Genomic DNA, 57,399 nt, shown 5'->3' with positions numbered 1-57,399 from the left:
ACTCAAAAGGCATATGCTCGGTAAAGAATGCATATTTACCAGCTTTTTTGATTTCTACAGTGAATGTAGTGATGTCTTTCTTATCATTGAATGAAAGAAAATATGCTTTTTCTTGCGCAACAAGTTTGTCATTATTGCGTTTGGTCTCTGAATCCTTAGATCCTAATAATTCTTTAGCAAGCTCTTCTGATGCCTCAATATCACCTGAATTGAGGATAACCATTTTCATTGCAGGATCAGCATAGTCTCCATCGACTTTGGCAAAAGACCATTTGTATGTTCCTGCTGAGAGATCAAAAACACCAGCCCATTCAAAAGCTCCCTCTCCATGTGAATCGCCATGATCATCCTGGTCGTCATGCTTAGCCGCTGAATGATCACCATGATCATCGTGGTCGTCATGATTGTCTATATCTATTGCACTTACGCCGACAACAACAGTTAAGGGATTATCTAACCATTTTTTGATTGCAGGGATCATCTCTGAACCAAGAGTAAATACCTGTTTGGCACTTTGTAGGGTTTGGGCCTGTCTTGGAGTGATCTTGACATCATGAACATCTTGTTTTCTGTCAATTAAGCAGGTGACAGGCGAAGAGGGTGGTGCGATTGCGGAAACAATATCGCAAACTAATGGCTCTACAGCAACAATTGATTTTGAATTTGCCTGTGCACTTTGATGAGCACCAATTGTTAAAACAAAACCAGCAGAAAGAGAACCACTGAGAAGTAATCTTGCACCCAATCTTTTTGTTGAGTCAGCTTTCAAAAGACCTCTAAACATTCAGAATTCAAAAATCAAACACCAATAATATAATGGAAATGATTATCGTTTTACTTTATGTTAGGAAATGCTTTGAAAGATGTAGTAAATCTGGGATTAATCTAAGTAAATTAGTAGCTAGTTAATCCTCAATCGCAAATTTTTACTAGCGAATCACATAAAAAAGCTCCTGTCCAATGGGCAGAAGCTTTTTTTGTGATTTAAGTTTCTATGTGCTTAGAAGCTAAATGCAGTTTCAACAACAACACCATTGTCATCGTCACCAGTACTCGTATCTTCTAAAGAAAAGAATCCAGGAGTGATTGATACATTGTCGTTCAATGCATAAGTGTAGGAAACTTCAAATCCTGTCGAATCTTCAGAGTCATTACCATCAACATCAGTTGAGTTATACGCAGCACTTAATGTTCCAGGGCCAACTTCAAAGTCAACACCAATAAACAGGTCTGTTTGGTCAGCACCAGTCTCAGGATCTGTTGTGTCATAAGCAACGCTGAATGTCGCATCAATTGATTCTGGGCTGTAGTAGATACCACCTCCAAATGTGTCGTATCCTGTCGTTCCGCCTTCACCGTCATTAGAAGCGATTACAAGACCACCACCAAAACCTTCGCCGTCATAACCAAGAGTTACAGTCGTTACATCATCACCATTGTCAGAACCAATTCCAATTGCTGAATCAGTACCACCTACGGATATCAAGCTTGCAGAGGCGACAACACCGTTGTCGTTTGAATATGCAACAGCAACTCCAGGACCAGTTTCTTCACCAGCCTCAGAGAAAGGCATTGCTCCCAGTCTGAAACTTCCCGAGTATGCTGAAGTTGTAGCAGCAAGAACATCATCCTGGGCAAGCACAGGACCAGCAGTTACCTCTAGATCTCCTACAGGAAAAGCATAAAAAAGAGAAGATATTTTTAGAGTTGCACCGTCTTCTACAGCACTATCCATGCTTGCGAGTGGACCACTGGCATTACCTGCTTCAATGCCTGCCGAAAGTAGATCTTCACCAGTAAAACTAGAGCTGATTTCTAGCTCATATCCATATTGCATATAAAGCTCTTCTTCCGTATCGGATGTTCCACCATTCGCTACAGAACCAACTGTGAAAAAAGCGCCACCACCAAGAGTTGTGGATGATGAGAATGAAGTATCTGCATTAACTGCAACAGGAGCCATTAGGCCCAAGGCAGCAGGAGCCACGAGCAAACGCTGAAAAAGTTTCAAAGTGTCCTCACACTAAAAAATACTTGAAAATGATAATCGTTTCGGTTTGACCCTGGCAAGTATATAATAATTTTTGTCAGCAAATCCTCTAACTGATGCCTTGTTTGATTGCTGAAAATCTCACATATTCTTATTCAACTCAAATTCCACCTGCTTTAAATAAAGTTTCTCTTAAGCTGCAACCAGGAACTTTGACTGCTCTTGTTGGCCCTAATGGTGCAGGCAAGTCCACATTGTTAAGCTTGCTGCAAGGAACCAGCAGACCAGATCAAGGAGAAATCACTGTTGGTGGAAAACCATTAATTCATAATCGAGCTCAAGTTGCTTTAATGCCTCAAAGGGGAAAGTTAAATTGGAATTTTCCCATAACTGTTGAAGGATTAGTTGCTTTAGGTCGAGTGAATCATTCTAAATCCACTTGTTGTGAGCTTGAGGCTGCCCTTCAGCGTGTTGGAATATCTCATTTAGCGAAAAGACGACTGGATGCTTTATCGGGTGGTCAGCAACAAAGAGCATTACTCGCTAAAACCTTGATGAATCCAGCCACTATTTTTTTACTTGATGAACCTTGTTCCGCACTCGATCCACCGGCAAAAGAAGATTTTCTGATAATTATTCGTCAGTTAGCCGATTCTGGGCTGACAGTTTTTGTCAGTAGTCACGATTGGGGTACATCTTTAAATGCTTATGACAAGGTTATTGTTCTCGATAAGATTATCTTGGCCTCTGGAAACCCTCAAGAAGTCCAAGAAAAACTTAGTTCAATTAATTATTTGAGGTGGAAAATATAAGTGTGATTAGTAATCATTTAAGCTTATCAAGCATTCAATTCTTTAGAACAATTCTGGCAGATTCCAAAGTATTCAAGGGTATGAAACAACAGTTCAAATTTATTAGACACTTTTTTCGATATATCTACTGTTTTGACGGGACATCCCTGTAATCGAGTAGTTTCTCCACAACTTACACAAGTTAAATGATGAATATCTCTTTCGACTGGAGCATAAAGAACCTCACCGTTAGGAAGATGTCTCGATCTGATCAAACCTTGCTTAACTAGTACTTGCAGGTTTCTATAGACAGTGGTTAGACCCATCGCCTTTTCACCGTTATGCAGTTTTCTATGCAGTTCTTGCCCGCTCAGTTCATCGGTACATTTCTTAAGTTCATTGAGAATTTGTTCTTGTCGCTTGGTGATTTCAGGTTTGCTGGTACTCATTATCAAGATCTTAATTTGATCTCTAATACTGACCATACTTAATCATTTGCTTAATGTCTTTTATCAATACGAATTGGTGGATAATTCCTCTTTTGATCACTTCCTTTTCAGGAGTGCTTTGTCCTGCTATGGGAACTGTATTGATTACGCATAAAAGGCTGCTTCAAGTAAATTTAATTTCACACTGTGTTCTGCCTGGACTTGCCTTGGCTATGGCGCTTGGTATGGATCCTTCTATTGGTGGAGTCATTAGTGGTTTGGTAGGAGCTATTGCAGCAGAAAGTTTGACAAATAAAAAAAATCAAAATTATGAAGCTGTGATGAATACAATTCTTGCTGGCTCGATGGGACTTGGTGTTCTTCTTATACCTCTACTTGGGATCAGGATTGATTTGGAGGCTGTTTTATTTGGAGATTTACTAACTGCAAATTTTAGCGATTTGTTTAGAACTTTGATTGCTTTTTCGGCATTTATTTCCTTATTGATTTTTGGTTACGACAAACTTGTTCATATTGGTTTAGATCCTGAAGGTGCTGCTGCAAGTGGAGTGAATGTATCTTTTTTGAATTTAGCTCTTGGCTTTACAACTGCACTTGTCATTGTCAGCTCGATGTCAGCAGTGGGAATCATTCTTGTTATTGCTTTACTTTCAACCCCAACTTTGTTGGGGTTACAGAAGGCTAGATCGCTGTGGATTGCGATGGTTCGTTCTTCAATATTTGGGTTAGTTTTATCACTAATAGGTTTTTCGCTCGCTATGATCCTAAACTTGCCTCCTGGCCCTCTAATTAGTGTTCTTTGTGTGATTTCATTGATTGTGCTGCCAAGGAATAGATAGATTTATGTTTAAATATTTTTAGTTAGAGAAGTACTCTCACTTGAGAAAGTTGAAAAACGATTGGTTTAGATCAAGAAATTTGAAAATACTAACGATTTCGTTTTGAATTCAATATTATAAATTTACTTGGATTAATACACTCCACCCTCTAATTGATTAACTCATGAAGAGAACTCAACTCAATGTAAGTATTGACCCAAAACTCTTAGAGAAGATTAAAGAGAGTGCCAGGCTCTCTGGCAAATCATTAGTTGGTTATGTTTCTGAATGTTTTGTTAATCAAATTGAGAATCTTCCTGTTGAATCGATAGATTCTCGATTTCAAATGATTGAGAAAAGGCTTCAAGCAATAGAAAAAAATATTCAATTAATAAATCCTCAAACTCAAAAAACTCGATCTTTTACATCTATAGAATTGAAAAATTTTAATGAATTTGTCAAGGCTGTTTTTAAAAAAGAGTCAAAAAGGAAAGGATATAAAACAATAAAAGAAGCATGGAATGATTTTATCAATCACATCAACTGTTTTGATCAATGGGATGAGACGTTTTCATTTAGACTTAAGGAATCTCTTTTTTTTGAACATGGCGACCCTTTAACAAGCGATGAAATTAATCATCTTAAAGAGGGAGAGATATGCCCTCAACCAATTAGAACAGGTATAATAAATTGGATAAATAATTCATCTAGAGGTCAGTGTTGCTGTTCCGTTAAGGATTTTCCCTCGCAGCAACAAATTTGCGAAAAGGGGCAAACTCTTGTAGAAGATATCTATTCTTAGGTAAAACTTGATTACTTTTTGAATGCCATTAAAACCTAAGTTATCATGAACAGTTTAATGAGGTTCCGTTTGTTTTAGAAGTATTTCTAATTTAATAATAAAATTCTAGATTTAATAATCTAAACATTAGTCAGGATTGATATGGGTTGCACAAGGCATCCATAATTTACCCATTTTATGAACACCAATACATCCGAGTTTTTTTGCTTCGATTTCTGCCTGAGATTTAGTTGGGTAAGCATCTATATTTTTTGAAGAAGGAGAATATGAACGATTGATTGACTCCTGAATAGCATTATTCTCTGGACTCCATACCTTTAGTCCCATAGTTGTTATTCCTGCAGAAAATATACCCATTCCTACTATTGAGGCATTCACAACTCCCATGGCTACTACGCCTATAGAAACGACACCCATGGGAACAATCCCAATCGTAATAATTCCCATCGGAACAATTCCAATGGATATAAATCCGAGTGGTGCAATCCCAAATGCAATTTTTTTTGGCTTACTTCCGCAATGGGAAGGACCTTCGGAATTTTTCTGATCATTATTTGACTTTTTCATTATCTAGAAATATCAGTGATGATGGTGATCTCCAGTATGAGATTTATGATTGCCTTTCTCCTAATAATCTGCATGACTTTTGCAAGGCATCCATTTCTCTCCCATTTTATGAGCTCCGGTGCAATTGAAATCTTTTGCTGCTTTTTCGGCTTCTGCTTTCGTTTCAAAAAGTGCAGGAGTTCGGTTTGTTTGGGAATTGCCAGAGCATCCCATCAAAGAAAAAGATATCGAAATAACGATCGTAGCGAAAATACTTCTGAGATTGTTCATCTTTCTAGCTTTGCCTAGTTCGTCTAGCTTAAGCCTACTGAAATACGGAGAGTTGTCATTAAAAACATTGAAAGCCCCTGAGATAAAGATCAATTGAAATAATCAACAAATATAGATCTTTCTCTTTCAACACTTTGGCTTTGACAACAAAATTTTTAATTTCCTGCCGAGAAAACCAAACGCCCTAAATATTTGTAGCGAAAGAATCTTTCACCTGTAGTAAAAAGGACACTTTTAAGGGCTCCTAACGTTTCCTGAGGTTATATTTTCTGCATATAGTTTTACTAGTATAGCTAGTTTTTGATATCTATGAAGCTTTTCTCTCGATTGCTCCTGTTTCCCGCTTCGTTGGGTCTTTTGGCTCCAGCATGTGTCGAAGCTGGCGGTGGCGATCATAAGGGTCATCATGATCACCATGGTGGTGACATGAATATGGGGGATTCATACCCTTCAAATATGTTTATGGGAAAAACGACTTTTGTTTTGGGTGGAGTAGATGGCGAAATGATTCTGGAATGGGTGGAATGTCTACTTCTGAGGAGAAGGATGGGACAGTTTTTCATTACGATACAAAGCTGATGTTTATGACCAGTTTTACTGGCCAAGACATGCTTAAGACTGCTGTTCGCGTAGGTAATTTTGGCATGTTGGAGCCCTTCGGAATGATGGGTTAGGTAAGAATAGATACTGCTTTTAGAATTAGTGATTCGATAGAGCTTCACAAGGCTTATTACCAATTCCCTATTGGCGACGATATTCAAGTAACTTTTGGCCCCAAGCTTCGCCAAGATGATTTGCTCGGAGTATGGCCTAGTACTTACCCAAGTGATGGAGTTTTATTTGTATTAAATCAGGCAGGTGCGAATGATACTTATTCCAAAAAGATGGGGGCGGGCGCGGGAATTACTTGCTCCCATGACAAATTAGTTGCTTCTGCACTTTTCGTTTCGGAAGACGCATCAAATTCTTCTATCGGCTTTTTAGCTGATGAAGGTAAAGACCACATAACAACTCAGATTGCATGGGTTGATGAAAAATTTACTTTTGCAGCTGCATACACACAGGCCGATAATGGGAACACTGATAATTCTCCAGACATTAACGACTACTCATCCTTTGGAGTTAGTGGTAGCTATAAATTCGGAAATGACTATAGCTTGAGTGCAGGAATGGTATGGAAACATCCTGATAATGAGGATGCTACTGATACTGCAATGAATAAGGTAGAGGATGGCAATACATGGTCCGTTGGATTCTTATGGAATGATGCGTTTGTTGAGGGTAAATAGCTTGGCTTTGGTGTTGGAACAGCCGAAACTCATAGAGATGAAAGTGGTTATGACGATCCTTTTGCTTGGGAAGCTTTTTATGATTTCAGAGTGAACGATAACGTGATCGTTACTCCAGCTGTCTTTGTTATTGAGAAAGATGGTAAAGGGGAAGTTAATGGGGCTTTGGTGAAAACTACTTTTAAGTTCTAGTCTTTGCCTTTCTTAATTACTGCTTGGCTATCTATCTGAATCAGGCGTATTTTTTACTCTAATTACTTTTGATTGTTGATGCCGATGAGTGGAATTGAACCACCGACCTACTGGTTACGAATCAGTTGCTCTACCCCTGAGCTACACCGGCATTAGAATAAAGCTACCATCTTTAATTTTATTTTTGAGCAACTCTAATAAGCCTGAATCCAATCTTGATCCTAATTTAAGAGCTCGATTATTGAAAGAGACTAAAAATCCTTATCGGGGATTGAGAAGAGCTGTTTGGATAGCACTTTTTGGATCAGCGGCCTTAGGCTTATTTATCATGCTTACCAATGTGATTGCGGGCGATACTGTTTCTCTTAATGATCTTGCAATTCAAATTTCAGCATTAGTAATTCTCGGATTTTTGTTGTTTAAAGATAGGAGTAAAGAAGACGTAAATTAGTGATCTGCTTTTTTAATTATATTTTTTTAGATTTTGGGTCCAACTAATAAGCGAAGTTAATTGGTCAATTTTCTTCTTTGAGTAACAAGCTTGAAGGCTTCTATTTGATCTCCTTCTTCCCAGTTTGCAAAGCGATCACAACCTATCCCGCATTCGAACCCTGTTGAAACGTCTTTTACGTCATCTTTATTTCTTTTTAGTGAATCTAGATCGCCTTCAAAAACGATTTGCTTGCCTCTTTTGACTCTGGCCCGGCAATTTCGTTGTATTTTTCCATTGGTTACGTAGCAGCCAGCAACAGCACTTTTGCCAATTGAGAATATTGCTCTAACCTCAGCTACACCCAAAGCTTCTTCTATCATTTCTGGCTCTAAAAGACCTTCCATTGCTAGTTGAATATCCTCTAGAAGTTTATAAATAACCTCGTAATCTCTTACGTCAACACCATTTGCATCAGCCGCGCGCTTGGCGCCCGATGCCATTGAAGTGTTGAATCCAACTATAACTGCGCCCGATGCCGCTGCTAAGTCAACATCAGTCTCAGTAATTTCGCCTGGAGCTGAAAGCAATACTCTCACTTGGACTTCATCTTTAGGAAGCTGTTCTAGAGAACCAAGTATTGCTTCTAAACTTCCTTGAACGTCAGCTTTGAGGATGATATTTAATTCTTTAAGTTCCCCCTCACTTGCTTGTCCAGACATCGACGAAAGTGAAACTCGTCTGGAAGCCATTTGCTGCGCGAGTCTTGCGGCCCTAGCGTCTGTGGCGCGTTCTCCAACCACTGCTCTTGCGGCCTTCTCATCTGGGTAAACCTCGAACTCATCACCCGCTGTTGGTACTTCACTGAATCCAAGAGCTTCGACTGGACAAGATGGCCCTGCTTTTTTAATCCTGGATCCATTTTCATCTACCATTGCTCTAACTTTTCCAAGCACTGGACCAGCAGCGACCACATCTCCTGATTTAAGTGTGCCGTTTTGAACTAGTAATGTTGCAACAGGCCCTTTCGCTTTGTCTAAATGGGCTTCAATCACAGTACCTTTTGCCAATCTGTCTGGGTTTGCTTGTAAATCTTCTACCTCAGTTACGAGCAAAACCATCTCTAAAAGTTTGTCTATGTTTTCGCCTTTGATGGCACTGACGGGAACCATTACTACGTCTCCTCCCCATTCTTCTGACAATAAATCTTGCTCTGAAAGCTCTTGTTTTACACGGTCGGGAGAAGATCCTTCTTTATCAATTTTGTTAATTGCTACGACAATTGGCACTTTTGCTGCTCTTGCATGGCTAATCGCTTCAAGGGTTTGAGGCCTAACTCCGTCATCAGCAGCAACAACTAAAATCGCTACATCTGTAACCCTGGTTCCTCTGGCTCTCATTGCAGTGAAAGCTTCATGTCCAGGTGTGTCAAGGAAGGTTAGTTTCTTCGTAGATCCATCATGTTGAGTTTCGATTTGATAAGCACCAATGTGTTGAGTTATCCCCCCAGCTTCTCCAGCTGCAACTCTCGCTTTTCTTATGGCGTCTAGCAAAGATGTTTTTCCATGATCAACGTGACCCATCACAGTAACGACGGGAGGTCTTCTTATTAAATGTTTTAAATCGCCTTCCTCAATCATTTCAACTGTTTTCTTCGCAGCCTCTTCAACATCATCTTGAAGAACCGGTACCCCGAATTCCTCGGCAACTGTTTCGATTGTTGCGAGGTCAAGTGATTGAGTGACGGTTGCAGTAATCCCTTTAAAAAATAATGATTTAATGATTTCAGAACTTTCAACACTCAGCATGTCAGCAAGTTCTTGAACTGTGAGATTGTCTTCTGGGACAACAATCATTTCAGGTCTTACAAGCTTTGCCTCTCGAGCGGCTCTTAGTTCCATTGCACGTCTTCTTTGCCTTTGACGAGTTGTTTCTTTTTTACGTTTTTTAAGAGCAGTTAAAGGCTTTCCATTATTTCTCTTACTAGATTTCGGCTTCGATGGTCGAGCCAAGCTTGCTGAAAGAACGACTGCTTGTTGCTCTCCAGCAAATCCACTTGTCTCAGCAGTTAGAGCATCATCATTCTCTCCAATAATGTGGACTTTCTGGCGCTGTTTTTGAGGCGATTTATTTCTTAAGGCATCTAACTTTGCGCTGTCATCCCAATCAGGCCTGCCTGTCCTTCTGGGAGGGGCTGCCGTGCCACCTGGCCTATGAGCGGGCTTCTTGGGAGCGGATGGGGTTGGCCTATTAACTGGTGGCCTAGCTCCAGTTTGGTTCTCTCGTTTGGGTTTAGGACTGGTTGAAGAATCAGATTTCCTTTGAGGAGCACTTGGCCTCGCTTGAGGCTTTTGCAGTTGCATTAACTCACTTGGTGCAACTGGCTTTCTCATACCAGATGGAACTCCTGGACGATTGCTAGAACGGTTTGAAACACCAGCTGCCCTGGTAGGAACTCCAGGTCTATTTTGCAGACCGCCTCGATTTGGAGATCCAGAACGGACTGGTCCTACAGATCGATTATTAGATCCCGGACGATTTTGACCTTGCATAGGTCGATTTGCTACTCCACCTCGATTAGGACTTTGCCTATTTTGTGAACCAGGACGACTTGGTCCTCGTCCACCCGCTCTATTATTAGAAACAGGTCGATTTGATAATCCTTGACGATTTGAAGAGACTGGCGGTTTTGGCGCTCCAGGTCTTGATGGAATTATTGGTTTAGTCCTTGCCTCGTTAGTCTGAGGTTTATTTATAGGTTTTTCTCTTCGTATGGGGGCTCCTACAAGTTCAAGAGTATTTCCTTTAGTTGGAGGATGTGGCTTTCTCGAGGGCGAAGCCTGTTTGTTTTGGCTTTTGATTCTTTGTAAATTTCCTGGGGCAACTTTCTGAGGAGAAATACCACCTTGATTGAGTCTAGCTTTTGTCTTGTCTTTGTTAGGTTCTAATTGTTTTTTATCTTGAATATTTATCTTTGGTCTGCTTGGTGCTATGGGCCTCTTAGGTTCCTGTCTGTAAATTTGTTTTGATTGATTTACGTTTTTGTTTTCTTTATTAAGTTCATGAAGGGGAATTTCCCTTTCAGATTGAGTTAAGGGCTTAGAAATAGTTTGTTTAATTTCTTGTCTTGGCCTAGGAGGAAGTGGTTTGTTTGGTTTAGAAGGTGCTGTTATTTTCTGTTGTCGATCTGGAAATTTATTCTTTAAATTTTTTGAATTATCGGATTGAGTCAATTCTTGAGTTTTTACAGAAGGTGGACTTGGCTTTAAAGGTACATTTAACTTAGTTTCTGAACTAACTGATGGTTCAGGAGAATTTTGCTTAAGTTCAGGCTTCTGATTCTTTTGAGTTTTGACAGGATTTTTTTTAACGGAAAGAATTTCTTTTTCTAATTTTTGACTAGGTTCAATAATTATTTTTTTTCTGTTGCCTTTTTTTAGAAAATCTTTGATTTGATTTGCTTCAACAATGCTTATAGAACTGCTATGGCTCTTAGCTGCTATGGAAAGTTTACGAGCTGCGTCCAGCACATCTTTATTGTCAAGGCTTAAATCCTTGGACAATTCATAAATTCTGATTTTGCCGCTGCTGGTCATTAATGTTGTGCTTGAACTTTAGATTTGGTTTTTGAGTTAACTGAGTTCTCTTAATGAACATCATGCCTCAGTATCTGAATCAATGCAGGTATTAAGTTGTTTTTGGAGCATATTGAAAACGCTTGAGTGAATATCACATCTCAAAGCTTTTTGTAATCGTTTACGCTTCAAAGCCTCTTCAAAACATGACTCAGATCGACAGAGATAGGCTGATCTTCCCATCCCGTCTGAGAGAACTACTCCATTCTGAAAATCTCTGGTAACTTTTAAAAGAAACTTGCGATCAAGAATTTTTTTGCAAGCTACACACCTACGCAGAATGGGGCTTTGACTCACCGGGTTCCTTCCTCTTCTGAAATCATTTTATCTTCGTTTGTAACCTCATCTTCGTTTGTTTTTTCCATATCACTTTCATCATTCTCAGTTTCTGAGCCATCTGAATCGATACTTGAATTAGTTTCAGAGGATTCTGTTTCTGCTTCGTTACTATCAATAACTGATAATTGGTCATTTTGAAAGTCTTCTTCGTCTTCCGGTAGAGGGTAAAGCTCTCTTAATCGTGCATCTTCTTCTGCTCTAGCTGCTTGCTCTGCCTCTAATCTCTGCTCAGCTTCTCTCTGTAAAGATTCTTCTTCTTCTCTTTGAGAAATTAATTCTGCGACCTCGGAATCTTCAGTGGCTTGATCATATTCTTGTGAATTTTTGATATCAATTTTCCATCCTGTTAGCCTTGCAGCAAGTCTTACATTTTGTCCTTCTCTTCCGATTGCGAGGCTAAGTTGATCTGGAGGAACAAGGACATGGGCATGCTGCCCTTCTGGATCCACTAGCCTTACCACTTCAACTCTTGCAGGACTTAATGAATTACAGATGTATTGAACAGGGTCCGAAGACCAACGAATTACATCTATTTTTTCTCCACGAAGTTCATTAACTACTTGTTGAATTCGAGACCCTCTAGCACCAATACATGCTCCAACAGGATCTACCTCTCTTTCAATACTGTCAACAGCTACTTTTGTTCTGGGACCTACTGCTCTCGAAGGTGGATTTGCTTCGCGAGCAACAGCAACAATTCGTACTGAACCCTCTTGAATTTCAGGAACTTCGTTCTCAAATAAATATACGACCAAGCCAGCATTGGATCTGCTCACAAAAAGTTGAGGCCCTCTTCTGGGTATTTCGCTAACTTCTTTTAGAAATACTTTAAATGTTGCGTTTGCTCGATAATTATCATTTGGCAATTGATCTCTTCTTGGAAGCTCTGCTTCTACTTCTGGCCTGCCTAAACCAGAGCTAACTGCCATGATTACAGACTGCCTCTCAAATCTAATGACTCTTGCAGTTAGTACTGGGTCTTCTAGGTCAGCAAATTCCTCTTGAATCATTCTTCTTTGCTGATCCCTTAACTTTTGGGCTAAGACTTGTTTTGTAGTGGCTGCAGCCATCCTTCCAAAATCTTCTTTTTCTGGAGTCACATCTAGGACAACTGTGTCCCCAACTTGGGCATCATCAGCAACTTGCATAACCTCAGCTATTGCTATTTGATGATCATCACTCTCAACATCTTCAACTATTATTTTACTTGCTAAAACTCGATAACCTTCATCATCTAGGTCCAAGCCAACATCAAAGTTACTAAAATAGTCTTCCTCAAAAGGATCTTCGCTGATACCCAAATAAAGAGTTCTTCGATATCGCTCATAACCTTTTAGAAGTGCTTCTCTCAAAGCAGCTTCGACAACCTGTGAGGGAAGTTTTTTTTCCTCACTAATGTCTTCAATTAAGTTGTTTAGGCCTGGGAGTAGAACAAGAGCCATCGATGATGGGATATAAAGATGAGAAGGATTGGGTTAGATAATTGATATCTAGATTTTAACCAGAGGGTGTTGTGAGTCGGACTTGGATAACGTCTTCGACTGGGATTCTGTGAGTTTTCCCCTTTTGATTTATTTGTAAATGATTATCTGTCCTTTTTAGAAGCAAACCATTTGTTTGTTGCTCAATTTTTTTTAAATCCTGATAAGTAACTTCAATTGGGAACCCTTTGAAAACCTGAAAATCTTTTTCCTTGGTCAAGATTTCACCAACTCCCTCGCTACTGATTTCCAGAGTGAAAGGTTGATTAAGGATTGCAGAACCATGAATGGCTTCATCAATATATAGATTAAGGTTTGAACAGTCATCAATAGTGACTTTCTTGTCAGGATTTTTGTTTCGGATACTTATTTGAATCAACAAGGGATTTTGATGAGTGATCATCTTGAAATCGGTTACATCAAAGCCATAATTAGTTGCTGACTTTGTTGTAAGAACTTTTAATTCTGTAACGGTTTGATTAGACAAAAGGCAGCGTCGAGATCGGGCAGGAAGCCCGAGCGGTTTAAGTCTTGACCCGCCTCTATTTAAAGAGGTACCGTCAGGCATTTAAATATTACTAGATAAAGGTTTCGGTTACCTCTAAAATCAAATTCTTCTTATTTTGCATTGATCTATTTTATTGTTTCTAAATGTAGTGACTCGCTATGCTTAGTTCCAGAAAGTTAGAAATTATGAAGAGATTTAGAAATCTATTTTTCTTTTGCTCCATAATTTTTTGCTTTTTATTCGGACCATTATCTGTATTTGCTTTAGAAAATTTTCAATTAGGCGAATCACATAGTTTTGTTGCTGATGTGGCCAGTAGGGTTTCACCATCAGTAGTCCGGATTGATATTGAAAGAGAATATGAAACAGATGAATTTGAATCTGATTTATTGGACCCTTTGTTAAGAGATCTTTTAGGCGATTTGAGTACTTTCCCAAAAAAAGAAAGAGGTCAAGGTTCTGGAGTCATAATTGATGATTCTGGATTGGTTCTTACAAACGCTCATGTAGTGGAAAGAGTTGATCGTGTGATAATTACTCTTCAAAACGGAAATCAAGTGGATGGCACAGTCGTTGGAACCGATCAAGTCACTGATCTAGCTCTTGTGAAAATTAAAGAATTTCCTGGTTTAGAGACTGCAAAATTGGGCGATTCAGAAGATATTCAAGTTGGGGATTGGGCAATTGCCCTTGGAACTCCTTACGGCCTTGAAAGTACTGTCACTTTGGGGATAGTAAGTAGTCTTCATAGAGACATCAATACTCTTGGATTCTCTGACAAAAGATTAGATTTGATTCAAACGGACGCAGCAATAAATCCAGGAAATTCAGGTGGACCATTGATAAATTCAAATGGAGAAGTTATTGGAATAAATACTTTAGTCAGGTCAGGTCCAGGGGCTGGGCTTGGATTTGCAATCCCTATCAATCTTGCTTCAAAAGTTGCCAATCAATTACTTGCTAATGGTGAAGTTATTCATCCTTACCTAGGCGCTCAGTTGGTTTTACTAAATGAAAGAATAGCAAAAGAGCACAATCAAGATCCCAATACATTAATTGTTTTACCTGAAAGATCTGGTGCACTTGTTCAATCTGTTATACCTCAAAGTCCAGCTGAGGAGGGAGGCTTAAGAAGAGGTGATCTTGTGATACTTGCAGGAGGGAATGAAATTAATGATCCTAGATCCCTGCTCATGCAAGTTGAGAATGCCCAAATAGGAAAACCATTTGAATTGGAAGTCCTTCGAAACAACAAAGAGATAAACCTTTCTATTAAGCCTGCTGCTTTGCCAGGAATTAGCTGAAAATTTGCTACTGTCTTTCGAAAGCTATTACTAAATGGATCTTCAAAATCAGATGAAGCTAGCAGTTGCTCAAGCTGCAGTAGATCAAATTCAAGACGGTATGATTCTTGGTCTTGGCTCTGGCTCTACAGCAGCTTTAATGATTGAAGCACTTGCTCATAAAATAAAATCGAGAGAAATCAAAGATATCGTAGGGGTGACTACATCCTTTCAGGGAGAAGTTCTTGCCTCTGAATTAGGAATACCGCTTAAATCTCTTTCTTCAGTCTCAGAAATTGATCTTGCAATTGATGGCGCAGATGAAGTTGATCCCAAATTTCAACTAATTAAAGGAGGAGGAGCTTGTCATGTGCAGGAAAAACTTGTGGCTACTTTGGCTAGAAAATTCATTGTTGTTGTTGATTCTACAAAACTAGTCAAAAAATTGAACCTTGATTTCAAATTACCAGTAGAGGTTCTTCCATCTGCCTGGAAACAAGTACAAAAAACATTAATAAATCTTGGAGGAGAGGGGAGTCTAAGGATGGCTCATAAAAAGGCTGGACCAATAGTTACTGATCAGGGAAACTTAATACTTGATCTCACTTTTAGGAATGGTATTGACGAACCAGAACTATTGGAGAATCAAATTAATAATATTCCTGGTGTCCTTGAAAACGGACTTTTTGTAAACCTGACAGATGAAGTACTAGTAGGAAAATTAGAAAATGAGTTGGTGGGTGTTGAATCACTCAAGAGGATTTAGAATCTCTAATTTTTATTGATTCTGCGTGACTATGTAATCCCTCACTATTGGCTAAATGCACAACTGCATTTTTATTCTTGTTAAAGGCTTCTTTTGAAAAATCTATAAGTGAAGTATTTTTCATAAAAGTTTCAACTCCAAGAGCGCCAGCAAATCTTGCTGTCCCAGAAGTTGGCAGAGTGTGATTAGGCCCTCCAAGATAATCTCCAATAGCCTCTGGGCTCCATGGCCCCATAAATATTGCCCCAGCATTTTTGATGCTTTTAGATAATTCCTTGGGCTCCTCTACAAGCAATTCAAGGTGTTCTGGGGCAAAAGTATCACTTAACTTTGCACAAGTTTCTAAATTATCGCAAAGGACTATTAACCCCCATTTTGTAATTGATTCTTGGCATATTTTTAATCTTGGATGATTTATTAATTGACGTTCAATTTCTGCTGGTAATTTTTCAGCTAATTTTTTATTAGTAGTTATTAGTATCGCTGAAGCCAAAGGATCATGTTCTGATTGAGCTAACATGTCTGATGCAACGTGTTCCAACTTTGCTGATTTATCGGCAATAATTAAAATCTCACTTGGGCCAGCTAAAGAATCAATTCCTACCTTTCCGTAAACTTTCTTCTTTGCCAAAGTCACATAAATATTTCCTGGTCCACTAATAACATCTACTTTTGGAATTGATTCAGTTCCAATAGCAAGCGCGCCAATAGCTTGAGCGCCTCCAACACGAAATACTTGGTTGATACCTGTAATATGGGCTGCAGCAAGCACGGTTTGGTTTAACTCCCCTTTAGAGTTGGCAGGAGAAACCATTATGGTTTGATTGACTCCTGCAACATATGCAGGAATGGCATTCATCAATACCGTGCTTGGATAGGCTGCTCTCCCACCAGGCACATATATTCCTGCTTTTTCAACAGGGCTCCATCTTCGTCCTAGTGACTCTCCATGGGGGCCTGTGTATGTGATATTTTTTGGAATCTGAAGACTATGAAATTTTTCAATTCTTTTTTTTGCCAATAAAAGTGAATCTTGTAATTCCCTTGGAGTCTCTTCCCAAGCTTTAAGTATTAAATCTGATGAAACTTGAAATTTTTCTGCGAAAAATCCATCAAAGCGAGAAGTGTATTCTTTAAGAGCCTCGTCACCCCTTTTACTAACGTTCTCAAGAATATCGTCAACTACCTGTATAGCTTTTTCTTGAGCGGATCCAGATGTTCTCTCAGTAATTGCCTTGAGCTCAAGCTGAGCCTGATCAATATTAATAGCCGTTTTTATGGTCAATTTTTTTGAAGGGGTTTGTTGTACCTCTTCTTTATTAATTATTTGCGTCATGAACTTTTGGCTATTGGTTCAATTTGATTATCTTATGCCTTAATTTTGATTTATGTAGATCTTCTTCATGGTCTTGAGGTAGTGTGGAATAACATTAAGACTAAAACACCAAGCCTCCGTGGCAAATACCAACTCAGCTAAAAAGCGAATTCAAGTTGCGGAACGCAACCGCCTTGAAAACAAAAATTACAAATCTACAGTTCGTACCTTAATGAAGAGGTGCTTCCTTGCTTGTGGAATATTTGAAAAAGAGCCTAGCGATGAATCTAAGGCAGACCTTAAAAAAACATTTAATCTAGCCTTTAGCAAAATTGATAAAGCAGTTAAAAAAGGTGTTTTGCATAAAAACACAGGAGCTAATCAGAAATCCAGACTAAGCTTTGCTCTAAAAAAAGTTTTGAAAGAAGTTGTTTGAGAATCAATAATCTAAGATTTAATATTGATATAAGAGTTTATTTTTTATCTTGAGCGATTCTAAAAGTTCAATAATTGATAGTCACTGCCATATAGCTTTTTCTAATTTTAATGAAGATAGAGAAAAAGTTGCAGAGAGATGGAGATTACAGGGTGTTAAAGCTTTATTACATGCCTGCGTAGAACCCTCTGAAATCCCTGCAATTAAATCAATAGCAGATCAATTTCAGGAGATCAGATATTCAGTAGGAGTGCACCCATTGGATGTGCATCATTGGGGCTCTAAAACTTTAAGCATTTTAAAAAAAGCAGCTCTTGATGATAGTCGTGTGGTCGCTATTGGAGAATTAGGACTTGATCTTTTTAAAGCAGAGAACTTGAGTGAGCAGCTTTCAATTTTAATGCCGCAATTAAACTTGGCCTTTGAATTGAATTTGCCAGTAATTGTTCATTGCAGAGATGCAGCGAGAGAAATGTTAGAAGTTTTTTCTAAGCTTTCTGAAAATGGTCAATGTCCAAAAGGAGTTATGCATTGCTGGAGTGGCAATGCAAAAGAGATGAGAGGGTTTCTTGATTTAGGCTTTTACATAAGCTTCAGTGGAAATGTAACTTTCAAAAATGCGATTGATATCCATGAATGTGCCAAAAAAGTTCCCGAAAGTAGATTTCTAGTAGAAACCGATAGTCCTTTCTTGTCACCCGTTCCTCATAGAGGAAAAAGAAATGAACCCTCGTATGTAAAGCACGTTGTAGATAAAATCTCAGAAATCAGAGGTGAAAGCTTCGCAGAAATTGCTGAAAAAACCACTCAAAATGCAAGGGAATTGTTTGCGTTGCCTTAAATATGATAATTCCCTCTAGTTAATTCTCAGATTTGAGTGTAGAGTTATTTATTGTCTTGCTTAGGCGTGGTATCTGCGCTTAAACCTTTAAGGATCTTCCTTTTGAGTCAGTTTGTTCGTTAATTAACTAAATTCAATTTCAAATCTCAGTCTTATTGGGGATTGTTTTTGTTTTTTTTTAGTAAAGATCATTTTTCGAACTCTAGGTCAAGACATACCCCCCGTCCTCTACATAAAAACGCAGGTTCTCGAATGAGCAGAAGCGCGATTCAGGTAGCCAAAGCAGCTACATATCTGCCTGATCTGGTTGAGGTGCAAAGATCAAGTTTTAAGTGGTTTTTGGATAAAGGCTTAATAGAAGAATTAGACAATTTTTCTCCCATTACTGACTATACCGGTAAGCTTGAACTTCATTTTATAGGATCAGAATATAAGCTTAAGCGTCCTAGGCATGATGTAGAAGAGGCAAAAAGAAGAGATGCAACTTTTGCTTCTCAAATGTATGTTACTTGTCGTCTAGTTAATAAAGAAACAGGAGAAATTAAAGAACAAGAAGTTTTTATCGGTGAATTACCTTTAATGACTGAGCGTGGAACTTTTATAATTAATGGCGCTGAAAGAGTAATAGTCAATCAAATCGTTCGAAGTCCAGGAGTTTATTTCAAAGATGAGCAAGATAAGAATGGTAGAAGAACTTACAATGCAAGCGTTATACCTAATCGCGGAGCATGGTTAAAGTTTGAAACTGATAAAAACGATTTGTTGCATGTTCGTGTAGATAAAACACGAAAAATTAATGCTCATGTCTTAATGAGGGCAATGGGTTTATCAGATAATGATGTTATAGATAAATTACGACATCCAGAGTTTTATAAGAAGTCAATTGATGCTGCAAACGAAGAAGGCATAAGCTCAGAAGACCAAGCTTTGTTAGAGCTTTATAAAAAGTTAAGGCCAGGTGAGCCTCCCTCTGTAAGTGGAGGTCAACAGTTACTCCAAACAAGATTTTTTGATCCAAAACGATATGACTTAGGAAGAGTTGGTAGATATAAAATAAATAAGAAATTACGCTTAACTATTCCTGATAATGTAAGAACACTTACAAATGAAGATGTTCTCTCTACTTTGGATTATTTAATCAACTTAGAGCTAGATGTAGGTGGAGCAACTCTTGATGATATTGATCATTTAGGTAACAGGAGAGTAAGGTCAGTCGGTGAGCTTTTGCAAAATCAAGTTCGAGTTGGATTGAATAGACTTGAAAGGATAATCAAGGAGAGAATGACAGTTGGGGAAACAGACTCACTTACTCCAGCGCAACTCGTAAATCCAAAACCTTTAGTTGCAGCCATAAAAGAATTTTTTGGTTCAAGTCAACTAAGTCAATTTATGGATCAAACCAATCCATTAGCTGAATTAACTCATAAAAGACGTATATCTGCTTTAGGGCCTGGAGGTTTAACTCGAGAAAGAGCTGGCTTTGCAGTTAGGGATATTCATCCTTCTCACTATGGAAGACTTTGTCCTATTGAAACTCCTGAAGGGCCCAATGCAGGTCTCATTAATTCTTTGGCAACGCACGCTCGTGTTAATGAATATGGATTTATTGAGACACCATTTTGGAAGGTGGAAAATGGACGATTAATTAAACAAGGAGATCCTATTTATTTGTCTGCAGATTTAGAAGATGAGTGTAGGGTTGCTCCTGGTGATGTAGCCACAGACGAAGAGGGAAAAATATTGGCAGAACTTGTTCCCGTTAGATACAGACAAGATTTTGAAACGGTTTCTCCTGAACAAGTTGATTATGTTCAACTATCACCAGTTCAGGTAATTTCTGTGGCTGCATCGTTAATTCCATTTTTGGAACACGATGATGCTAATAGAGCTTTGATGGGTTCAAATATGCAAAGACAAGCAGTTCCTCTTTTGCGTCCAGAAAGACCTTTGGTTGGGACTGGTTTAGAGACTCAAGTTGCTAGAGACTCTGGCATGGTTCCAATCTCAAAAGTAAATGGAACAGTGACTTATGTAGACGCTAATACAATTGTTGTTACTGACGAGGAGGGCAATGACCATGCCCATTACTTGCAAAAATATCAAAGATCTAATCAAGATACTTGTTTAAACCATAGGCCTATAGTTTTTAATGGTGACCCGGTAATTGTGGGGCAAGTCTTAGCTGATGGTTCAGCCTGTGAGGGAGGGGAAATAGCTCTTGGTCAAAATGTTTTAATTGCTTATATGCCGTGGGAGGGTTACAACTATGAAGATGCAATTCTAGTAAGTGAAAGGTTAGTTAAAGATGATCTATATACTTCTGTCCACATCGAAAAATATGAAATAGAAGCTCGTCAAACAAAACTAGGCCCTGAAGAAATAACAAGAGAAATCCCAAATGTATCAGAGGAAAGTCTTGGTAATTTGGATGAAATGGGGATTATTCGAATTGGAGCTTTCGTTGAGAGTGGAGACATTCTGGTTGGGAAAGTTACCCCCAAAGGAGAATCAGATCAACCGCCTGAAGAAAAACTTTTAAGAGCTATTTTTGGAGAGAAAGCAAGAGATGTAAGAGATAATTCTCTTAGAGTCCCTTCAACGGAGAGAGGGCGAGTGGTTGATGTCAGAATTTATACACGAGAACAAGGTGATGAGCTGCCACCTGGAGCGAACATGGTGGTGAGAGTCTATGTTGCGCAACGTAGAAAGATTCAAGTTGGAGATAAAATGGCTGGAAGGCATGGTAATAAAGGGATTATCAGTAGGATATTGCCAAGAGAGGATATGCCCTACCTTCCTGATGGCACACCTGTAGATATATGTCTTAATCCATTAGGCGTCCCAAGTCGAATGAATGTCGGGCAGGTTTTTGAGCTGCTCATGGGTTGGGCAGCATCTAATTTGGATTGTCGAGTTAAAATCGTACCTTTTGATGAGATGTATGGATCAGAGATGTCTAACCAGACAGTTCAAGCCTACTTGAAAGAGGCGGCAAAGCAGCCAGGCAAATCATGGGTTTACAACCCCGAGAATCCAGGAAAGTTACTTCTTAAAGATGGTCGAACTGGCGAACCTTTTGATCAACCCGTTGCTGTTGGCTACGCCCATTTCCTTAAACTTGTACATTTAGTAGACGATAAAATTCATGCTCGATCTACTGGCCCATACTCTTTGGTGACTCAGCAACCTCTTGGTGGAAAGGCTCAGCAAGGAGGACAGAGATTAGGTGAAATGGAAGTGTGGGCACTAGAAGCTTATGGAGCTGCATACACTTTGCAAGAATTGTTAACCGTAAAGTCTGATGACATGCAAGGCCGTAATGAAGCGCTCAATTCCATTGTGAAAGGCAAACCAATTCCAAGGCCAGGCACTCCAGAATCTTTCAAAGTTTTAATGAGAGAACTTCAGTCATTGGGATTAGATATCGGAGTATATACAGATGATGGTAAAGAGGTTGATCTTATGCAAGATGTAAATCCTCGTAGAAGCACGCCTAGTAGACCCACCTATGAATCATTAGGTAAAGAATACGAAGAGTAATCAACTCACTATAAACAAATCATCTAAACACCCTGAATTCTCATGACTAATAGCAATCTACGTACTGAAAACCATTTTGATTACGTCAAAATTAAATTAGCCTCTCCTGAAAGAGTAATGGAATGGGGTCAAAGAACTTTGCCCAATGGCCAGGTTGTTGGTGAAGTGACTAAGCCTGAAACAATAAATTATCGAACACTAAAGCCTGAGATGGATGGATTATTTTGCGAAAAGATATTTGGCCCATCTAAAGATTGGGAATGTCACTGTGGGAAATATAAGAGAGTTAGGCATCGTGGAATTGTTTGCGAAAGATGCGGTGTTGAAGTAACAGAAAGTCGTGTAAGAAGGCATAGAATGGGATTTATTAAATTGGCAGCTCCTGTATCGCACGTTTGGTATCTAAAAGGCATTCCTAGCTATGTCGCTATTTTGTTAGACATGCCTCTTAGAGATGTTGAGCAAATTGTTTATTTTAATTGTTATGTTGTTTTAGATATAGGAGATAGTAAGGATCTTAAGTATAAGCAGCTATTAACAGAGGATGAATGGCTTGAGATCGAAGATGAAATTTATGCTGAGGATTCGACTATTGAGAATGAACCCATAGTTGGGATAGGTGCAGAGGCCTTAAAGCAATTGCTTGAAGATTTAAATCTTAAAGAAGTTGCAGAGCAATTGAGAGAAGAAATTGCAACAAGCAAAGGTCAGAAAAGGGCTAAACTGATAAAAAGACTAAGAGTTATAGATAATTTTATTGCTACAAGTGCAAGCCCAGAGTGGATGGTTTTAGATGCTATACCTGTTATACCTCCTGATTTGAGACCTATGGTGCAATTGGATGGGGGTAGATTCGCTACTTCAGATTTAAATGACTTATATAGAAGAGTAATAAATAGGAACAACCGACTTGCTCGTCTTCAGGAAATACTAGCCCCAGAGATAATAGTTAGAAATGAAAAAAGGATGTTACAAGAGGCTGTAGATGCACTTATTGATAATGGTAGAAGAGGAAGAACTGTTGTTGGTGCAAATAATCGAGCCCTGAAATCATTAAGTGATATTATTGAGGGCAAGCAAGGTCGATTTAGACAGAATTTACTTGGTAAAAGAGTTGATTATTCAGGTCGTTCAGTAATAGTAGTTGGCCCTAAGTTGAAAATGCATCAATGTGGACTGCCAAAGGAAATGGCAATAGAGCTTTTTCAACCTTTTGTAATTCATAGATTGATTCGTCAGAATATTGTAAATAACATCAAAGCTGCAAAGAAACTGATACAGAAAGCCGACGATGAAGTAATGCAGGTATTACAAGAAGTCATAGATGGTCATCCTATACTTCTCAACCGTGCGCCAACTTTACACCGATTAGGTATTCAAGCTTTTGAGCCTAAATTAGTTGCTGGACGAGCCATACAGCTACATCCATTGGTATGCCCAGCTTTTAACGCTGACTTTGATGGAGACCAAATGGCTGTTCATGTGCCCTTGGCTATTGAGGCGCAAACGGAAGCAAGAATGCTAATGCTTGCAAGTAACAACATCCTTTCCCCCGCAACTGGTGATCCCATTGTTACTCCATCTCAAGATATGGTTTTAGGGTCCTACTACCTAACGGCAATTCAGCCGGACGCAAATCAGCCTAAATTCGGGGATCATGCACATACATACGCATCACTTGAAGATGTTTTACAAGCTCTTGAAGATAAAAGAATAGATTTACATGATTGGGTTTGGGTACGATTTTCTGGTGAAATTGAGGATGATGATGAGCTTCAGAAACCGCGTAATTTCGAGACTTTGAAAGATGGTACTCGTATTGAAGAATGGACATATCGACGAGACCGATTAGATGAAGATGGAAGTTTGATTAGCCGTTACATTTTGACTACTGTCGGTCGAGTAGTCATGAATCATACAATTATTGATGCTGTCGCAGCCACCTCATAACTCTTAGAACACATCCCCCTTTTTAAAATAATTTTTTCATGACTTCCTCTTCTCCTAAAACTCGTAAATCCTCCTCTAAATCAAAAGCAAAAAGAGCTTCTAAAGCAAAAAAAGCAGCAGCGATGAACGCTGTACCAAAACTTTCTAAAACTCCGCCACCTTTTAGAAATAAAGTAGTTGACAAAAAAGGTTTGAAAAATTTAGTTGCATGGGCATTTAAACATCATGGAACCGCTGCAACTGCTGCAATGGCAGATAACTTAAAAGATCTAGGTTTTAGATACGCAACCCAGGCAGCAGTATCCATTTCTGTTGACGATTTAAAGGTCCCAGAGGCTAAACAAGATCTGCTTGGTCAGGCCGAAGAACTAATAACTGCTACTGAGGAATGTTATCGATTAGGGGAAATTACTGAAGTCGAGAGGCACACAAAAGTTATCGACACTTGGACTGAAACTAATGAAAGATTAGTGGATGCAGTTAAAAAGAATTTCAATCAAAACGATCCATTGAATTCAGTCTGGATGATGGCTAATTCTGGAGCTCGTGGAAACATGTCTCAGGTTCGTCAACTTGTTGGTATGAGAGGATTAATGGCTAATCCTCAAGGTGAGATTATTGACTTACCAATCCGAACTAATTTTAGAGAAGGTCTAACAGTAACTGAATATGTCATCTCTTCTTATGGAGCTCGTAAAGGTCTTGTAGATACAGCTTTAAGAACTGCTGATTCTGGATATCTAACTAGACGCTTGGTTGATGTAGCTCAAGATGTAATTGTTAGGGAAGAGGATTGTGGTACGACAAGGTCTATTTCTATAAGTACAGAGGATGAAAAGTTTGGCAATAGGCTTGTTGGACGCTTAACAGCTGAACAGGTTGTGAACTCAGACCAGGAAATTTTAGCTGAAAGAGATACTCCTATTGACCCTCAGTTATCTAAGAAATTTGAACAATCACATATTCAAGGGGTAAGGGTTCGGTCTCCTCTTACATGTGAGGCGACTAGATCAGTTTGTCGTAAATGTTATGGTTGGGCGCTAGCGCATAATCAATTAGTTGACTTAGGCGAAGCAGTAGGTATTGTTGCTGCTCAATCTATTGGAGAGCCAGGTACTCAGTTGACAATGAGAACTTTTCATACTGGCGGGGTCTCAACTGCAGAAACTGGTGTTGTACGTTCAATTATTTCAGGAAAAGTTGAATTTGGTTCAAAGGCGAGAGTGAGAGGCTACAGAACACCACATGGTGTTGAAGCTCAGCAAGCAGAGGTTGATTTTAACCTTAGTATTATTCCGTCTAGTGGTGGTAAGCCTCAAAAAATTGACATACCCATAGGCTCTTTACTTTTTGTAGACAATGCTCAAGAAATTGATGTCGATGTGACTGTTGCTCAGATCGCTAGTGGAACTGTACAAAAAAGTGTTGAAAAGGCTACTAAAGATGTTATTTGTGATTTGGCTGGACAAGTTAGGTATGAATCAATTATTCAACCTAGAGAAGTTACAGATAGACAAGGTAATATTACTCTTAAAGCTCAACGACTTGGTCGGCTTTGGGTACTTGCAGGAGACGTATATAACTTACCCCCTAATGCAATGCCAGTTGTCTCTGGCAATGTTTCAGTAAATGAGGGCCAAGTTTTAGCCGAAGCCAGCCAGGCTAGTGAGTTTGGAGGTGAAGTAAGACTAAGAGACTCTATTGGTGATTCTAGAGAAGTTCAAATAGTAACAACGTCGATGACATTAAAAGATTTTAAATTACTAGAAGAGTCGACTCATTCAGGGGAAATATGGCATCTTGAAGCAAAAGATGATACTCGTTATAGATTGAATACAATACCTGGAAGCAAAATAGGAAATAATGAGGTAATAGCTGAGTTAGCAGACGATAGGTTTAAAACTGAAACAGGTGGACTTGTGAAATATGCCCCTGGTCTAACAATTAAGAAAGCTCGCTCTGCAAAGAATGGTTATGAAGTTAGTAAAGGTGGCACCCTTTTGTGGATTCCTCAGGAAACTCATGAAATTAATAAGGATATTTCATTGTTGATGATTAAAGATCGTCAATGGATAGAGGCAGGCACAGAGGTTGTTAAAGATATTTTTAGTCAAACTGCTGGAATAGTTACGGTTACTCAGAAAAATGACATTCTTCGTGAAATTATAGTTAGGAGTGGCACTTTTAAACTATGCAAAGAAAGTAAAGTACTTGATAGGTTTGAAGGTGATGGGCAAATAGTTAATCCTGGAGAAACGATTGCAAAAGGTATTAAGACTGATGCGATGGTAATGGTTCAATCAGTCGAAACTCCAGAAGGTAAAGGTCTTCTGTTAAGACCGGTTGAGGAATTTACTATTCCTGATCAAGCACAGCTACCTGAACTAGAGCATGTCAAACAACCCAAGGGCCCATCACTAGGAATAAAAGCCTCTCAGCGACTTGCTTTTAAGGATGGTGAGCTTATTAAATCTGTAGAGGGTATTGAGTTGCTTAAAACCCAATTAATGCTTGAGACGTTTGATACGACTCCACAGATGACAGTAGACGTAGAAGTCGTAAAAGACTTGGATTCAAGCAGTATTGATAGATTGAAGTTAGTTATCCTTGAAAGTATTTTAGTTAGAAGAGACACTACCTCTGATTCTAGTCATGGTTCAACACACACTGAATTGCAAATAGAAAATGGTCAAATAGTTTCAGCCGGAGACGTAGTGGCGACAACCCAGATTTTATGTAAGCAAGAAGGAATTGTTCAACTTCCTGATGCTATTGACGGTGACCCGGTTCGCCGACTTATTGTTGAAAGGGATGAAGATACAGTAAGAATTGAATCAAAAGGAACTACTCTTTTCAAAGTTGGACAAAGAGTTGTAGATGGGGACTTTGTCTCAAAAGATCAACCAATAGGTGCTTGTGGGGAAATAGAGGAGATTGATGGAAAGAAAATTAAATTGCGTCTTGGTAGACCTTATATGGTCTCGCCAGATTCAGTACTTCATGTTCGCGATGGAGATTTGGTTCAAAGAGGCGATGGCTTGGCTTTATTGGTTTTTGAAAGACAAAAAACAGGAGATATTGTTCAAGGTTTGCCAAGAATTGAAGAATTGCTTGAAGCTCGTAGGCCTCGGGATTCAGCTATTTTGTGTAAAAAGTCTGGAACAGTAGATATCAAGAAAGGAGATGATGATGATTCTGTAGTTGTTTCTATTATTGAGGACAATGATGTGATTACTGAATATCCGATTCTTTTAGGTCGTAATGTAATGGTTAGGAATAGTCAGCAAGTTGTAGCTGGTGAATTCTTGACTGATGGTCCAGTGAATCCTCATGAGCTTTTGGAATGTTTCTTTACAGACTTGCGAGACAAAAAGCCTTTAATGGATGCTGCTCAGGAGGCAATAGCTAAGCTTCAGCACAGAATGGTAAGTGAAGTACAGAATGTTTATAAGTCACAGGGAGTAGCCATAGACGATAAACATATTGAGGTAATAGTTCGTCAGATGACTAGTAAGGTGAGAATAGAAGATGCAGGAGATACAACATTCTTGCCAGGAGAATTGATCGAACTTAGGCAGGTTGAAGATACTAATCAGGCTATCTCTATTACTGGCGGGGCTCCCTCGGAGTTCACTCCAGTTTTACTCGGAATTACTAAGGCATCCTTAAATACTGATAGCTTTATTTCGGCTGCTTCATTTCAAGAAACAACAAGAGTCTTAACCGAAGCGGCTATTGAAGGTAAGTCTGACTGGCTTCGCGGACTTAAAGAAAATGTAATTATTGGCCGACTGATACCTGCAGGTACAGGTTTTAGTGGCTTTGTTGAGGAGTTAAATGCTGAAGCAGGTCCTCACCCAGATATTCTTGCAGAAGATCCTGCAGGTTATCGAAGGATACAAAACCTTAGACCTGACTATACTGTTGATATGCCTTCTTCACCTGTAGCAAAGAATACTTCTGTTTTGGATGATCCTAGTGATGAGGACTTAGAGGCAACGAGAAGTAGGCATGGAATTGACCCTACAACTAGTAACTTTGCAGCTTTTGCACGCCCAACAGGTGACGACGACTTACCTGAAGACCAAATGCCAGATCCCGCTGCGTTGGAGGGCTTGCAAGAAGAAGGCTTACTCTCTGATGAATAAATCAATTTTTCTACATAATTCTTTTAAATTTTCTAATATTTAGTTTTCCACTTATAAAGACTATCGATGATTGATCCTCCAGTAGTTCCAAAGCGTAAATTGCCTCGCTATGGCTTTCACACGCATACTGAACGTATTAATGGTAGATGGGCAATGATTGGTTTTATTGCTCTAGTGCTTTTGGAATTTAAGTTAGGACATGGACTAATGAATTGGTGACAAAATTTCTTCAACTATCAAGTCATTCATCCTTGCTTGGCTTAAGTTCTGAAGACCTTGAAGAATTTGCCCGTCAAGAAGGTGAGAAAGCTTTTCGTGGGAGGCAAATTCATGAGTGGATTTATCAAAGAGGAGCAAAAAAACTAGATTCGATAACTGTTCTTCCAAAAAAATGGAGAGATTCACTGAAAAATAAAGGAATAAAGGTTGGAAGACTTGATGAAATTGACAGAGTTTTAGCAGAAGATGAAACGTTGAAATTATTAATGGGGACTTATGATGGTGAAATTATAGAAACCGTAGGAATACCAACAGATAAAAGACTTACTGTTTGTGTTTCAAGTCAAATTGGCTGTCCTATGGGATGTAAATTTTGTGCGACTGGGAAGGGGGGGCTTAATAGATCTCTTAATGTAAATGAGATAGTTGATCAAGTAATTAGTATTAGAGAAAAAATGAATCGGAGGCCCACTCATGTCGTCTTTATGGGGATGGGCGAGCCACTTCTTAATATACGCAATGTTTTAGACTCTATTGAATGTCTTACGAATGATATTGGAATTGGTCAAAGGAAAATAACTGTTAGTACTGTTGGTATACCGGACACACTCCCATATTTAGCAAAAACAGCTCAAGAGCGCTTGGGAAGAGTTAAATTTACCCTCGCAGTTAGTCTTCATGCGCCTAATCAGATGTTGCGTGAATTAATAATTCCTTCGGCGAAGTCTTATCCGATCAAGTCATTACTCAAAGACTGTAAAACATATTTAGAACTTACTGGAAGACGGGTAAGCTTTGAGTATATTCTTCTTGGTGGATTGAATGACAAAGATATTCATGCAGAGCAGTTATCTGATCTGATGAGAGGTTTTCAGAGCCATGTTAATTTGATAGCTTATAATCCCATCGCTGAAGAGAACTTTAAACGACCAAGCCAAACCAGAGTGAATAGGTTCAGAGAACTATTAGTTAATAAGGGAATTGCTGTAAGTGTTCGTGCAAGTAGAGGTAGAGACAAAGATGCGGCATGTGGACAATTAAGACGGCAATCGATCAATCAATCAAATAAAAATCAATTTAGTAAATAAAGATAGATTAATTCTCAGTTCTTATGACATTTATTGATTGGTTTATTTTATTTTTATATTTAATTTTTTCCTTGATATTAGGAATTTACATCTCATTAAAAAATCGTAACGAAGCAGATTACTTTGTTGCTGGTCGTCGCCTAAGTGGTTTGCTTGCAGGTATGTCTATGGCTGCTACAACATTCTCAATAGATACACCTCTCTATGTTGCTGGATTGGTTGGGACGAGAGGCTTGGCAGGTAATTGGGAATGGTGGAGCTTCGGGCTGGCACATGTTGCTATGACAGTGATATTCGCTCCTCTTTGGAGGCGTAGCGGGGTGTTGACTGATGCGGCTTTCACTGAACTACGTTATGGGGGGAAGGCAGCAGCTTGCTTAAGAGGGATAAAAGCTTTTTTACTTTCTGTTCCAATTAATTGTATTGGAATTGGTTATGCTTTCTTGGCAATGCGCAAGGTTGCCGAAGCACTAGGAGTGGTAGATGGACATATTGTATTTGGAGGATTTACTGACACGATGATTTTAATGATTTTTGTTGCTTTATTTTTACTTATCTATACTGTTTTAGGTGGACTTTTGGCAGTAGTAGTTAATGATTTTGTACAACTAGTATTAGCTCTTCTTGGCGCTTTTGCCGTTTGCTATGTAGCACTTGATGCTTCAGGTGGCATGACGGATTTGTTGATAAAGTTAAAGGCATTAAATCGACCTGAGCTGCTTTCTGTATTTCCGTGGACATTTAACAAAGATGGTTTCAATTGGCTAGATAGTTCAGGAATAAGTGTTACTACTTTCTTCGCTTTTATTTCCTTGCAGTGGTGGAGTTTTAGGCGTAGTGATGGTGGTGGCGAGTTTATTCAACGCCTATTGGCTACTAAAGATGAAAAGCAAGCAACTTTGGCTGGAGTAGTATTTTTAATTATTAATTATCTTATTCGTAGTTGGCTTTGGATCTTAGTAGGTTTGGCTGGTTTGGTCCTCTTGCCTTATCAAACTGACTGGGAATTAATTTATCCCAATCTCGCAATAACATATTTGCCTCCTGTTGGACTTGGATTAGTTGTGGTTTCATTGGTTGCTGCATTTATGAGTACCGTAAGCACTTCAATTAATTGGGGGGCAAGTTATCTTTCTCATGATCTGTATAAAAGATTTTTAAGGCCATCAGCTGGTCCTAGAGAAATGATTCTCATGGGACAACTCGCAAGTATTTTGTTGCTTCTAGTTGGAATCGCCACTGCCTTCTTTAGTAACAGCATTGGTTCAATGTTTAGACTTGTGATTGCGATAGGTACAGGCCCAGGTGCTGTGCTTGTCCTTAGATGGTTTTGGTGGCGAGTTAATGCTCAAGCAGAACTTTCGGCAATGCTTGCTGGTTTCTTTATAGGGGTAATTACCTCTATTTCGCCTTATTTCATGATTGATGATTTTGGGGTAAGACTTATGGTTAATACTGCAGTCACAGCTGTAATTTGGTTGATTACTTTATTTTGTACTGAGCCAGAGTCAGAGGAGACACTTAATACGTTTGTGAAGCAGGTGAAACCGCCAGGTCCTGGTTGGAAAAAAATAAGAAATAAATTGAATATTGATCCGGTTGACTCTTTTTTCATTCTTGGCTCAAGATTCATTCTAGGCTCAGGAATTCTCTATGGTGGCTTGATATGTATTGGGTCTTTCTTGTTACATCAAGAAAGCAATGGTTGGATTGCGCTTTTGATTGCAGTCAGCTGTGTATTTTTAATGAAGAAAACAAGACTAATAACTCAATAAGTTGACCCTTCATAGCCAAATGGACAAAATTTAGAGCAGAATGAAAATCTAATTCATTTGCAACTTTGGGTTTTTTACGCACAACGCTTTTCCCTATTTTGATTGTTGCGCTTTTTGGTATCGCTTTGTTTGCAGTCAGTGCGCGGATATGGCTGCCTGGGGATATGCTTGCACCAGCACCAATTAATTAAACTTGCTCTTCCCATGTCAGAGCTATGAATGATGCAAATCAAAAATTAAGTAATGAAGGGTTGGCTAATTTAGCCATAGACCCTGATCTCTTGGCTAGAGAATTAGCAGCTCAGATAGCGGGAGATCCATTAGATGAAATCGAACTTGATAAAACCGATGATGATCTAGTTAATTCATCAAAAGAATGTGATCTTGCGTTGAAATGGCTTCAATCTGGAAATGAAGAAAGACTTCAAGGTCTAAGAGTCTTTTGTGAACATAGGGATTCCAGAGCTCTCCCACTTTTGGTGCCTTTACTGGACGAACCATCTCCTGTTGTGAGGATGAGCGCTGTTTATGCTTTAGGCAGAAATCCTTGTCCACAGGCTATCCATCTTCTTTTGCATTTATTGCGTTTTGACAGTAATGCTTATGTGCGAAAAGCTACTGCTTGGAGTCTTGGAAATTACTCAGATGCCCCTGTCCTTGAACCTTTGGTTAATGCATTAAAACAAGATGTCGCTGCCGTTCGATTGTGGGCATCAAGTTCTTTAGCGGAGGTTGGACTCAACTCAGTAGAGAGCTCCTTGCCAGCGGCTAAGCAATTACTTGAAAGTTTGCAAATTGATGGTGAACCCATAGTTAGAAGCAACTGTATTTGGTCTCTTGGTCGTCTTTACAGCATTTTGAGTGAGGAAATCAAAATCCAAGTAGAAGAGGCTTTCATTTCTGTTTTATTGAATGATCGTGAGCCCTCTGTTAGGTATGAAGCAAGGATAGCTTTGGAACAATTGGATAATCCGGAGGTACAAATAAAACTAAAATCATTAATTGATGATGGTCAATTGGTTTGATTATTTGTTTAGAATCACATCTTTATAATATCTAACTCGCTTTTTAGGTGTTTTTTCTATATCATCAGTGACTTAAAGCTCTTTAATATGTCTTTACGCACTTTGCGATTTAAGATTCGACAAGACGGACGGGTTGAAGAAACCGTCGAAGGAATCGTTGGTGAAGGATGTATTGATTTAACAGAAAAGCTTGAAGCTGCGCTTGGCAGTGTTGAACAGAGAAAACCCACCTCTGAGGCTTTTCTACAAAAAAGGGTTCAAAAACAGACAATTCCAGCCGAAATTAACTGATGTCACATTTCAGCACTGTAAAAACACAACTTCGCAAGAAAGAGTTTTTAAAACAGGCTCTAATTGATTTGGGCTACTTACCTCAAGAAGGTGAAAATCTTGTCAGAGGTTATAGAGGCCAAACTGTAAAAGCTGAAATGACTATAGAAATGAATACAGGAGGAGATATTGGCTTTCGGTGGAATGAAGGTTCCAAATCATATGAACTCGTGACTGATTTGGATCTTTGGAAGCAATCCATACCAGTTGAAAGATTTTTAGCTCAAGTGACTCAAAGATATGCTTTAAATACTGTTCTACAGACAACCTCTCAAGAGGGATTTCAAATTTCCGAGCAAAAACAAAATTTAGATGGATCTATTGAACTAGTTGTTACTCGCTGGGATTCTTAGAATTTTATTTGAAAATTGACTTTTGATCCTAGCCCAGCTTTTGAAACTAGGTCTAATGAATATCAGCAATCTGGTGATATTCATAAAACCAACGCTGCCTTCGAAGCTGCTAGTAGCCAAGATTTCAAGCTAAATGGTAGAGACCCTGTATTAGGTGGGAAGTTAAAAGAAAAAGCTGTATGGGTTGATGAAAGGAAATGTATTGGATGTACCTATTGCAGCTCAGTTGCTACGAATACTTTTGCAATGGAGCCTGAGCAAGGCAGAGCTAGGGCGTTTAGACAAGATGGAGATAGTGAGGAATTAATTCAAGAAGCAATAGATACCTGTCCTGTCGATTGCATAGATTGGGTTTCTTTTGAAGACTTAGTTGAATTGGAAGAAGTTATAAAAAATCATCATTTTAGGAATTTAGGTTTACCACCTAGTACTTGATTTTTAAGTTTAGAAGTGGCACGAATTAAAGATACTAAAAACAATTCAATACCTAGCAGAAGATTTGGGCGTACAGAGATTCAGATGCCAGTCCTATCTCTTGGAGGAATGCGCTTTCAACAAAGCTGGAAGGATTTAGACCCCAATGAGATTAAGAATCAACAACAAGATATCTTGCAAAAAACTATTAAGCATGCATCTCAAAAAGGTATGCATCACATAGAAACTGCTCGTCATTATGGAACATCAGAACGCCAGATAGGTTGGGCTTTCGGTCAGATTGATGACCCAAAAAGAATTGTGCAGACAAAAATACCACCCAACAATAATCCTTCGATATTTGAGGAAGAACTTGAGTTAAGTCTGAGTAGATTAGGTTCTAAGAAAATTGATTTATTAGCTATTCATGGTATCAATCTGCCTGAGCACTTAGACATGACTATTCGTCCTAATGGATGTCTAGAGATTGTTCGTCGTTGGCAAAAAAATGGTCTTGTTGGTCATGTTGGCTTCTCAACTCATGCAAATGTTGACCTGATAATTAAAACAATTGAAACAGGACTTTTTGATTATGTTAACTTGCATTGGTATTTTATTCGTCAGGAAAACGAAAGAGCATTACAAGTTGCGAATGCCAATGATATGGGAGTTTTTATTATCAGTCCTACTGACAAGGGAGGCCATTTACATACACCTTCATTGAAACTTATAAATTTATGTAGTCCTTTGCATCCAATAGAATTTAATGATTTGTTTTGCTTGAGTGATAAAAGAGTTCATACATTAAGTGTTGGAGCCTCAAAGCCTGAAGATCTTGATATTCATTTAAGTGCAATTTCTAAAATGGATACAATGCATGCGGTGATCAATAACATACAAAAGCGTCTAATAGATGCCTCATGTGATTCGCTTGGAGAGTCATGGTTGACTACTTGGCATATAGGGTTGCCTAGTTGGGATCAAACGCCAGGAGAGATTAATATACCTATTTTATTGTGGTTGAATAATCTATTAGAGGCTTGGGATATGGAAAGCTTTGCTAAAGATCGTTATAGGCTTCTAGGCAGAGGAGGACATTGGTTCCCAGGCTCAAATGCAGATTGCTTGGATTGTGAAGTAAGCGAGAATGACTTGCAAAAAGTTTTGATTAATAGTCCATGGAGCTCTGAAATACCTTTTTTACTAAGGAAATTGAGAGATAGATTGGGGGGGGGAAGAAGAGATAGATTATGGGGTATTTAGTAACCTAAAGGCTGTTTTGTTGGTTTTCCAATTGATCTTGGATATTGATTAGGACATTTATCAATAGAACTAATTCTAATAATATTCCTAATACCGCGATTGTTAGGGAGAACGAATTTATGTGTTTGTTGAATCTTTGCATGTAGTTCAGTTAAAGCTTTTTTTAGCATTAGTTGGTCTGTTGCACTCCAACCTCCTCTGAATATGAGCGCCTGGCCTGTCGAATTTAAAAAAGGTACGAGATATTCTGCTACTACATTTGCAGAAGCAACTGCTCTAGCAATTGCATAGTCAAAATTACTTCGAAGGAATGGATCTCTACCTGCCACCTCAGCCCGCTCAGTTAAAACTGTTACCCGAGAATTCAATCCAATTTCTTTAGATACTTCTTTTAAAAAAGTCGTTTTTTTACTTGAAGAATCTAAAAGAGTAATATTTGAATTTGGCATTGCTATAGCTATAGCTAAACCAGGGAATCCACAACCTGAACCAACATCAACATATTTATGAGTGAGCTCTGGGTATTGCAGCTCTTCATGAAGTGGTAACAAGCTATCACATACTTGTGCAGTCCAGAAATCATCTCCATCGACTAAACGAGTAAGATTGGTCTTCTCATTCCATTCTTTAAGTAACTCCTGCAAAAGGATAAATTGAGATAATTGTTCTTCACTTGGAACCCATTTAAGCTTATTCCATATCACAAGATGATTTGCTTTTTTGTTGTTTGTATCAGTAGACATTTTGAATTGTTTTTTGAAATAGTCAGCCTTGAGATATTTAGATAAAATCTATACATTATTAGATCATATTTTCTTTAGTTGAATCCTTCTCCTAATTGTTACGAACTGCTTGGTGTCTCTCCCTCTGCTAATAACGCAGAGCTCAGACAAGCCTTCCGTCAATTAAGTAAGCGTCTTCACCCGGACACGACATCTTTGCCACGGGATGAAGCGACACGGCAATTTCAAAATGTTTGCGAGGCTTATGATCTATTAAGTGACCCTGTCCTAAGGGCAAATTATGATTTATTTATAGAGCGAGAGAATAATCTTATAAGTCAGAAAAAAGAATCTTATTTAAGAAATACACAACCCGTGCAATTTTCTAAATCGATAGGGGTAAGGCGACCGTTATCAGGTGGAGAATTGTTCTCACTACTTTTATTAATTACATCTATTTTCGTTAGCCTGGCTTTAGGTGTGTTTATTGCTTTCTCAAAAGGTGGAAACTTGAATTTTATTCCAAGTTGGTTAATGTGATATTCAATTTTTAGTAATGAGTTTATAACTAAGTGCTTTGAATCCTTATGAAAAAATCTTAGGGTAGAGAATTTAAGCCCTCTTGGATTCCAAAATAGCATTTCTCTAGCTCTTCATCTGTAATACATAGTGGTGGCATTAGATAAACTACATCTCCTAATGGTCTGATGAATACGCCAACCTTGAATGCACTTGCTTTGATCATTTTTCCAACAGAACTTAAATACCCTTTTTTACCATTTACTTTAATATTAAAAGCAGCAATGGTTCCTGTAATCCTTGGACATTCAATCCTCGGATCATTAGCTATTTTTTGTAGATGTGGTAGGTGACGTGACTCAAAATCTATATATTTTTTTGGGGATCTTTCTAAAAGATCTAAGCTGGCATTGGCCGCTGCGCAGCCTAATGGGTTGGCCGTGAAACTATGACCGTGCCAGAAAGTTTTCTTGGGATCTGCCCCAAGAAATCCTTCTGAAATCCTTTTGCTGGACATTGTTACTCCCATTGGAAGGAATCCACCGGTTAATCCCTTGGAGAGCGAAATAAGGTCTGGCTTTAATCCTGCTCTTTGAAAAGCAAATAGTTCTCCACACCTTCCAAAGCCAGTTAATACTTCATCGGCAATAAGTAAAGAATTAGCCTGGCGAATTTTTTTTTCAACTTCTACTAAAAATTCTGAACGAACCATTCGCATCCCTCCAGCACCTTGCACTAATGGCTCAAGAATTACCGCAATAGTTGGTGTCTTCAAAAGATGATCAAGAGTCGCTAAAGCCTCCTTTTCTCTTCTCTCAAAATCTTCATCGCCCCACCATGTCTCAGGCCAAGAGACTCGGCTAACAGGGAATAACATCTGATCAAAAGGCTCGCTAAATATATTTCGTTCGCCTACTGCCATTGCTCCAAATGTGTCTCCATGGTAGGCACCTTCGAACGCAATGATTTGAGATCTATTATCACCTTTGTTTTTCCACCATTGTCGAGCCATTTTTAAAGCTACTTCTACGGCGGTAGATCCATTATCTGAGAAGAATAACTTTTCTAGACCTGTTAATTTACTTAGCCGATCAGCTAATAGCTCAGCTTGAGGATGAGTAAAATCTGCAAAGATAATTTGTTCTAGTTGCTGTGCTTGATTTGCGATGGCTTTGGCAATATATTCATTCGCATGACCATGCAGAGTGACCCACCAGCTACTTATGCCATCGATTATTGGAGCTTTGTCTTTAGGAAGTAAAAGGGCACCTTTAGCTTTTTCAACTAATAATTGAGGCTTAGAGGATGTGAGTTGTGTGAATGGTGGCCATATGTGAGGATTCTGAATAGTTTGATTTGAATTTTCTTTCTCATTCATCAAATTTAGTTTTCCCTCTTGCTTCATTTAACTTGATCGAAGTCAAAATAATCTTTTGAATAAAGAAAAATAAAAATTTAATTTCGAATGTATTTCCTAAGCTTTTGATCTAAATTCTGGTTGTTCCATTCTTGTGAAAGTACTTTTGCGTTGACTTCGTCAAAAACAGGAAGACTCGCAAGAATTTTAGTATCTCCAAATTGCTCAAGAGTCTTCGGATTGTCTTTGTGTGGAGGGCCGTTTAAGACTATTCCTAATATATCTATATTTCTATTTTTCAAGGCTTCTAGACTTAATAAGGTGTGATTGAGAGTACCAAGACCGGTCCTGGCTACAAGAATTACAGGAGCTCCCCAAACCTTTAATTGGTCTATTTGTAGCCAATCTCGATTTAAGGGAACCATTAAACCACCCGCTGTCTCGATGATTATTAATTCATCTAAGTCTGGTAATTTCAAATTGCTTGGTTCAATAAAACTAGACTCTTGTTCGGCAGCCCAATGTGGAGAGACAGGAGCCTTGAATTTATATCTTTCCGAAACATAGCGTTTAGGTTCAAGGTTTAAGAGATTTCGTACTGTTGTGGTGTCTGTACCTTCTTCTGTCCCACTTTGAATGGGTTTCCAGTAGATACCTTTAAGACCTTGGACGAAAAAACTACTAACGATCGTTTTACCTACATCTGTATCAGTACCACAAATAATAATTTTTTTTGAGAAACTACTCATCGCTTTATTAATAAAAACTGAATTGACCAACTGAGGCTGAATTGCTTATCCTCGTGGGCAATTGGCCAAAAAGACAACAGATGTCGCCAATCTGAAACACTTAATTGTTTCTTTTGACTACTTTGTGCCCCAACCTTGATTATAGGTTTTAATAAGGAGGTCGCGGTATTCGCCGTTTGTGTGATAACTTCAACTTTATTATATATAATACTTTTTTTCGTAACGACTCTGATTAGTGAGTCGTATGATGGTAAATCAAGAGCCGTACATGTTAAATTTGCCTTTTCTGCGGCTTCATACCATTCTGGAAAACTTCCCTTGATTGGAACTGCTAAGGCAATCCATCCATCCAAGCTTAGAGCATTCAACCATTCCTTAAGTTTACTTTGTGGATTATCAAGCCAATGTAAAACAAAACTTGAAGCTAATAAATTTGGTTTTTTGGACCACTTCGGTAACCCATTATTTAAATCCCAAAGTTGTTTAACACTCTTTTCTGAATGTTGATCAAGCATCTTTTTAGAATTATCCAATCTCACTACATGTTGGTTTGGATGTAGATCTTCTAATGACTTGGCGAGTAGTCCAGTGCCAGAACCAAGGTCAACCCAAAGACCATGTTTAATAGAATGATTAGAACATATTTTTGCAAGTTTTAAAGCAGTCCTTTTTTGAATTGCTGCTGATTCGTTATAACTAAATGCAGCTTCGTTAAAGTTTTTATTAACTTGGCTAGACCATGTTTTTTGCATGATCAAATTCTAACCAGTGTTTGACTTTTTTGATATTTTTTATTTTTGTAATGGAATGTCCTTCGTCTTTAAGATTGATTGTTTTGGGTACGTCCTCTAAGTGGCTTTTTAAATCTTCAGCTAGCTTTTTTTTTGTTTGATTAGTTAAAATATAGTCTTGTTCACTGTTAACAATGAGTACTTGGGAAGAATTATTTAAGCCATTTGGGAGAGAATCAGAATTTATAAGAAGTTTTAAATCATTTTTTAGTCTCAACCTCCCTGAATGGGATATATGAAGGAGCTTTGATTCGGATGACTCAAGATCAACGTAATTAGGTTTATAAGCTTTTATCTGGAATTTCCTTAACATAGCTTCTTCATTAGGCGAATCAATTGCATTCATCATCCTATTGAGGGCCAGTTTTATAAGGCGATTCTCTTTGCCACTTGGAATAAAACGACTAAAACTATTGATTAATACAACATGAGTGGCCGAGTGTAAGATATTTTTATCTATCAAATGTGAACCAAGAGAGTGACATATAGCAACTCTTTTAAGTTCGACATGATTTGAGTTGTGATTCCATCTAGATGTATGAGGACTTATATCTTTATAACCGCGTTCAGAAGTTTGCCATTCCCAATCACAATTTTTAAATATCTTTTCCCAATTTGACCATTGATGACTATCACCAGCCCAGCCATGCATAGCAATTATTTCTTTCATTTGTTTTTAAGAATTTCTACAAGTCTTTCGAAGGCCTGAACGGGAGTATTTCTCCTGATCACTAACCTGAGTCTGGATTGACCTTCTGGGACAGTTGGTGGACGGATCGCAACAGCTAGAAGGCCTCGTGCCTCAAGTCTCTTCTGATAATCCATTGCTAATTCGTCAGAACCTAAAATTATTGAGATAATTGGACCTTCTCCAACAGGCCGTTGCATCCCAATTTGAGACAATCTGTCTCGTAAAGCTATTGATTTCTTTTTCAGTTCGCTACCCCAACTAGGGTTACTTTCAATTAAATTTAATGCGGCTAAAGCACTTGCACAAAGTGGAGGAGCTAAAGCGGTTGTATAGCGAAATGCCCCACAGTTTTGTATCAAATTTTCTCCTGTTACCTTGTCTGTTGCTAAAAATGCCCCCCCACTTCCAAAAGCTTTACCGAAGGTCCCACTAATAATTGATATTGATTCTTTGAGTCCAAAAGATTCTCCTTTTCCTTCGGGGCCCATAATCCCAAATGCATGAGCTTCGTCTATAAATAACTTTGAATCATACTTAATGCATATCTTTGAAATTTCTTTTATGGGAGCTGTTGTACCCTCCATACTAAAAAGGCTTTCTGTAATTACTAAAGGTTTTTTTTGAGGATTTCTTTGCCTAGATTTTTTTAAAAGTCTTTCTAGTTCAGATAAATTATTGTGCTTGAATCTAATGAGCTTTGCTCCACTCGCTTTGACTCCAACGAGCAGGGAATGATGTATCAGACGATCGCAAATCACAGGAGTGTGACGATCAGCAAGTGCTAAGACCGCAGCTAGATTTGCTTGGAAACCACTCGGGTAGAGCAGGACAATCTCACGATCAAGCCATTTGGCGAGCTTTGTTTCAAGTTTTTGATGAATATTTCTACTACCAGTAATAAATCTTGATCCCCCTGAGCCAACTCCATCAGTTTCTAAGGTTTGTCTAGCGGCCTCAATTAATATTGGGTGTCTTGAAAGATCTAGATAATCATTACTTGCTAGGTCAATTAAGGTGATTTGATTTTTATTTTCATCTACACCAATCAATTCTGATGATCTTTGCCCTGGGATCCAAGTCCTGAGTTTACGAATTCTAGAGTTAGAGATTTCAGGCATATTTTTCTGTTTTCAGTGGTTAAAGATTCAGAAACTGGTTTAAGATTATTTCTTTGGTTTCTTGATTTTATTATGTATCCACGTCAAAAATCATGTGGGCATAGAATATTCAACTAGGATTTAACAATGACTTCATCAGAGAGGGATACGTCTGAGAACGAAATCCTCCAAAACAATTTAAATCCAAAGGAAATCTTTCCTTTTGCGTTGGATGAGTTTCAACTTAAAGCAATTGATTCACTCAATCAAGGGCATTCAGTAGTTGTCAGTGCACCTACAGGATCAGGAAAGACATTAATAGGAGAGTATGCAATTTATAGAGCTATTTCTCATGGGAATAAGGTGTTTTATACGACTCCCTTAAAAGCTTTATCTAACCAAAAACTTAGGGACTTTCGGAATCAATTTGGTGCAAGCAATGTGGGCCTCTTAACAGGTGATTTAAGCCTGAATAGAGAGGCTTCCATCCTTGTGATGACTACTGAAATTTTTAGAAATATGCTTTACGCAGCAGCAGACAGAAATGATGACCCTCTAATGGATATAGAAACTGTTGTCCTTGATGAATGTCATTACATGAATGATGCTCATAGAGGGACTGTGTGGGAGGAATCAATTATTCATTGTCCTAAATCCGTTCAATTTGTTGGTCTATCGGCAACAGTCGCAAATGCTGGCCAATTAACCGATTGGATTGAGCAGGTACATGGACCCACAGATTTGATTTCTAGTGATTTAAGGCCAGTTCCTCTGGAATTCAATTTTTGCAGCTCTAAAGGACTTCACCCATTACTGAACGAAAAAGGAACTGGATTACATCCAAATTGTAAGATTTGGCGTCCAACAAAAACACATAAGAAGAGAGGACGCTTATCCAAGCCTAGTCAACCTGAATCTCCTTCACTTGGCTTTGTGATATCGAAGTTGGCTGAGAGAAATATGTTACCTGCTATTTATTTCATATTTAGTCGTCGTGGATGTGATAAAGCTGTGAAAACAATTGCCAACACCTGTTTGGTTAATCAAGAAGAAAGGAATTCCATTCAAGATCGATTTGAAAAATATTCAATTTTAAATTCAGAAGGGCTCAGAGATGATCTACATATCAGAGCTTTATTTAATGGAATCGCCTCTCATCATGCGGGAGTTCTTCCTGCATGGAAGGAATTAATTGAGGAATTATTTCAAGAAGGATTGATTAAGGTTGTTTTTGCAACTGAAACATTAGCTGCAGGGATCAACATGCCTGCAAGAAGTACAATTATATCTACTTTATCGAAGAGATCAGATAATGGACATCGTCAATTAATGGGGAGTGAGTTTTTGCAAATGGCTGGTCGAGCAGGAAGAAGAGGTCTTGATTCTAGAGGCTATGTCGTTACTGTACAAACTCGATTTGAAGGCGTACGAGAAGCTGGGCAATTGGCAACTAGTCCAGCGGACCCCCTGATTAGTCAATTCACGCCTAGCTATGGCATGGTCCTGAATTTATTACAGCGTTATGACTTAGATAAATCAAAAGAATTGATAGAAAGAAGCTTTAGTAGATACTTAGCTAGCTTAGATTTAGTTGAAGAGGAAGAAGAACTTTCTAGGTTAAAAAAGGACTTAAAAGAATATAAAACCTTTTCAGAAGATATACCATGGTCAGCTTTTGAAAGATATGAAAAAATAAAAAGTCATTTGAAGGAAGAAAGAAGACTATTGAAAATTCTTCAAAAACAATCTGCCGAGACTTTGTCTAATGAATTAATCTTAGCATTAGAATTTGCAAATAATGGGACTCTGATAAGTCTAAAAACTTCGCAGCTAAAAGGTAAAGTTATACCTGCTGTGATTATTAAAAAGTTAAAAAAAGGAGATAGACCATCTCAATTGCTCTGCTTAACAGATGAAAATATTTGGATACTTATCTCTTGTAAGGAAGTCGTTAGTCTTCATGCTGACCTTGCATGCTTAGACGTATTAGATATTATAACTCCTGAAATTAGCAGACTGGGTGAAATACTTCATGGCGATCAGATAAGTAACGAAATAGCACTAATGATATCAAATTTGGCTAAGAAAAATAATATGAGAATTGCGCAATATGATCTTGCTAGTGAAGTTTTGTCTCAAGCTCAATTAGTTAGCTCTCTAGAAGATGAATTGTTGATTCAGCCAGCCCATCGATGGGGAGATAAGAAAAAATTAAAGAAGCATAGGCGTAAAATGAATGAATTAGAGATTGAAATTCATGAACGTGAGCAGATACTTTATGACAGGTCGAATCGTCACTGGGAAACTTTTTTATCACTGATTAAAGTATTAAATCACTTCGGATGCTTGGATGATTTAAGTCCCACTGAAATAGGTAGAGGTATTGGATCCTTAAGAGGTGAAAATGAATTGTGGTTAGGTTTGGCTTTGATGAGTGGACATCTTGATGAATTGACTCCGATTGAATTAGCCGGAGTGATTCAGTCAATTGTGACAGAAGTTAATCGTCCTGATTTATGGACTGGATTTATTCCAAGTGCAGTTGCAGACGAAGCTTTTAATGATTTATCAAATATACGAAGAGAATTATTTAGAGTACAAGAACGTTTTGGTATTGAAGTTCCAATTCTATGGAGTTCAGAATTAATGGGTTTAGTAGAAGCCTGGGCAAGAGGAAGTACCTGGACGGATTTAATTTCAAATACTTCTTTAGATGAGGGAGATGTGGTAAGAATTCTGAGAAGAACAAATGATTTGCTTTCACAGATTCCCTATTGCGAGGCTATGAGTAGGCAACTTAGGAATAATGCTAGAGCAGCTATAAAACTAATGGATAGATTTCCAGTTTGTGAAGCTGAAGATATTAATCAATCAAAAGAAAAAAATCATGAGGTTATTAATCCGGCAACTGAAAGAAAAAATTGAGATTAGAAATTCATTTTTTCAATCATTCCCAATCATAAATTTTGGATTAATGAGAGTATCAAATTCTTCTGGATCGATATAGCTTAGTTGAATTGAGGCTTCTCTTAGACTGAGATTCTTTTCATGTGCTAATTGGGCAATTTGACTTGCTTTTTCGTATCCGATTGATGGAGCCAATGCAGTAACAAGCATTAAAGAATTATCTAGATATTGCTTGATTTTTGGTTCATTTGCTTGTAGACCCTCAATCATATTTTCTCTGCAACTTTTACATGCGGTTTGAATAAGATTAATACTTTTTAAAATGTTGTATCCAATTAGTGGTTTATAAACGTTCATTTGTAGATGTCCACCACTTCCTGCTATGGATACTGAGACATCCATACCAATTATTTGTGTACATACCATCGCCATAGCTTCGCATTGAGTAGGATTGATTTTTCCTGGCATTATTGAGCTGCCAGGCTCATTGGATGGGAGCTGTAGCTCTGATAATCCGGCTCTTGGTCCACAAGATAAAAGTCGAAGATCATTAACGATTTTGAGAAAAGTTACGGCTAATAATTTTAATTGGGACATTATATTTACAAGGCCATCATGACTAGCCATGATGGCAAATTTATTAGCTGCGGTTTCAAAGGGTAAATTTGTTTTTCTAGAGATATCAAGAGCAATGAGGTTATCGAAATTCTCTGGAGCATTTATTCCTGTTCCAATAGCGGTTCCTCCCAGTGGAAGTGAATAAAGTTCTTCGAGGTTGATTTCAATGCGTCCTAATGCAGTCTCTAACTGACTTGACCAGGCGGAAACTTCTTGTCCAAGAGTCATGGGGACTGCATCTTGGAGATGAGTACGTCCTATTTTTATAAGATCCTTCCATTCATGACTTTTTTGATGAAACAAATTAATGAGCTTTTTTAATTCGGGTATTAAGGTCTTCTTTAAATTAAGTATTGTGGCTATCTGTATAGCTGCAGGGAAAACGTCATTAGTAGATTGAGAGCGATTGACATGATCATTAGGGTGAAGTGGATCATGACTACCTAAAGGCTTATTTAAACGTTTTGAAGCTATGTTGCTAATTACCTCATTTACGTTCATATTTGTTTGGGTACCGCTTCCTGTTTGCCATATTTTCAAAGGAAATTGATCATTGTATTTACCTTCAACAATTTCCAAACTTGCTTCGGTGATCAATTGTGCGATTTCTGTATCAATCAGACCTAAATGATTGTTTACACGAGCAGCAGAGGCTTTTATTTGAGCAATTGCATGAATGATTTCAAGAGGTACGATTTCATCGCCAATAGCAAAATTTAATATTGATCTTTGAGTTTGAGCTCCCCATAGCGCATTTTCTGGAACAGAAATCGAACCTAGACTATCTTTTTCAAGTCGTTTCATATTAGACATTGCTGTTGGTTTAAAAATTTAAATTCCCTGGGAATAAAGACTATAGCTATTGATTTTAGTTGAATCTATAGCTATGGTTTTTCTTTAGTCAACTAACAAATATTAATTGATTTAGATTTAGCATTTACACTTATATTCCAAGTCTATCCCAAATAACCTTCAAATTCGATTGATGTAATTCAGTTGAGAAGCATTCAGACAGTTTAGTTAGAGAGAGAATATTCATTACCTCTGTATCATTCTCAAGGTTGTTTTTGAAATTACCTTCAGGTTGATTCCATGCAGAATGAGCATGTTTTTGTACTAATCGATAAGAATCTTCGCGACTCATTCCATTCTCAACTAATGCCAAAAGAACTCTTTGACTAAAAACTACTCCTCCATAAATGTTTAAATTATGCAGCATATTATTCGGGTAAATGCCAAGTCCTTTAATAATCGCTGTCATTTCAGTGATCATAAAATGAAGTGTAATAGACGTGTCTGGCAACATTAATCTTTCATTGGAACTGTGGCTAATGTCCCTTTCATGCCATAGAGCTACATTTTCGAGAGCTGCAACTACATAACTTCTTAAAACTCTTGAAAGACCGCTGACTCTCTCACTCCTTATAGGATTTCTTTTGTGAGGCATAGCAGAGCTTCCTTTTTGACCTTTAGCAAAGTTTTCCTCTACCTCAAGGACATCTGTTCTTTGAAGGTTTCTAATTTCTGTAGAAAAACGATCTAATGATGATCCAATCAAAGCAAGAGTTTGTACATAATTAGCATGTCTATCCCTTGAGATCACTTGAGTACTAGCTGTATCACACTGAAGTCCTAAAAGTTCGCAAGTAATTTTTTCTATTTCGGGATCGGTATTCGCATAAGTTCCCATGGCACCACTGATTTGACCAACGGAGATATCGTCCTCGAGACTGTTCAGCCTTTCTTTGTTTCTTAGAGTTTCTGCTAGCCATCCTGCAAGCTTGAATCCAAAAGTAATAGGTTCTCCATGAATTGCATGAGAACGGCCAATCATTACGGTATTTTTGTGTTCTCTTGCTAAACCTCTAATAGCGTCCTCAAGCAATAAAAGCTCTTTTTTTAAAAGTTTTACTGATGACTTCAATTGAAGTGCTAGTCCTGTATCGAGGACATCGCTACTTGTCATCCCAACATGTATGTATCGGCCTGCCTCACCAACATATTCATTCACATTTGTTAGAAAAGCAATTACGTCATGCCGAACCTCTGCTTCTATTTCGAGTATGCGCTCGGGTGTGAAATTTGCCTTTGATCGAATGGATTGCATTGCATTAAGTGGGATTTTCCCTAGTTTGCAATTAGCCTCACATGCGGCTATTTCAACATCAAGCCAAGTTTGGTATTTGGCTTGTTCAGACCAAATATTTCCCATCTCTGGGTTTGTGTAACGCTCAATCAAAGTGCTACAAAGTTAAAGGTTACTTTAATTTAGGTCGTCAAGGTCAAGCTGACTTGAGTCTATTGTGTTCAACTTCCCAATGCACATATCTTCCCCAAGCCTGCTGCCTTACCCTACATTTTCCCCCTTTGCAGTCAATTACTTGGAAGGGAGGCAAGTCATTAGGTTGATTTGCAAATTTTGCAAAACTTCCTGGAGGCAAAAGCTCAAGTACCTCTCCAGCTTGATTCTTTGGGTTTAGATGAAAATGACCATGGCTAGATAGCTCATTTTTATTGGTGGGATGCATGAGCTTTTTAGACAAAAACTTTGGTCAATTAAATAGATTCTCTATTGAAAAAGAGGATTATTACGACTTCTGCGGTTTTTGTTCCGTTTCCTGTTTGTTTTTGTAAACAAATGACTAAAAAATCGCGATTAGATCTTCACTTGCTGACTAAGGGATTAGCTAAATCTCGTCAAGAGGCGCAGAAGCTCATTAGAGCTGGTAAGGTCAAAACAATTAATGGACAAATTCTTGATAAGCCAGGCCAAGAAGTTTTAAAAGATCTTCAGATAGAAATTACTCAGCCTTTGAAGTATGTATCTCGCGGAGGTGAAAAGTTGTCTGCAGCCTTTGATCAATTTCCGCTTAGTATCAAAAATCGAGTTTGTCTAGATGCTGGGATTTCCACTGGTGGTTTTACAGATTGTCTTTTGCAATTAGGAGCAGCAAAGGTTTATGGAGTTGATGTTGGCTATGGCCAAACGGCATGGAGTATTAGAAATGATCCAAGAGTGGTTCTGTTGGAACGTACTAATATTAGACATTTAACTCCTGAAAAATTATTTAATGATGGAGATCCAATACCTGACTTCGCTGTAGCTGACTTATCTTTTATCTCTCTAAAAATTGTTTTGCCTAGTCTTAAATCTCTTCTTAATAATGCCCGGTCTGAATTGTTAGTATTAGTAAAACCTCAATTTGAGGTTGGCAAGGACAAAGTTGGGAAGGGCGGAGTCGTTCGGGATCATTCTCTGCATCTTGAGGCTATTGAAGGCGTGATAAACGAATCTAAAAAATACGGATGGTATCCAAAAGGATTGATCGCATCACCCTTAAAGGGACCTGCGGGTAATCAAGAATATTTATTATGGATGAACGATGACTCTAAGGGATTCGATAACATAGAAAAATTGATGGATTTTTCGTAAATTTATAGAGCTATTTCGTTTTTATCACCTGTTCTTATCCTTACTACGGAATCTATTGGAGTTACGAAAATCTTTCCATCTCCAATCTCTCCAGTTTTTGCTGCTTCAGCAATAGCTTTTAAAACAATGTCAATTTTTTCTTCAGGGACAACAACTTCTATCTTTAGTTTTTGAAGAAATTCAACGGTGAACTCGGAACCTCTGTATCTTTCGACTTGTCCTTTTTGGCGTCCAAATCCTCTTACTTCGCTTACAGTCATTCCGACTACACCAGCATTGACTAAGGCGATCTTTACGTCTTCTAGTTTAAAAGGGCGTATTATTGCTTCTATCTTTTTCATATCACTTTAAGAAACTTTTTTGATCTTAGATAATTTTTGATCAGATTTTGTCTATTGGACTTAGAGAATTGATGAAATTTACATTTAGTCCAGCATTTGTTGCATCTTCTTGAAGCATTCGGGCGTCCTTGGTAGGAATTATTACTAAGCCATTACTGATAATTTCCCAATGATTGGATTCGAAATGAGTTTGTAGCCAAAGAATTCCGTGAACAGTTTTCGGCTCTATTTGAGTTCCATTTCTCTTTTCAGAAAGACTGATGTCCATAAAAAATCTTGTTTATGCATCTATTAGGGGGGAAAGCGTGAATTAGTTTTGTACTCATTGATACATATCTCCTTTTCCCCATCATTTAAATGTTTTTTATTAGCAAAATTTATTAGAGGGTTGAATCCTTAATCCAGGTATTATGTAGTCTGTTATTAAATTCCTATTCAAGATATTCAAATGAGTGAAGAAAATATTAAAGAGGTAATTATGTATGGGGAAAGGGAAATAGCTGCTGGGAGATTGATTTGCTTTCCTAATCCCAAGACTAATAGAGATTATGAAATTTCAATAGATTTCCCTGAATTTACATGTAAGTGTCCTTTTTCGGGTTATCCAGATTTCGCTACTTTAAGGATTGTATATCAACCAGATAAGAAGGTAATTGAACTAAAAGCAATTAAACTTTATTTAAATAGTTTTCGTGAAAAGAAAATATCTCATGAAGAAGTTACAAATAAAATAATAGATGATTTTGTTGAAGTTTCTGACCCTAAATGGATGCAATTAGAAGCTAATTTTAACCCTAGAGGAAATGTTCATACTATCATTAGGGTTTGTCATGGAAAAAGAAATGATTTAGAGTTAATCACTTAGAAAACTAATAAATTTCGGCAATTCTTTCGAGAGACCTGCAAGATTTCTGTTGCTTAAGCCACCTATATAGATAATAGATTGATCCTTTTCATGTAATAACCAAATCTTCTTGGTAGATATTATACTTAGTGAACCACCAAGAAGTATTATAGCGAAACTGGTATAAACAAAGGGTACTCCGGGATCACGCTTTAAAAGTAATCCACTACTTGGTATTACATTTATTATTTTAATTAAAGTATTTTTCACTTCCGCTTCCTTATTTATGCTTATGTTTGTAAGTCTCGTACCATCATTATCATAAATTGTTACAGGTCCCAATTCACTCGAAACTGTTAATAAGATTTGCCCTTCTCCATCTTTTTGGGTTGGTATAATAGTTCCCCAAGTTTGTTCCCCTAGCTCTGGAATAGATTTTATTGGAATTTGTAATTTGGGACTATTATCAACTTGAAGTGTTATTGCTGCTAATGACCAGTCGGCTTGATATAATGTTAGTCCTTTGTACCTTAATGGAGAATTAACACTAATCTCCTTCTCTTCATTATTTCCATTTGGTTCAATAACTTTTACTATTGATCTATACTGCTCAGTTCTTCCTTGAGGGTCTCTTTCTATTTGAAACTTTAGTAATTTTATTGTTAATCCTTTCTCTTCATTATTGTTTAATAAATCTATTGATCTTCCAGGTGCGATGAATCTTTCTAAAGTTTTTCCATTTAATGATCCGTATGTTGCACCTATCATCAATAAGATTAAACCTAGATGAATTAGTATAGGTCCTAATCTACCAATTACTCCTTTCCTTGCAGCTATCCTTCCATCTGTTTCTCTCACATTCCAACCTTGCTTTTTTAAATTTATTGAAAGTTTTTCTAAGCTTTTTGAAGGATCATTAGTTTTAATTGTCTGCGCGACAGAAAGTTTTGCTATTTGACGAGGAGATTTATAATCTATCCAGTTTAATGCTGATTTAAGTATTGGTAATTGTCTTCTAAAACTACAAACTGCCAGAGCTAAACCAAGCCAAGTTAATAAAATCAAAAACCAGTAACTTGTATAAACATGATTGAATTGAAAAAGTATTAATATATTTCCATTGATTAGTCCAAGAAAAGGATCATTATTGAAATTATCATAGTAGAATTGATCTGGTTCTTGTTGTGGGATAAAAGTTCCTGCTGCACAAGAAATTGCTATTAAGAATAATAGTAAAATAGCAATCTTTAAGCTAGAAAGCCAATTTAAAACTTGGCTGATTTTTTTCATCTAATTCATATCCAAGTAGAAAGAAGGCTGAAAAGACCTACGGTTAATAAAATAACCCCACTAATTGGTGGAACCCATTTCCCAATAGGTCGCAAAGATAATAATTTTGGAACACTTGCTGCAAAAGTTCCTGCAATAAATAAAGGAACAATTTGCCCAATCGCAAAGCTTGCAAGAAAAATTGTGCCACCAATGGGGTTACCTTCCTTGGCAACCCATGCGAGAAGAACAGCAAGGACAGGAGTTGTACAAGGCGAGGAGGCTAATCCAAAAGCTAACCCTGCTGAAACCGGTGCGAAAGCTGGGGGGACTTTGCTTGTCCAAGCTTCAGGATCAGGTCCAGATGGAAGGGCGATTTTTAAGAGGCCAAGGAGATTAAGGCCCATAATTATGGCTAAAAGACTAATAAGTATTGAAAAGAAACCAGGTAATTGGCCATAAATTTTCCCTAAAAAACCGCTTAGACTTCCTAGAACCACTAGTGAAATAACTATCCCGCCGCAGAAACTAAAAGTTTTTTGTAGAGGGTTTTGTTTACTTTTAAATCCAGCTAGATATGCAACTGTTATTGGTAATAGTGATAATGAGCAGGGGCCTAAACTGGTTAAAAGGCCTCCAGTGAAAACTATTAGGAGTGATACAGGGGTTGGATTATTTAGCCCATTATTAATTATGTGCTCGCCATGACGAGCCATATCAGAGACAACCAAGCTTATGGAAGAAATGCTCAAAAAAAGATTTGCCACACCACTTTTCCTTTCTAGATTATCTATTTAAGCGTCAATTTGAGGAATTTTTAATTAATAAATCTGAAGATTCAATAGAGGATCTGACCAATAAGGCTGCTATTAGTAAGCTTGAGATTAATGAGTTTCCCCCATAACTGATCAGAGGGAAAGGAAGACCTGTTGTTGGCATTGCACCTGAGGAAACTGCGATGTGCATAATTGATTGGCCTACAAGAATAGTTCCTGATCCAATAGAAATTAGTTTGGTATAATTATTTCTACAATTAAGGGATATTTTTAGAGTTAAATATGAAATTACGAGTAAAAATGTTAAAAGTAAAATAGATCCAAAAAATCCAAATTCTTCTGCAAAAACAGCAAATATAAAATCAGTACTTCTATATGGTAGATATTGTAATTTTTGCATTGAAAGACCATATCCTTCTCCAAATAAACCACCTGAACCGATAGCATAAAGACTCTGAATTAATTGATAACCCCCTTCTTGTGGATCTTTCCATGGGTTGATAAATGATAAAACGCGACTTTGCTGGTAAGCATTAAAAAAAATACTTATTGAACCAATGGTTAAGCCTGATAAGGCCGTGTTGAAAAGATGCTTAAAATTAATACCAGCAGCTAAGGCAATCATCCAAAGTAATATTCCTGTTAATGCAGCAGTGCTTAAATTTGGTTGTTTTATAATTAATAAAATAATGGAGGCAAATATAGTTAACCAAAAAATTTTTTTTTCTGAATTTATTCTCTCCCATTGACCAAAAAGTTTTGCACTATGAAGGATAATAAAAGGTTTGATTAATTCCGATGGTTGAACTTGGATTGGACCGATAATCAACCATCTTGTAGAACCATTGACGGTACTACCGAAAAAACTTGTTGATGCAATCAGCAGCATTCCTATAAAAAGGCAAGGACCTGAAACCCTAAGCCAGCTTTTTAATTTGATATTGATGGCGAGATAAAAAATGCTCCAGCTAGCGATTAGCCAAATTATTTGTCTTTTTATGTAATAAGTACCTTCACCCATTTCTCTGGTGGCTACCCACCAACTAGCTGATCCAAGTATGAAAATTCCTGAAATGCTCCAAAAGGCTATTAATCCCATTATTAAACGCCCTTCCATAGGCCAAAATGGCCAAGGCAATGGAAGAATTTTATCGTTGATGAAATTACTCAGAAAATCTTTTGATTCATGCCTCTTTTTCGATTTGGAAGTGTATGGTGTTTTTTTATTAGAAATATTACTCAAAGGATATTTTGCTTGTATACCATTGAGCCGTTAAATTGCCATTTTGCCAAGTCTTTAAACTTTAATTAATTTACTTTTTTTTGAATTCCTTAAAAACTAAGAAGTTTTTACGAGTTAAATTTAATTGTTAATTTTTAGAGATCAAATTAAAGAAATTGGATTAAAAACTAATAACTTAATTTTACAACCGCAGGATTAAATTTTAAACAAACTATATCTTGATTTATGTTGGGTAAATAAAAATTGGCTTGATAATTCTCCGCAGATTGTTAATTTAACCAACTTTTCAAGTTATTGATAGAGAAAATTTTTTTGTTTTGATGCAAGTCTCGTGATAGATTCCCCGGGCCTTTGCAGAGAGCTTAGGTGTCTTGTTTGCAAAACAACTTCTCGCTATCACTAAGAAACTCCAAAAGGAGGAAATTTTGTGGCATCTGAGACCGTTGACAAATGCTCAAGTCATGATCCTCTTCTGGATATGGACTCATTGGACACATCGTCCAGAGTCAAATCAGACGAATATCTTGAACTTCAACTTCGAGTATTCCGTCTGACATTTTTATTGACTATTTTTTCTGTTGGCATAGCAGGTTTCTTTTGTGGAATCCAAGCTAGTGCAAGCCTATTTATTGGTGCTTTATCAGGAATTCTTTATTTTCGCTTGCTTGCTCGCGGGGTTGGAAGGTTAGGTACTTCATCAAAAATTGTCGGTAAAGTCCAGTTGTTAGTTCCGGTTCTTTTGGTTTTGGTGTCTTCTAGATTTCCTCAACTTGATTTGATTCCGGCTTTATTAGGATTTTTGCTTTATAAACCAGCGTTAATTATTCAGTTTCTATCTATGCCTTAATTGCTTGTTAGAAATCAAATTTTTAAGTTTTGTTTGTTTGGCTTTTTTTTTCTACGCAACCTAACTACCAGATAAATGGGTTTTTTACCATTTGTTTTTCCTTTGGCCGAATTAGAGGTGGGTCAACACCTTTATTGGCAAATTGGAAATTTTAGAATTCACGGCCAAGTTTTTATGACTTCATGGCTGCTCATAGGCGCTTTGCTTGCCTTGGTGGTCATTGGAACAAAAAAAATGGACCGTGATCCAAAAGGGGTTCAAAATCTTTTGGAATTTCTGTGGGATTACATACGTGATCTGGCTAGAACACAAATTGGTGAAAAGGTTTATAGAGATTGGATGCCTTTCATCGGAACCCTCTTTCTGTTCATATTTGTGAGCAATTGGGGCGGAGCATTAGTTCCCTGGAAGCTGATTGAACTACCAAGTGGAGAACTTGGTGCACCTACAGCTGACATAAATACAACTGTTGCTTTAGCACTACTGGTATCTCTTTCATATTTCTACGCGGGGTTGAGCAATAAGGGTTTGCGTTACTTCGAGTATTACGTTCACCCAACGCCAATAATGCTCCCGTTCAAAATTGTAGAAGACTTCACAAAGCCTCTATCTCTCTCATTCCGTCTATTTGGAAACATTCTCGCAGACGAACTTGTAGTAGCGGTACTTGTTTTTCTTGTGCCTCTTGTTCTTCCGGTTCCTGTTATGTTTCTAGGCTTGTTTACTAGTGCTATTCAAGCTCTGATTTTTGCAACTCTTGCTGCTTATTACATCGGGGAAGCAGTTGAAGAGCATCATTAATCATGATTTTTTGCTACTGAATTAACTTTTCAATGGCAAATTTCCTGCTTTGAGGCCTGAAATTCTTTCAGTATCATCTCAAGAACTATGAGATTCACCCCTCGCAGGTATAAACTCCCGTTCACAACTCTTTAAGCGTTTAAAGCGCTACACATCTTTAGCAGAATTATGGATTCCATTACCACCGCCGCATCAGTTGTTGCAGCTGGTTTAGCTGTAGGCCTTGGCGCAATAGGCCCTGGTATCGGTCAGGGTAGTGCTGCACAAGGAGCAGTAGAGGGTATAGCCCGTCAGCCAGAAGCTGAGGGAAAGATCAGAGGTACTCTGCTTCTTTCTTTCGCTTTCATGGAATCACTTACCATTTATGGCCTTGTGGTTGCATTGGTGCTTCTCTTCGCTAACCCTTTTGCTGGTTGAGTATTTCAAAAAAGGGCTGATTGAGTAAATCAATTAATTGATTTACTTTCAGCCCAAATATTTGAAAATTCCTTAGCAAATTTCAATTGCCGTTATTCGGCTCGCTTAATTTCTTGCACCTTAGCTAATGCCAACTTTGTTTTTGTTTGGTGCCTCTGAGGGAGGTCTGTTTGATTTCGATGCAACACTTCCGCTTATGGCGGTTCAGGTTGTGTTGCTTACTTTCATACTTAATGCTCTTTTCTTCAAACCTGTTGGGCGGGTTGTTGAAGAAAGAGAGGATTTTGTAAATACCAGTCGGGCAGAAGCAAAGAAAAAAATCGCTGAAGTCGAACGACTAGAGACTGAACTCAAAGAGCAGCTAAAAGAAGCTCGACTCGAAGCTCAGAAGGTGATTCTTGAGGCAGAGCAGGATTCTGAGAATCTTTATAAAGAAGCTCTTGCTCTTGCTACTTCAGAGGCAAATGCATCAAGAGAAAAAGCTAGGCGTGAGATTGATTCGCAAAGAGATGAAGCTCTTAATCAACTCAAAAGCGAAGCTGAAAATCTTGGTGATTTGATTATTGAAAGACTATTGGCAAAAAAATGACTTCTTTAATTTTCGCTTCCGAAGGCTTTGGTCTCAACTTAAATATTTTTGAGACCAACATTATCAACTTAGCAGTTGTTGTTTTTGGCCTCTATAAGTTCTTACCAGGCTTTTTAGGAAAAATCCTAGAAAGACGAAGGACTTCAATACTTTCTGACTTAAAAGAAGCAGAAGAGCGTTTTTCCCAAGCGCAAGATTCCCTTTCAAAAGCAAAAGACGAGCTTGCCTCCGCTAAGCAAAAAGCAGAAAAAATTAGAAATGACTGCAAAGCCAGAGCAGAGGCAATTCGTTTGGAGAGTGAAAAAAGGACTGTTGAGGAAATGGCAAGAATTAAACAAGGTGCTGCCTCTGATTTAAATGCTGAAGCTGCAAGAGTGACTTCCCAATTAAGGAAAGAGGCTGCAGAACTTGCTATTGAAAAAGCTTTAACAATGCTTCCTAAAAAGTTAGATTCAAATACTCAAGATATTTTTCTTAAACAGTCAATTAAAAATATTGGAGACAACTAATGCCACTACTTAATACCATTACTACTCCTTATGCCGAAGCTTTCATTCAAGTCGCTGAGAGCCGTAACGAGGTGGATGAAGTAGTAAAACAAGCTAAATCTATTTTAGAACTTTGGAATTCTTGCCCTGAATTTAGTGATGCAATGTCATCACCAGTTTTAGAGGTTAATCAGAAGAAAGCAGCTTTAGAAAAACTTTTTTCTAGTCAGGTCACTCCCTCTTTCTTAAATCTTCTAAAACTTTTAGCAGATCGGCAGAGAATAGGTTTGTTGAATTCTGTTCTTGAAAGATTATTGGAAATCTATCGAGAGCAAAGAAATATTGCTTTGGCAACAATTACCTCAGCTTCAGCTTTAAGTGAAGATCAACAATCTGAGCTACTTAAGAAAGTACAATCCATAGCTGGTACAGATAATTTGGAAATCGATCTAAAGGTCGACTCTGAATTGCTAGGTGGCTTTGTGGTCAATGTTGGATCAAAGGTCATTGATGCCAGCATCGCAGGGCAAGTTAGACGACTTGGTCTTGCTTTGGCCAAGGTCAGTTAATTCTCTTCTGACTTTTTCCTCTTCCCCCTCCCTTTCATCTTCCCCATTTTAAGTAAATCCCATGGTTTCTATACGTCCCGACGAGATCAGTTCAATTCTAAAACAGCAAATTGCTGATTACGATAAATCAGTATCTGTAAGCAATGTAGGTACTGTTTTACAAATTGGAGATGGTATCGCAAGAGTTTATGGACTTGAAAAGGTTATGGCAGGTGAGCTTGTTGAATTCGAGGATGGAACAGAAGGTATTGCATTAAACCTTGAAGATGACAATGTCGGTGTCGTTTTGATGGGTGAAGCTCTAGGAGTGCAAGAGGGAAGCACAGTAAAAGCAACTGGAAAGATCGCTTCAGTCCCAGTTGGTGAGGCAATGTTAGGAAGAGTTGTTAACCCTCTTGGACAGCAAATAGATGGGAAAGGTGAGATGGCTACAACTGACTCAAGACTAATTGAGTCAATAGCTCCAGGAATTATTAAGAGGAAGTCAGTACATGAGCCTATGCAAACGGGCATAACATCCATTGATGCGATGATTCCTATTGGAAGAGGTCAGAGAGAGTTGATTATTGGTGATCGTCAAACAGGAAAAACTGCAATAGCAATCGATACAATAATCAATCAAAAAGGTCAAGATGTTGTTTGTGTCTATGTGGCCGTTGGTCAAAAACAAGCATCAGTGGCAAATGTAGTTGAAGTTTTGAAAGAAAAAGGAGCTTTGGATTACACAATTATTGTTAATGCAGGTGCATCTGAAGCTGCAGCTTTGCAATATTTAGCCCCTTATACAGGTGCAGCAATTGCAGAACACTTTATGTATCAAGGTAAGGCGACACTAGTTATTTATGACGACTTAACCAAGCAAGCTCAGGCTTACAGGCAAATGTCATTACTTTTACGTCGTCCACCAGGTCGTGAAGCATATCCAGGAGATGTTTTTTATTGCCATAGTCGTTTACTAGAGAGAGCTGCAAAACTTTCTGATTCGATGGGTGCAGGGTCAATGACCTCTTTGCCTATTATTGAAACGCAAGCAGGAGATGTTTCTGCTTATATCCCAACCAATGTTATTTCAATTACTGATGGTCAAATCTTCTTGAGCTCTGACTTATTTAACTCTGGATTAAGACCTGCAATTAACGTTGGTATTTCAGTTAGCCGAGTGGGAGGAGCTGCTCAAACGAAAGCTATTAAGAAAATAGCTGGTACTTTAAAACTTGAGCTAGCTCAGTTTGATGAACTTGCGGCATTCTCTCAATTCGCATCTGATCTTGATGAGGCTACTCAAAAGCAATTAGGTAGGGGGAAAAGACTAAGAGAACTACTTAAACAACCCCAATTTGATCCTCTGAATTTAGCTGAGCAAGTAGCTATTGTTTATGCAGGGGTTAAAGGATTGATTGATGAGGTGCCTGAGGAGGAAGTTACAAAATTTGCTCGTGAATTGCGTGATTATCTAAAAACAAATAAGGCTGATTTTATTAATAATGTTCTCTCGGAAAAAGTATTAAGTGAAGCATCTGAGTCAATGCTTAAAGATGCTATTAACGAGGTTAAATCCTCAATGCTTGCAGCTTAAACGCAAAGGCTATCTAAGAGAGAAAATTACCTATGGCTAACCTCAAGGACATACGAGACAGAATTGTATCTGTCAAAAACACAAGGAAAATTACAGAAGCGATGAGACTAGTTGCTGCTGCAAAAGTTCGGAGAGCACAGGATCAGGTCCTAAGGAGTAGACCTTTTGCTGATCGATTGGCAAGGGTTTTAGAAAATATACAATCAAGGATGCAGTTTGAAGCTGCTGACTCTCCTCTGCTAAATAGACGTGAAGTTAAGACAATCACTCTCTTGGCTGTTACTGGGGATAGAGGATTATGTGGAGGTTACAATGCAAATATTATTAAAAGAACAGAGAAACGCTATGCCGAATTAAAAAGTCAAGGATATAGTCCTGACCTAGTCTTAATCGGTAAGAAAGCAATAGGTTATTTCGAAAATAGATCTAGCCTTTACAATATAAGAGC

Annotated in this window: 57 protein-coding genes, 1 tRNA gene and 1 pseudogene (2 of these 59 cut by a window edge); 34 read left to right on the top strand and 25 right to left on the bottom strand. The window is 38.1% G+C overall.

Annotation, left to right across the window (positions count from 1 at the left end):
• Together AC6EI2_RS06280 and AC6EI2_RS06275 are read right to left on the bottom strand one after the other, a co-directional pair.
• A protein-coding gene (locus tag AC6EI2_RS06280) for a metal ABC transporter solute-binding protein, Zn/Mn family (RefSeq protein WP_498461508.1) crosses the window boundary here: on the bottom strand, positions 1–784 show its 5' portion. The gene continues 695 nt to the left of window position 1, outside the view; only the first 784 of its 1,479 coding nucleotides appear in the window; its start codon is at positions 782–784; its stop codon lies beyond the left edge, outside the window.
• Positions 785–1,000: 216 nt separating this feature from the next.
• Entirely contained in the window at positions 1,001–2,011 is a 1,011-nt protein-coding gene (locus AC6EI2_RS06275; protein WP_498461507.1) for a porin, read from the bottom strand.
• 185 nt (positions 2,012–2,196) lie between these two features.
• Between AC6EI2_RS06275 and AC6EI2_RS06270 the strand changes: the two are divergent.
• Positions 2,197–2,802, top strand: a pseudogene (locus AC6EI2_RS06270) (ABC transporter ATP-binding protein); the annotation flags it as partial.
• 26 nt (positions 2,803–2,828) lie between these two features.
• Here the strand turns inward: AC6EI2_RS06270 and AC6EI2_RS06265 are convergent.
• Positions 2,829–3,230, bottom strand: coding sequence for a Fur family transcriptional regulator (locus tag AC6EI2_RS06265; RefSeq protein ID WP_498461506.1), 402 nt, complete (start codon positions 3,228–3,230; stop codon positions 2,829–2,831).
• Positions 3,231–3,283: 53 nt separating this feature from the next.
• Between AC6EI2_RS06265 and AC6EI2_RS06260 the strand changes: the two genes are divergently transcribed.
• Together AC6EI2_RS06260 and AC6EI2_RS06255 are read left to right on the top strand one after the other, a co-directional pair.
• On the top strand, positions 3,284–4,069 hold the full coding sequence (locus AC6EI2_RS06260; protein ID WP_498461505.1) for a metal ABC transporter permease: 786 nt from the start codon (positions 3,284–3,286) through the stop codon (positions 4,067–4,069).
• Between the two features lie 163 nt (positions 4,070–4,232).
• Complete coding sequence (locus AC6EI2_RS06255; RefSeq protein WP_498461504.1) at positions 4,233–4,850, top strand: hypothetical protein; 618 nt, start codon at positions 4,233–4,235, stop codon at positions 4,848–4,850.
• Between the two features lie 126 nt (positions 4,851–4,976).
• On the opposite strand, the gene AC6EI2_RS06250 is transcribed toward AC6EI2_RS06255, so the two are convergent.
• A complete protein-coding gene (locus AC6EI2_RS06250) occupies positions 4,977–5,417 on the bottom strand; it encodes a DUF3721 domain-containing protein (RefSeq protein ID WP_498461503.1) in 441 nt (146 codons plus the stop codon).
• A 60-nt stretch (positions 5,418–5,477) separates the two neighbouring features.
• On the bottom strand, positions 5,478–5,687 hold the full coding sequence (locus AC6EI2_RS06245; protein WP_498461502.1) for a DUF3721 domain-containing protein: 210 nt from the start codon (positions 5,685–5,687) through the stop codon (positions 5,478–5,480).
• A gap of 309 nt (positions 5,688–5,996) precedes the next feature.
• Between AC6EI2_RS06245 and AC6EI2_RS06240 the strand changes: the two genes are divergently transcribed.
• A complete protein-coding gene (locus AC6EI2_RS06240) occupies positions 5,997–6,266 on the top strand; it encodes a hypothetical protein (RefSeq protein ID WP_498461501.1) in 270 nt (89 codons plus the stop codon).
• A gap of 215 nt (positions 6,267–6,481) precedes the next feature.
• Positions 6,482–6,976: a hypothetical protein gene (locus tag AC6EI2_RS06235; protein ID WP_498461500.1), complete on the top strand. Its 495-nt coding sequence runs from the start codon at positions 6,482–6,484 to the stop codon at positions 6,974–6,976.
• 271 nt (positions 6,977–7,247) lie between these two features.
• Here the strand turns inward: AC6EI2_RS06235 and AC6EI2_RS06230 are convergent.
• Positions 7,248–7,319, bottom strand: a tRNA-Thr gene (locus AC6EI2_RS06230).
• A 33-nt stretch (positions 7,320–7,352) separates the two neighbouring features.
• Here AC6EI2_RS06230 and AC6EI2_RS06225 point away from each other — a divergent pair.
• Positions 7,353–7,619 (top strand): DUF3493 domain-containing protein, encoded by a 267-nt coding sequence (locus tag AC6EI2_RS06225; protein ID WP_498461499.1) that lies wholly within the window; start codon positions 7,353–7,355, stop codon positions 7,617–7,619.
• Between the two features lie 56 nt (positions 7,620–7,675).
• Here the strand turns inward: AC6EI2_RS06225 and infB are convergent, their stop codons facing one another.
• The 4 genes from infB to AC6EI2_RS06205 are packed head-to-tail and all read right to left on the bottom strand — an operon-like array spanning position 7,676 to position 13,621.
• Positions 7,676–11,194: a translation initiation factor IF-2 gene (gene infB, locus AC6EI2_RS06220; protein WP_498461498.1), complete on the bottom strand. Its 3,519-nt coding sequence runs from the start codon at positions 11,192–11,194 to the stop codon at positions 7,676–7,678.
• Positions 11,195–11,254: 60 nt separating this feature from the next.
• On the bottom strand, positions 11,255–11,530 hold the full coding sequence (locus AC6EI2_RS06215) for a YlxR family protein (protein WP_498461497.1): 276 nt from the start codon (positions 11,528–11,530) through the stop codon (positions 11,255–11,257).
• A complete protein-coding gene (gene nusA / locus AC6EI2_RS06210) occupies positions 11,527–13,014 on the bottom strand; it encodes a transcription termination factor NusA (RefSeq protein WP_498461496.1) in 1,488 nt (495 codons plus the stop codon). The genes AC6EI2_RS06215 and nusA overlap by 4 nt, the downstream gene beginning before the upstream one ends.
• Before the next feature lie 55 nt (positions 13,015–13,069).
• Positions 13,070–13,621 (bottom strand): LSm family protein, encoded by a 552-nt coding sequence (locus tag AC6EI2_RS06205; RefSeq protein ID WP_498461495.1) that lies wholly within the window; start codon positions 13,619–13,621, stop codon positions 13,070–13,072.
• Positions 13,622–13,746: 125 nt separating this feature from the next.
• On the opposite strand from AC6EI2_RS06205, the gene AC6EI2_RS06200 reads away from it, so the two are divergent.
• Positions 13,747–14,865 (top strand): trypsin-like peptidase domain-containing protein, encoded by a 1,119-nt coding sequence (locus tag AC6EI2_RS06200; RefSeq protein WP_498461494.1) that lies wholly within the window; start codon positions 13,747–13,749, stop codon positions 14,863–14,865.
• A 34-nt stretch (positions 14,866–14,899) separates the two neighbouring features.
• The gene (gene rpiA, locus AC6EI2_RS06195) at positions 14,900–15,610 is read left to right on the top strand and encodes a ribose-5-phosphate isomerase RpiA (RefSeq protein ID WP_498461493.1); all 711 of its coding nucleotides are present in this window, start codon (positions 14,900–14,902) and stop codon (positions 15,608–15,610) included.
• Here rpiA and hisD read toward each other — a convergent pair.
• Positions 15,597–16,946: a histidinol dehydrogenase gene (gene hisD, locus AC6EI2_RS06190; RefSeq protein WP_498461492.1), complete on the bottom strand. Its 1,350-nt coding sequence runs from the start codon at positions 16,944–16,946 to the stop codon at positions 15,597–15,599. The genes rpiA and hisD overlap by 14 nt on opposite strands.
• Before the next feature lie 118 nt (positions 16,947–17,064).
• On the opposite strand from hisD, the gene rpsT reads away from it, so the two are divergent.
• From rpsT to AC6EI2_RS06120, 14 genes are all read left to right on the top strand, one after another.
• The gene (gene rpsT / locus AC6EI2_RS06185; RefSeq protein WP_498461491.1) at positions 17,065–17,361 is read left to right on the top strand and encodes a 30S ribosomal protein S20; all 297 of its coding nucleotides are present in this window, start codon (positions 17,065–17,067) and stop codon (positions 17,359–17,361) included.
• A gap of 49 nt (positions 17,362–17,410) precedes the next feature.
• Entirely contained in the window at positions 17,411–18,202 is a 792-nt protein-coding gene (locus AC6EI2_RS06180) for a TatD family hydrolase (protein ID WP_498461490.1), read from the top strand.
• 252 nt (positions 18,203–18,454) lie between these two features.
• Positions 18,455–21,742: a DNA-directed RNA polymerase subunit beta gene (rpoB, locus tag AC6EI2_RS06175; protein WP_498461489.1), complete on the top strand. Its 3,288-nt coding sequence runs from the start codon at positions 18,455–18,457 to the stop codon at positions 21,740–21,742.
• A 42-nt stretch (positions 21,743–21,784) separates the two neighbouring features.
• Positions 21,785–23,692, top strand: coding sequence for a DNA-directed RNA polymerase subunit gamma (locus AC6EI2_RS06170; RefSeq protein ID WP_498461488.1), 1,908 nt, complete (start codon positions 21,785–21,787; stop codon positions 23,690–23,692).
• 38 nt (positions 23,693–23,730) lie between these two features.
• On the top strand, positions 23,731–27,840 hold the full coding sequence (locus AC6EI2_RS06165; RefSeq protein ID WP_498461487.1) for a DNA-directed RNA polymerase subunit beta': 4,110 nt from the start codon (positions 23,731–23,733) through the stop codon (positions 27,838–27,840).
• A 66-nt stretch (positions 27,841–27,906) separates the two neighbouring features.
• A complete protein-coding gene (locus tag AC6EI2_RS06160; RefSeq protein WP_498461486.1) occupies positions 27,907–28,059 on the top strand; it encodes a CAB/ELIP/HLIP family chlorophyll-binding protein in 153 nt (50 codons plus the stop codon).
• Positions 28,056–29,147, top strand: coding sequence for a dual-specificity RNA methyltransferase RlmN (rlmN, locus tag AC6EI2_RS06155; RefSeq protein WP_498461485.1), 1,092 nt, complete (start codon positions 28,056–28,058; stop codon positions 29,145–29,147). The genes AC6EI2_RS06160 and rlmN overlap by 4 nt, the downstream gene beginning before the upstream one ends.
• Positions 29,148–29,170: 23 nt before the next feature.
• Positions 29,171–30,922: a sodium:solute symporter family protein gene (locus tag AC6EI2_RS06150; protein ID WP_498461484.1), complete on the top strand. Its 1,752-nt coding sequence runs from the start codon at positions 29,171–29,173 to the stop codon at positions 30,920–30,922.
• Positions 30,923–30,987: 65 nt separating this feature from the next.
• Positions 30,988–31,113, top strand: coding sequence for a DUF8624 family small hydrophobic protein (locus tag AC6EI2_RS06145; RefSeq protein ID WP_011295147.1), 126 nt, complete (start codon positions 30,988–30,990; stop codon positions 31,111–31,113).
• Between the two features lie 24 nt (positions 31,114–31,137).
• Positions 31,138–31,947 carry a HEAT repeat domain-containing protein gene (locus AC6EI2_RS06140; protein ID WP_498461483.1) on the top strand — a complete coding sequence of 270 codons (810 nt, stop codon included), beginning with the start codon at positions 31,138–31,140 and terminating at the stop codon, positions 31,945–31,947.
• An 87-nt stretch (positions 31,948–32,034) separates the two neighbouring features.
• Complete coding sequence (locus AC6EI2_RS06135) at positions 32,035–32,238, top strand: DUF2997 domain-containing protein (RefSeq protein WP_498461482.1); 204 nt, start codon at positions 32,035–32,037, stop codon at positions 32,236–32,238.
• Entirely contained in the window at positions 32,238–32,630 is a 393-nt protein-coding gene (locus AC6EI2_RS06130; RefSeq protein ID WP_498461481.1) for a DUF1257 domain-containing protein, read from the top strand. The genes AC6EI2_RS06135 and AC6EI2_RS06130 overlap by 1 nt, the downstream gene beginning before the upstream one ends.
• Positions 32,631–32,645: 15 nt before the next feature.
• Positions 32,646–33,065: a ferredoxin gene (locus AC6EI2_RS06125; protein WP_498461480.1), complete on the top strand. Its 420-nt coding sequence runs from the start codon at positions 32,646–32,648 to the stop codon at positions 33,063–33,065.
• 84 nt (positions 33,066–33,149) lie between these two features.
• Positions 33,150–34,307, top strand: a complete 1,158-nt coding sequence (locus AC6EI2_RS06120; protein WP_498463464.1) for an aldo/keto reductase — start codon at positions 33,150–33,152, stop codon at positions 34,305–34,307.
• Here the strand turns inward: AC6EI2_RS06120 and rsmG are convergent.
• Positions 34,304–35,050, bottom strand: coding sequence for a 16S rRNA (guanine(527)-N(7))-methyltransferase RsmG (gene rsmG / locus AC6EI2_RS06115; protein WP_498461479.1), 747 nt, complete (start codon positions 35,048–35,050; stop codon positions 34,304–34,306). The genes AC6EI2_RS06120 and rsmG overlap by 4 nt on opposite strands.
• 78 nt (positions 35,051–35,128) lie before the next feature.
• On the opposite strand from rsmG, the gene AC6EI2_RS06110 reads away from it, so the two are divergent.
• Entirely contained in the window at positions 35,129–35,569 is a 441-nt protein-coding gene (locus AC6EI2_RS06110) for a J domain-containing protein (protein ID WP_498461478.1), read from the top strand.
• A 58-nt stretch (positions 35,570–35,627) separates the two neighbouring features.
• On the opposite strand, the gene bioA is transcribed toward AC6EI2_RS06110, so the two are convergent.
• From bioA to AC6EI2_RS06085, 5 genes are all read right to left on the bottom strand, one after another.
• Positions 35,628–36,926: an adenosylmethionine--8-amino-7-oxononanoate transaminase gene (gene bioA, locus AC6EI2_RS06105; protein WP_498461477.1), complete on the bottom strand. Its 1,299-nt coding sequence runs from the start codon at positions 36,924–36,926 to the stop codon at positions 35,628–35,630.
• Between the two features lie 77 nt (positions 36,927–37,003).
• Positions 37,004–37,654 (bottom strand): dethiobiotin synthase, encoded by a 651-nt coding sequence (gene bioD, locus AC6EI2_RS06100; RefSeq protein ID WP_498461476.1) that lies wholly within the window; start codon positions 37,652–37,654, stop codon positions 37,004–37,006.
• On the bottom strand, positions 37,651–38,406 hold the full coding sequence (locus tag AC6EI2_RS06095) for a methyltransferase domain-containing protein (protein ID WP_498461475.1): 756 nt from the start codon (positions 38,404–38,406) through the stop codon (positions 37,651–37,653). The genes bioD and AC6EI2_RS06095 overlap by 4 nt, the downstream gene beginning before the upstream one ends.
• Entirely contained in the window at positions 38,387–39,115 is a 729-nt protein-coding gene (locus AC6EI2_RS06090) for an alpha/beta hydrolase (protein WP_498461474.1), read from the bottom strand. Before AC6EI2_RS06090 ends, AC6EI2_RS06095 begins: the two co-directional genes overlap by 20 nt.
• A complete protein-coding gene (locus tag AC6EI2_RS06085) occupies positions 39,112–40,254 on the bottom strand; it encodes an aminotransferase class I/II-fold pyridoxal phosphate-dependent enzyme (RefSeq protein WP_498461473.1) in 1,143 nt (380 codons plus the stop codon). The genes AC6EI2_RS06090 and AC6EI2_RS06085 overlap by 4 nt, the downstream gene beginning before the upstream one ends.
• Before the next feature lie 126 nt (positions 40,255–40,380).
• Between AC6EI2_RS06085 and AC6EI2_RS06080 the strand changes: the two genes are divergently transcribed.
• On the top strand, positions 40,381–43,158 hold the full coding sequence (locus tag AC6EI2_RS06080; RefSeq protein ID WP_498461472.1) for a DEAD/DEAH box helicase: 2,778 nt from the start codon (positions 40,381–40,383) through the stop codon (positions 43,156–43,158).
• Between the two features lie 18 nt (positions 43,159–43,176).
• Here the strand turns inward: AC6EI2_RS06080 and AC6EI2_RS06075 are convergent, their stop codons facing one another.
• The 3 genes from AC6EI2_RS06075 to AC6EI2_RS06065 all read right to left on the bottom strand — a co-directional run bounded on the left by AC6EI2_RS06075 (position 43,177) and on the right by AC6EI2_RS06065 (position 46,286).
• Complete coding sequence (locus AC6EI2_RS06075) at positions 43,177–44,571, bottom strand: class II fumarate hydratase (RefSeq protein WP_498461471.1); 1,395 nt, start codon at positions 44,569–44,571, stop codon at positions 43,177–43,179.
• Positions 44,572–44,701: 130 nt separating this feature from the next.
• Positions 44,702–45,997 (bottom strand): adenylosuccinate lyase, encoded by a 1,296-nt coding sequence (gene purB / locus AC6EI2_RS06070; RefSeq protein WP_498461470.1) that lies wholly within the window; start codon positions 45,995–45,997, stop codon positions 44,702–44,704.
• Positions 45,998–46,040: 43 nt separating this feature from the next.
• The gene (locus AC6EI2_RS06065; protein ID WP_498461469.1) at positions 46,041–46,286 is read right to left on the bottom strand and encodes a hypothetical protein; all 246 of its coding nucleotides are present in this window, start codon (positions 46,284–46,286) and stop codon (positions 46,041–46,043) included.
• Positions 46,287–46,396: 110 nt separating this feature from the next.
• On the opposite strand from AC6EI2_RS06065, the gene AC6EI2_RS06060 reads away from it, so the two are divergent.
• Positions 46,397–47,191, top strand: coding sequence for a TlyA family RNA methyltransferase (locus AC6EI2_RS06060; protein WP_498461468.1), 795 nt, complete (start codon positions 46,397–46,399; stop codon positions 47,189–47,191).
• Positions 47,192–47,193: 2 nt separating this feature from the next.
• On the opposite strand, the gene AC6EI2_RS06055 is transcribed toward AC6EI2_RS06060, so the two are convergent.
• Both AC6EI2_RS06055 and AC6EI2_RS06050 read right to left on the bottom strand, forming a co-directional pair.
• Positions 47,194–47,532 (bottom strand): P-II family nitrogen regulator, encoded by a 339-nt coding sequence (locus tag AC6EI2_RS06055; RefSeq protein WP_498461467.1) that lies wholly within the window; start codon positions 47,530–47,532, stop codon positions 47,194–47,196.
• A gap of 40 nt (positions 47,533–47,572) precedes the next feature.
• A complete protein-coding gene (locus AC6EI2_RS06050) occupies positions 47,573–47,800 on the bottom strand; it encodes a hypothetical protein (RefSeq protein ID WP_498461466.1) in 228 nt (75 codons plus the stop codon).
• Positions 47,801–47,980: 180 nt separating this feature from the next.
• Between AC6EI2_RS06050 and queF the strand changes: the two genes are divergently transcribed.
• Entirely contained in the window at positions 47,981–48,397 is a 417-nt protein-coding gene (gene queF, locus AC6EI2_RS06045) for a preQ(1) synthase (RefSeq protein ID WP_498461465.1), read from the top strand.
• Here the strand turns inward: queF and AC6EI2_RS06040 are convergent.
• From AC6EI2_RS06040 to AC6EI2_RS06030, 3 genes are read right to left on the bottom strand one after another with little or no spacing between them, the layout of a single operon-like run.
• A complete protein-coding gene (locus AC6EI2_RS06040) occupies positions 48,386–49,666 on the bottom strand; it encodes a cytochrome c biogenesis ResB family protein (RefSeq protein ID WP_498461464.1) in 1,281 nt (426 codons plus the stop codon). The genes queF and AC6EI2_RS06040 overlap by 12 nt on opposite strands.
• A 5-nt stretch (positions 49,667–49,671) precedes the next feature.
• Positions 49,672–50,412 (bottom strand): cytochrome c biogenesis CcdA family protein, encoded by a 741-nt coding sequence (locus tag AC6EI2_RS06035; RefSeq protein WP_498461463.1) that lies wholly within the window; start codon positions 50,410–50,412, stop codon positions 49,672–49,674.
• A gap of 34 nt (positions 50,413–50,446) precedes the next feature.
• Positions 50,447–51,664, bottom strand: coding sequence for an FtsW/RodA/SpoVE family cell cycle protein (locus tag AC6EI2_RS06030; protein WP_498461462.1), 1,218 nt, complete (start codon positions 51,662–51,664; stop codon positions 50,447–50,449).
• 427 nt (positions 51,665–52,091) lie between these two features.
• On the opposite strand from AC6EI2_RS06030, the gene AC6EI2_RS06025 reads away from it, so the two are divergent.
• The 8 genes from AC6EI2_RS06025 to AC6EI2_RS05990 all read left to right on the top strand — a co-directional run.
• A complete protein-coding gene (locus tag AC6EI2_RS06025) occupies positions 52,092–52,511 on the top strand; it encodes an ATP synthase subunit I (protein ID WP_498461461.1) in 420 nt (139 codons plus the stop codon).
• 75 nt (positions 52,512–52,586) lie between these two features.
• Complete coding sequence (gene atpB / locus AC6EI2_RS06020) at positions 52,587–53,312, top strand: F0F1 ATP synthase subunit A (RefSeq protein ID WP_498461460.1); 726 nt, start codon at positions 52,587–52,589, stop codon at positions 53,310–53,312.
• Positions 53,313–53,480: 168 nt separating this feature from the next.
• Positions 53,481–53,729, top strand: coding sequence for an ATP synthase F0 subunit C (atpE, locus tag AC6EI2_RS06015; protein WP_011125758.1), 249 nt, complete (start codon positions 53,481–53,483; stop codon positions 53,727–53,729).
• Between the two features lie 127 nt (positions 53,730–53,856).
• Positions 53,857–54,318: a F0F1 ATP synthase subunit B' gene (locus AC6EI2_RS06010; protein ID WP_498461459.1), complete on the top strand. Its 462-nt coding sequence runs from the start codon at positions 53,857–53,859 to the stop codon at positions 54,316–54,318.
• Positions 54,315–54,827 (top strand): F0F1 ATP synthase subunit B, encoded by a 513-nt coding sequence (locus AC6EI2_RS06005; protein ID WP_498461458.1) that lies wholly within the window; start codon positions 54,315–54,317, stop codon positions 54,825–54,827. Before AC6EI2_RS06010 ends, AC6EI2_RS06005 begins: the two co-directional genes overlap by 4 nt.
• Positions 54,827–55,375: an ATP synthase F1 subunit delta gene (gene atpH, locus AC6EI2_RS06000; RefSeq protein ID WP_498461457.1), complete on the top strand. Its 549-nt coding sequence runs from the start codon at positions 54,827–54,829 to the stop codon at positions 55,373–55,375. Before AC6EI2_RS06005 ends, atpH begins: the two co-directional genes overlap by 1 nt.
• 61 nt (positions 55,376–55,436) lie before the next feature.
• A complete protein-coding gene (atpA, locus tag AC6EI2_RS05995; protein ID WP_498461456.1) occupies positions 55,437–56,951 on the top strand; it encodes a F0F1 ATP synthase subunit alpha in 1,515 nt (504 codons plus the stop codon).
• A gap of 32 nt (positions 56,952–56,983) precedes the next feature.
• A protein-coding gene (locus tag AC6EI2_RS05990) for a F0F1 ATP synthase subunit gamma (RefSeq protein WP_498461455.1) crosses the window boundary here: on the top strand, positions 56,984–57,399 show its beginning. 535 nt of this gene lie beyond the right edge of the window; 416 of the gene's 951 nt are visible here — the first part of the coding sequence; its start codon is at positions 56,984–56,986; its stop codon lies beyond the right edge, outside the window.

Source organism: Prochlorococcus sp. MIT2302 (assembly GCF_059772385.1).
The sequence above is the reverse complement of the archived record's forward strand: the minus strand, read 5'-3'. Positions and strand labels throughout refer to the sequence as shown.

What these genes read in the sequence shown, in the direction of transcription:
- AC6EI2_RS06165 (WP_498461487.1), top strand. Translation starts at nt 23,731, where the DNA reads ATGACTTCCTCTTCTCCTAAAACTCGTAAATCCTCCTCTAAATCAAAA.
- AC6EI2_RS06080 (WP_498461472.1), top strand. Translation starts at nt 40,381, where the DNA reads ATGACTTCATCAGAGAGGGATACGTCTGAGAACGAAATCCTCCAAAAC.
- AC6EI2_RS06090 (WP_498461474.1), bottom strand. Translation starts at nt 39,115, where the DNA reads ATGAAAGAAATAATTGCTATGCATGGCTGGGCTGGTGATAGTCATCAA.
- bioD (WP_498461476.1), bottom strand. Translation starts at nt 37,654, where the DNA reads ATGAGTAGTTTCTCAAAAAAAATTATTATTTGTGGTACTGATACAGAT.
- AC6EI2_RS06240 (WP_498461501.1), top strand. Translation starts at nt 5,997, where the DNA reads ATGAAGCTTTTCTCTCGATTGCTCCTGTTTCCCGCTTCGTTGGGTCTT.
- nusA (WP_498461496.1), bottom strand. Translation starts at nt 13,014, where the DNA reads ATGGCTCTTGTTCTACTCCCAGGCCTAAACAACTTAATTGAAGACATT.
- infB (WP_498461498.1), bottom strand. Translation starts at nt 11,194, where the DNA reads ATGACCAGCAGCGGCAAAATCAGAATTTATGAATTGTCCAAGGATTTA.
- AC6EI2_RS06040 (WP_498461464.1), bottom strand. Translation starts at nt 49,666, where the DNA reads ATGAAAAAAATCAGCCAAGTTTTAAATTGGCTTTCTAGCTTAAAGATT.
- AC6EI2_RS06120 (WP_498463464.1), top strand. Translation starts at nt 33,150, where the DNA reads ATGCCAGTCCTATCTCTTGGAGGAATGCGCTTTCAACAAAGCTGGAAG.
- AC6EI2_RS06245 (WP_498461502.1), bottom strand. Translation starts at nt 5,687, where the DNA reads ATGAACAATCTCAGAAGTATTTTCGCTACGATCGTTATTTCGATATCT.
- AC6EI2_RS06200 (WP_498461494.1), top strand. Translation starts at nt 13,747, where the DNA reads ATGAAGAGATTTAGAAATCTATTTTTCTTTTGCTCCATAATTTTTTGC.
- AC6EI2_RS06140 (WP_498461483.1), top strand. Translation starts at nt 31,138, where the DNA reads ATGAATGATGCAAATCAAAAATTAAGTAATGAAGGGTTGGCTAATTTA.
- AC6EI2_RS06065 (WP_498461469.1), bottom strand. Translation starts at nt 46,286, where the DNA reads ATGCATCCCACCAATAAAAATGAGCTATCTAGCCATGGTCATTTTCAT.
- AC6EI2_RS06260 (WP_498461505.1), top strand. Translation starts at nt 3,284, where the DNA reads ATGTCTTTTATCAATACGAATTGGTGGATAATTCCTCTTTTGATCACT.
- AC6EI2_RS06010 (WP_498461459.1), top strand. Translation starts at nt 53,857, where the DNA reads ATGCCAACTTTGTTTTTGTTTGGTGCCTCTGAGGGAGGTCTGTTTGAT.
- AC6EI2_RS06050 (WP_498461466.1), bottom strand. Translation starts at nt 47,800, where the DNA reads ATGGACATCAGTCTTTCTGAAAAGAGAAATGGAACTCAAATAGAGCCG.
- hisD (WP_498461492.1), bottom strand. Translation starts at nt 16,946, where the DNA reads ATGACGCAAATAATTAATAAAGAAGAGGTACAACAAACCCCTTCAAAA.
- AC6EI2_RS06055 (WP_498461467.1), bottom strand. Translation starts at nt 47,532, where the DNA reads ATGAAAAAGATAGAAGCAATAATACGCCCTTTTAAACTAGAAGACGTA.
- AC6EI2_RS06150 (WP_498461484.1), top strand. Translation starts at nt 29,171, where the DNA reads ATGACATTTATTGATTGGTTTATTTTATTTTTATATTTAATTTTTTCC.
- rsmG (WP_498461479.1), bottom strand. Translation starts at nt 35,050, where the DNA reads ATGTCTACTGATACAAACAACAAAAAAGCAAATCATCTTGTGATATGG.
- bioA (WP_498461477.1), bottom strand. Translation starts at nt 36,926, where the DNA reads ATGAATGAGAAAGAAAATTCAAATCAAACTATTCAGAATCCTCACATA.
- AC6EI2_RS06135 (WP_498461482.1), top strand. Translation starts at nt 32,035, where the DNA reads ATGTCTTTACGCACTTTGCGATTTAAGATTCGACAAGACGGACGGGTT.
- AC6EI2_RS06095 (WP_498461475.1), bottom strand. Translation starts at nt 38,406, where the DNA reads ATGCAAAAAACATGGTCTAGCCAAGTTAATAAAAACTTTAACGAAGCT.
- AC6EI2_RS06060 (WP_498461468.1), top strand. Translation starts at nt 46,397, where the DNA reads ATGACTAAAAAATCGCGATTAGATCTTCACTTGCTGACTAAGGGATTA.
- AC6EI2_RS06130 (WP_498461481.1), top strand. Translation starts at nt 32,238, where the DNA reads ATGTCACATTTCAGCACTGTAAAAACACAACTTCGCAAGAAAGAGTTT.
- AC6EI2_RS06250 (WP_498461503.1), bottom strand. Translation starts at nt 5,417, where the DNA reads ATGAAAAAGTCAAATAATGATCAGAAAAATTCCGAAGGTCCTTCCCAT.
- rpoB (WP_498461489.1), top strand. Translation starts at nt 18,455, where the DNA reads ATGAGCAGAAGCGCGATTCAGGTAGCCAAAGCAGCTACATATCTGCCT.
- atpB (WP_498461460.1), top strand. Translation starts at nt 52,587, where the DNA reads ATGGGTTTTTTACCATTTGTTTTTCCTTTGGCCGAATTAGAGGTGGGT.
- atpE (WP_011125758.1), top strand. Translation starts at nt 53,481, where the DNA reads ATGGATTCCATTACCACCGCCGCATCAGTTGTTGCAGCTGGTTTAGCT.
- AC6EI2_RS06265 (WP_498461506.1), bottom strand. Translation starts at nt 3,230, where the DNA reads ATGAGTACCAGCAAACCTGAAATCACCAAGCGACAAGAACAAATTCTC.
- AC6EI2_RS06170 (WP_498461488.1), top strand. Translation starts at nt 21,785, where the DNA reads ATGACTAATAGCAATCTACGTACTGAAAACCATTTTGATTACGTCAAA.
- AC6EI2_RS06075 (WP_498461471.1), bottom strand. Translation starts at nt 44,571, where the DNA reads ATGTCTAATATGAAACGACTTGAAAAAGATAGTCTAGGTTCGATTTCT.
- atpH (WP_498461457.1), top strand. Translation starts at nt 54,827, where the DNA reads ATGCCACTACTTAATACCATTACTACTCCTTATGCCGAAGCTTTCATT.
- rpiA (WP_498461493.1), top strand. Translation starts at nt 14,900, where the DNA reads ATGGATCTTCAAAATCAGATGAAGCTAGCAGTTGCTCAAGCTGCAGTA.
- AC6EI2_RS06005 (WP_498461458.1), top strand. Translation starts at nt 54,315, where the DNA reads ATGACTTCTTTAATTTTCGCTTCCGAAGGCTTTGGTCTCAACTTAAAT.
- queF (WP_498461465.1), top strand. Translation starts at nt 47,981, where the DNA reads ATGAGTGAAGAAAATATTAAAGAGGTAATTATGTATGGGGAAAGGGAA.
- AC6EI2_RS06205 (WP_498461495.1), bottom strand. Translation starts at nt 13,621, where the DNA reads ATGCCTGACGGTACCTCTTTAAATAGAGGCGGGTCAAGACTTAAACCG.
- AC6EI2_RS06085 (WP_498461473.1), bottom strand. Translation starts at nt 40,254, where the DNA reads ATGCCTGAAATCTCTAACTCTAGAATTCGTAAACTCAGGACTTGGATC.
- atpA (WP_498461456.1), top strand. Translation starts at nt 55,437, where the DNA reads ATGGTTTCTATACGTCCCGACGAGATCAGTTCAATTCTAAAACAGCAA.
- AC6EI2_RS06255 (WP_498461504.1), top strand. Translation starts at nt 4,233, where the DNA reads ATGAAGAGAACTCAACTCAATGTAAGTATTGACCCAAAACTCTTAGAG.
- AC6EI2_RS06160 (WP_498461486.1), top strand. Translation starts at nt 27,907, where the DNA reads ATGATTGATCCTCCAGTAGTTCCAAAGCGTAAATTGCCTCGCTATGGC.